Source organism: Brevibacillus fortis (assembly GCF_003013395.1).
In the GTDB taxonomy this organism is placed as follows: Bacteria; Bacillota; Bacilli; order Brevibacillales; family Brevibacillaceae; genus Brevibacillus; species Brevibacillus fortis.
On sequence record NZ_PXZM01000040.1, the window covers coordinates 1 to 57,671 of the forward strand.

General features: G+C 47.8%; 61 protein-coding genes (1 of these 61 running past the window's edge). 56 read left to right on the forward strand and 5 right to left on the reverse strand.

Features of this window, described 5'->3' with window-relative positions; genetic code table 11:
• From C7R93_RS30460 to C7R93_RS23615, 8 genes are all read left to right on the forward strand, one after another.
• Nucleotides 1–186, forward strand: a 186-nt coding sequence (locus C7R93_RS30460; RefSeq protein ID WP_208637845.1) for a hypothetical protein, incomplete at its 5' end; no start/stop codon positions are given.
• Complete coding sequence (locus C7R93_RS23585; protein WP_106841109.1) at nt 162–629, forward strand: RidA family protein; 468 nt, start codon at nt 162–164, stop codon at nt 627–629. The genes C7R93_RS30460 and C7R93_RS23585, both read left to right, overlap by 25 nt.
• Nucleotide 630: 1 nt before the next feature.
• Nucleotides 631–1,281 (forward strand): helix-turn-helix transcriptional regulator, encoded by a 651-nt coding sequence (locus tag C7R93_RS23590; RefSeq protein ID WP_106841110.1) that lies wholly within the window; start codon nt 631–633, stop codon nt 1,279–1,281.
• Nucleotides 1,282–1,304: 23 nt separating this feature from the next.
• Nucleotides 1,305–2,348, forward strand: coding sequence for a dipeptidase (locus tag C7R93_RS23595; RefSeq protein ID WP_106841111.1), 1,044 nt, complete (start codon nt 1,305–1,307; stop codon nt 2,346–2,348).
• A gap of 24 nt (nt 2,349–2,372) precedes the next feature.
• Entirely contained in the window at nt 2,373–4,538 is a 2,166-nt protein-coding gene (locus C7R93_RS23600) for a CocE/NonD family hydrolase (protein WP_106841112.1), read from the forward strand.
• 6 nt (nt 4,539–4,544) lie between these two features.
• Nucleotides 4,545–5,558 carry a methyltransferase domain-containing protein gene (locus C7R93_RS23605; RefSeq protein WP_106841113.1) on the forward strand — a complete coding sequence of 338 codons (1,014 nt, stop codon included), beginning with the start codon at nt 4,545–4,547 and terminating at the stop codon, nt 5,556–5,558.
• A gap of 57 nt (nt 5,559–5,615) precedes the next feature.
• Nucleotides 5,616–6,164: a sigma-70 family RNA polymerase sigma factor gene (locus C7R93_RS23610; RefSeq protein WP_106841114.1), complete on the forward strand. Its 549-nt coding sequence runs from the start codon at nt 5,616–5,618 to the stop codon at nt 6,162–6,164.
• On the forward strand, nt 6,134–7,138 hold the full coding sequence (locus tag C7R93_RS23615; protein WP_106841115.1) for a hypothetical protein: 1,005 nt from the start codon (nt 6,134–6,136) through the stop codon (nt 7,136–7,138). The genes C7R93_RS23610 and C7R93_RS23615 overlap by 31 nt, the downstream gene beginning before the upstream one ends.
• A gap of 54 nt (nt 7,139–7,192) precedes the next feature.
• Here the strand turns inward: C7R93_RS23615 and C7R93_RS23620 are convergent, their stop codons facing one another.
• Complete coding sequence (locus C7R93_RS23620) at nt 7,193–8,071, reverse strand: GNAT family N-acetyltransferase (RefSeq protein WP_106841116.1); 879 nt, start codon at nt 8,069–8,071, stop codon at nt 7,193–7,195.
• A gap of 272 nt (nt 8,072–8,343) precedes the next feature.
• On the opposite strand from C7R93_RS23620, the gene lepA reads away from it, so the two are divergent.
• From lepA to C7R93_RS23690, 13 genes are all read left to right on the forward strand, one after another.
• On the forward strand, nt 8,344–10,161 hold the full coding sequence (gene lepA, locus C7R93_RS23625; RefSeq protein WP_106841117.1) for a translation elongation factor 4: 1,818 nt from the start codon (nt 8,344–8,346) through the stop codon (nt 10,159–10,161).
• 255 nt (nt 10,162–10,416) lie between these two features.
• On the forward strand, nt 10,417–11,559 hold the full coding sequence (gene hemW / locus C7R93_RS23635; protein ID WP_106841118.1) for a radical SAM family heme chaperone HemW: 1,143 nt from the start codon (nt 10,417–10,419) through the stop codon (nt 11,557–11,559).
• A 152-nt stretch (nt 11,560–11,711) separates the two neighbouring features.
• Nucleotides 11,712–12,737, forward strand: a complete 1,026-nt coding sequence (hrcA, locus tag C7R93_RS23640; RefSeq protein WP_106841119.1) for a heat-inducible transcriptional repressor HrcA — start codon at nt 11,712–11,714, stop codon at nt 12,735–12,737.
• Nucleotides 12,738–12,795: 58 nt separating this feature from the next.
• Entirely contained in the window at nt 12,796–13,338 is a 543-nt protein-coding gene (gene grpE / locus C7R93_RS23645) for a nucleotide exchange factor GrpE (RefSeq protein ID WP_106841120.1), read from the forward strand.
• Nucleotides 13,339–13,389: 51 nt separating this feature from the next.
• A complete protein-coding gene (gene dnaK, locus C7R93_RS23650; RefSeq protein WP_106841121.1) occupies nt 13,390–15,216 on the forward strand; it encodes a molecular chaperone DnaK in 1,827 nt (608 codons plus the stop codon).
• A gap of 150 nt (nt 15,217–15,366) precedes the next feature.
• Nucleotides 15,367–16,494: a molecular chaperone DnaJ gene (dnaJ, locus tag C7R93_RS23655; protein ID WP_017247717.1), complete on the forward strand. Its 1,128-nt coding sequence runs from the start codon at nt 15,367–15,369 to the stop codon at nt 16,492–16,494.
• A 99-nt stretch (nt 16,495–16,593) separates the two neighbouring features.
• On the forward strand, nt 16,594–17,535 hold the full coding sequence (gene prmA, locus C7R93_RS23660) for a 50S ribosomal protein L11 methyltransferase (RefSeq protein WP_106841122.1): 942 nt from the start codon (nt 16,594–16,596) through the stop codon (nt 17,533–17,535).
• 18 nt (nt 17,536–17,553) lie between these two features.
• Nucleotides 17,554–18,312 carry a 16S rRNA (uracil(1498)-N(3))-methyltransferase gene (locus C7R93_RS23665; protein WP_106841123.1) on the forward strand — a complete coding sequence of 253 codons (759 nt, stop codon included), beginning with the start codon at nt 17,554–17,556 and terminating at the stop codon, nt 18,310–18,312.
• Between the two features lie 102 nt (nt 18,313–18,414).
• A complete protein-coding gene (mtaB, locus tag C7R93_RS23670; RefSeq protein WP_106841124.1) occupies nt 18,415–19,773 on the forward strand; it encodes a tRNA (N(6)-L-threonylcarbamoyladenosine(37)-C(2))-methylthiotransferase MtaB in 1,359 nt (452 codons plus the stop codon).
• On the forward strand, nt 19,770–20,198 hold the full coding sequence (locus C7R93_RS23675; RefSeq protein WP_106841125.1) for an NUDIX hydrolase: 429 nt from the start codon (nt 19,770–19,772) through the stop codon (nt 20,196–20,198). Before mtaB ends, C7R93_RS23675 begins: the two co-directional genes overlap by 4 nt.
• A 4-nt stretch (nt 20,199–20,202) precedes the next feature.
• Nucleotides 20,203–20,868, forward strand: a complete 666-nt coding sequence (gene deoC, locus C7R93_RS23680; protein ID WP_106841126.1) for a deoxyribose-phosphate aldolase — start codon at nt 20,203–20,205, stop codon at nt 20,866–20,868.
• A 101-nt stretch (nt 20,869–20,969) separates the two neighbouring features.
• Nucleotides 20,970–21,365, forward strand: a complete 396-nt coding sequence (locus tag C7R93_RS23685) for a CidA/LrgA family protein (protein ID WP_106841127.1) — start codon at nt 20,970–20,972, stop codon at nt 21,363–21,365.
• Nucleotides 21,358–22,023, forward strand: a complete 666-nt coding sequence (locus C7R93_RS23690) for an LrgB family protein (protein ID WP_106841128.1) — start codon at nt 21,358–21,360, stop codon at nt 22,021–22,023. The genes C7R93_RS23685 and C7R93_RS23690 overlap by 8 nt, the downstream gene beginning before the upstream one ends.
• Here the strand turns inward: C7R93_RS23690 and C7R93_RS23695 are convergent.
• On the reverse strand, nt 21,989–22,972 hold the full coding sequence (locus C7R93_RS23695) for a Na/Pi cotransporter family protein (RefSeq protein ID WP_106841129.1): 984 nt from the start codon (nt 22,970–22,972) through the stop codon (nt 21,989–21,991). The genes C7R93_RS23690 and C7R93_RS23695 overlap by 35 nt on opposite strands.
• Nucleotides 22,973–23,061: 89 nt before the next feature.
• Here C7R93_RS23695 and C7R93_RS23700 point away from each other — a divergent pair, with 89 nt between their 5' ends.
• On the forward strand, nt 23,062–24,357 hold the full coding sequence (locus C7R93_RS23700) for a class I SAM-dependent rRNA methyltransferase (protein ID WP_106841130.1): 1,296 nt from the start codon (nt 23,062–23,064) through the stop codon (nt 24,355–24,357).
• A gap of 62 nt (nt 24,358–24,419) precedes the next feature.
• On the opposite strand, the gene C7R93_RS23705 is transcribed toward C7R93_RS23700, so the two are convergent.
• Entirely contained in the window at nt 24,420–24,608 is a 189-nt protein-coding gene (locus C7R93_RS23705; protein ID WP_007727654.1) for a DUF4177 domain-containing protein, read from the reverse strand.
• 102 nt (nt 24,609–24,710) lie between these two features.
• A complete protein-coding gene (locus C7R93_RS23710; RefSeq protein ID WP_106841131.1) occupies nt 24,711–25,202 on the reverse strand; it encodes a hypothetical protein in 492 nt (163 codons plus the stop codon).
• A 233-nt stretch (nt 25,203–25,435) separates the two neighbouring features.
• On the opposite strand from C7R93_RS23710, the gene C7R93_RS23715 reads away from it, so the two are divergent.
• From C7R93_RS23715 to C7R93_RS23760, 10 genes are all read left to right on the forward strand, one after another.
• Nucleotides 25,436–26,563: a D-alanine--D-alanine ligase gene (locus C7R93_RS23715; protein WP_167402499.1), complete on the forward strand. Its 1,128-nt coding sequence runs from the start codon at nt 25,436–25,438 to the stop codon at nt 26,561–26,563.
• A gap of 113 nt (nt 26,564–26,676) precedes the next feature.
• Nucleotides 26,677–27,822 (forward strand): WD40 repeat domain-containing protein, encoded by a 1,146-nt coding sequence (locus C7R93_RS23720; RefSeq protein WP_106841133.1) that lies wholly within the window; start codon nt 26,677–26,679, stop codon nt 27,820–27,822.
• Nucleotides 27,823–28,091: 269 nt separating this feature from the next.
• Entirely contained in the window at nt 28,092–29,897 is a 1,806-nt protein-coding gene (locus C7R93_RS23725; protein WP_106841134.1) for an IucA/IucC family protein, read from the forward strand.
• 40 nt (nt 29,898–29,937) lie between these two features.
• A complete protein-coding gene (locus C7R93_RS23730) occupies nt 29,938–31,803 on the forward strand; it encodes an IucA/IucC family protein (RefSeq protein ID WP_106841135.1) in 1,866 nt (621 codons plus the stop codon).
• A gap of 4 nt (nt 31,804–31,807) precedes the next feature.
• Nucleotides 31,808–33,052, forward strand: coding sequence for an AMP-binding protein (locus C7R93_RS23735; protein WP_106841136.1), 1,245 nt, complete (start codon nt 31,808–31,810; stop codon nt 33,050–33,052).
• The gene (asbD, locus tag C7R93_RS23740; protein WP_106841137.1) at nt 33,049–33,315 is read left to right on the forward strand and encodes a petrobactin biosynthesis protein AsbD; all 267 of its coding nucleotides are present in this window, start codon (nt 33,049–33,051) and stop codon (nt 33,313–33,315) included. Before C7R93_RS23735 ends, asbD begins: the two co-directional genes overlap by 4 nt.
• A gap of 30 nt (nt 33,316–33,345) precedes the next feature.
• On the forward strand, nt 33,346–34,329 hold the full coding sequence (locus C7R93_RS23745) for a DUF6005 family protein (protein ID WP_106841138.1): 984 nt from the start codon (nt 33,346–33,348) through the stop codon (nt 34,327–34,329).
• Between the two features lie 7 nt (nt 34,330–34,336).
• Nucleotides 34,337–35,176, forward strand: coding sequence for a sugar phosphate isomerase/epimerase family protein (locus C7R93_RS23750; RefSeq protein ID WP_106841139.1), 840 nt, complete (start codon nt 34,337–34,339; stop codon nt 35,174–35,176).
• 109 nt (nt 35,177–35,285) lie between these two features.
• Complete coding sequence (locus C7R93_RS23755) at nt 35,286–36,416, forward strand: TolB-like translocation protein (protein WP_106841140.1); 1,131 nt, start codon at nt 35,286–35,288, stop codon at nt 36,414–36,416.
• Nucleotides 36,417–36,455: 39 nt separating this feature from the next.
• Nucleotides 36,456–37,034, forward strand: coding sequence for a histidine phosphatase family protein (locus C7R93_RS23760; protein ID WP_106841141.1), 579 nt, complete (start codon nt 36,456–36,458; stop codon nt 37,032–37,034).
• A 50-nt stretch (nt 37,035–37,084) separates the two neighbouring features.
• Here the strand turns inward: C7R93_RS23760 and C7R93_RS23765 are convergent, their stop codons facing one another.
• On the reverse strand, nt 37,085–38,467 hold the full coding sequence (locus C7R93_RS23765; protein WP_106841142.1) for a UDP-N-acetylmuramoyl-tripeptide--D-alanyl-D-alanine ligase: 1,383 nt from the start codon (nt 38,465–38,467) through the stop codon (nt 37,085–37,087).
• Nucleotides 38,468–38,704: 237 nt separating this feature from the next.
• On the opposite strand from C7R93_RS23765, the gene C7R93_RS23770 reads away from it, so the two are divergent.
• From C7R93_RS23770 to C7R93_RS23880, 24 genes are all read left to right on the forward strand, one after another.
• Nucleotides 38,705–39,028 carry a histidine triad nucleotide-binding protein gene (locus C7R93_RS23770; protein ID WP_106841143.1) on the forward strand — a complete coding sequence of 108 codons (324 nt, stop codon included), beginning with the start codon at nt 38,705–38,707 and terminating at the stop codon, nt 39,026–39,028.
• Between the two features lie 113 nt (nt 39,029–39,141).
• Nucleotides 39,142–39,315, forward strand: a complete 174-nt coding sequence (gene rpsU, locus C7R93_RS23775) for a 30S ribosomal protein S21 (RefSeq protein ID WP_007727630.1) — start codon at nt 39,142–39,144, stop codon at nt 39,313–39,315.
• Between the two features lie 17 nt (nt 39,316–39,332).
• Nucleotides 39,333–39,779, forward strand: a complete 447-nt coding sequence (locus tag C7R93_RS23780) for a GatB/YqeY domain-containing protein (RefSeq protein WP_007727628.1) — start codon at nt 39,333–39,335, stop codon at nt 39,777–39,779.
• Nucleotides 39,780–39,944: 165 nt separating this feature from the next.
• Entirely contained in the window at nt 39,945–41,288 is a 1,344-nt protein-coding gene (locus C7R93_RS23785; protein WP_106841144.1) for an NfeD family protein, read from the forward strand.
• A gap of 7 nt (nt 41,289–41,295) precedes the next feature.
• Nucleotides 41,296–42,300, forward strand: coding sequence for a flotillin-like protein FloA (gene floA / locus C7R93_RS23790; RefSeq protein WP_012685765.1), 1,005 nt, complete (start codon nt 41,296–41,298; stop codon nt 42,298–42,300).
• Between the two features lie 11 nt (nt 42,301–42,311).
• Nucleotides 42,312–42,812: a hypothetical protein gene (locus tag C7R93_RS23795; RefSeq protein WP_106841145.1), complete on the forward strand. Its 501-nt coding sequence runs from the start codon at nt 42,312–42,314 to the stop codon at nt 42,810–42,812.
• 172 nt (nt 42,813–42,984) lie between these two features.
• Entirely contained in the window at nt 42,985–43,182 is a 198-nt protein-coding gene (locus tag C7R93_RS23800; protein WP_106841146.1) for a sigma-70 RNA polymerase sigma factor region 4 domain-containing protein, read from the forward strand.
• A 206-nt stretch (nt 43,183–43,388) separates the two neighbouring features.
• Nucleotides 43,389–43,685 (forward strand): sporulation protein YqfC, encoded by a 297-nt coding sequence (gene yqfC, locus C7R93_RS23805; RefSeq protein ID WP_007727617.1) that lies wholly within the window; start codon nt 43,389–43,391, stop codon nt 43,683–43,685.
• A gap of 29 nt (nt 43,686–43,714) precedes the next feature.
• Nucleotides 43,715–44,899, forward strand: coding sequence for a sporulation protein YqfD (gene yqfD / locus C7R93_RS23810; RefSeq protein WP_106841147.1), 1,185 nt, complete (start codon nt 43,715–43,717; stop codon nt 44,897–44,899).
• Nucleotides 44,900–44,955: 56 nt separating this feature from the next.
• Entirely contained in the window at nt 44,956–45,927 is a 972-nt protein-coding gene (locus C7R93_RS23815) for a PhoH family protein (protein WP_017247744.1), read from the forward strand.
• Between the two features lie 3 nt (nt 45,928–45,930).
• The gene (gene ybeY / locus C7R93_RS23820; protein ID WP_425266742.1) at nt 45,931–46,440 is read left to right on the forward strand and encodes an rRNA maturation RNase YbeY; all 510 of its coding nucleotides are present in this window, start codon (nt 45,931–45,933) and stop codon (nt 46,438–46,440) included.
• Between the two features lie 9 nt (nt 46,441–46,449).
• The gene (locus C7R93_RS23825; protein ID WP_106841149.1) at nt 46,450–46,821 is read left to right on the forward strand and encodes a diacylglycerol kinase family protein; all 372 of its coding nucleotides are present in this window, start codon (nt 46,450–46,452) and stop codon (nt 46,819–46,821) included.
• A gap of 156 nt (nt 46,822–46,977) precedes the next feature.
• Nucleotides 46,978–47,376: a cytidine deaminase gene (locus C7R93_RS23830; protein WP_106841150.1), complete on the forward strand. Its 399-nt coding sequence runs from the start codon at nt 46,978–46,980 to the stop codon at nt 47,374–47,376.
• Nucleotides 47,369–48,286: a GTPase Era gene (gene era / locus C7R93_RS23835; RefSeq protein WP_016742636.1), complete on the forward strand. Its 918-nt coding sequence runs from the start codon at nt 47,369–47,371 to the stop codon at nt 48,284–48,286. The genes C7R93_RS23830 and era overlap by 8 nt, the downstream gene beginning before the upstream one ends.
• A 104-nt stretch (nt 48,287–48,390) precedes the next feature.
• Nucleotides 48,391–48,546 (forward strand): YqzL family protein, encoded by a 156-nt coding sequence (locus tag C7R93_RS23840; RefSeq protein ID WP_012685773.1) that lies wholly within the window; start codon nt 48,391–48,393, stop codon nt 48,544–48,546.
• Nucleotides 48,537–49,310 carry a DNA repair protein RecO gene (gene recO, locus C7R93_RS23845; protein WP_106841151.1) on the forward strand — a complete coding sequence of 258 codons (774 nt, stop codon included), beginning with the start codon at nt 48,537–48,539 and terminating at the stop codon, nt 49,308–49,310. Before C7R93_RS23840 ends, recO begins: the two co-directional genes overlap by 10 nt.
• A gap of 112 nt (nt 49,311–49,422) precedes the next feature.
• The gene (locus tag C7R93_RS30980) at nt 49,423–49,557 is read left to right on the forward strand and encodes a hypothetical protein (RefSeq protein ID WP_279629459.1); all 135 of its coding nucleotides are present in this window, start codon (nt 49,423–49,425) and stop codon (nt 49,555–49,557) included.
• Between the two features lie 65 nt (nt 49,558–49,622).
• Entirely contained in the window at nt 49,623–50,555 is a 933-nt protein-coding gene (gene glyQ / locus C7R93_RS23850; protein WP_106841152.1) for a glycine--tRNA ligase subunit alpha, read from the forward strand.
• A complete protein-coding gene (gene glyS, locus C7R93_RS23855) occupies nt 50,548–52,617 on the forward strand; it encodes a glycine--tRNA ligase subunit beta (RefSeq protein WP_106841153.1) in 2,070 nt (689 codons plus the stop codon). The genes glyQ and glyS overlap by 8 nt, the downstream gene beginning before the upstream one ends.
• A gap of 122 nt (nt 52,618–52,739) precedes the next feature.
• Nucleotides 52,740–53,384, forward strand: a complete 645-nt coding sequence (ccpN, locus tag C7R93_RS23860; protein WP_106841154.1) for a transcriptional regulator CcpN — start codon at nt 52,740–52,742, stop codon at nt 53,382–53,384.
• A gap of 11 nt (nt 53,385–53,395) precedes the next feature.
• Complete coding sequence (locus C7R93_RS23865) at nt 53,396–54,232, forward strand: pyruvate, water dikinase regulatory protein (protein ID WP_106841155.1); 837 nt, start codon at nt 53,396–53,398, stop codon at nt 54,230–54,232.
• Between the two features lie 202 nt (nt 54,233–54,434).
• Nucleotides 54,435–56,309, forward strand: coding sequence for a DNA primase (gene dnaG, locus C7R93_RS23870; RefSeq protein ID WP_106841156.1), 1,875 nt, complete (start codon nt 54,435–54,437; stop codon nt 56,307–56,309).
• A 34-nt stretch (nt 56,310–56,343) separates the two neighbouring features.
• A complete protein-coding gene (gene rpoD / locus C7R93_RS23875) occupies nt 56,344–57,474 on the forward strand; it encodes an RNA polymerase sigma factor RpoD (protein WP_012685780.1) in 1,131 nt (376 codons plus the stop codon).
• Nucleotides 57,475–57,567: 93 nt separating this feature from the next.
• Nucleotides 57,568–57,671, forward strand: partial view of a hypothetical protein gene (locus C7R93_RS23880; protein WP_106841157.1) — the 5' end (the start) only. 808 nt of this gene lie beyond the right edge of the window; the window shows 104 of its 912 coding nt (coding positions 1–104); its start codon is at nt 57,568–57,570; the stop codon falls past the right edge of the window.

Here is a 57,671-nt window from a genome sequence, read left to right on the forward strand (position 1 = left end):
GGAAATTTGTCAACAACCCCTAGTTGGCGTCCTTTTTTGTTAAGAGGGAAAATATATGAATTTCAAATAATTTTTTTATCATACAAAAAATTGTTGAAGAAGATTTTGCAGAATAGTATGGTTAAAGAAAGGAATGAAATCGATGACGAGGTGATGGCTATATGTCCAAAGTGGAGCAACGTTTAAAAGAGTTAGGGTATGAGTTGCCGCCAGTTCCTCCAACCATGGCGAATTATGTGTCATGTGTACAGACTGGCTCTGTCATTTATACATCTGGTGCGGGGTGCTACGTAAATGGAAGTCCGATGTATCTGGGTAGGCTGGGGGCGGATGTGACGATCGAGCAGGGCTATGAGGCTGCTAAGGTCACGGTTCTTAATCTGCTAGCGATTTTGAAAAGCGAGATTGGGGATTTGGATCGAATCACACGGATTGTCAAACTGTTCGCACTCGTCAGCAGCGCCCCTGATTTCTACGAACAACCACGGGTGATCAATGGAGCTTCTGATTTCCTCATCGAAATTTTTGGTGAAGCGGGCAAGCATGCGAGAGCGGCTGCTGGGACATCTGTTCTTCCGTTTAACAACCCGATCGAAATCGAGATGATTGTGGAAGTGAACGAGGGGTAATATGAAAAACTTACATCCGATATTAGCAAGCTACATTCCAGTAGTAGAGGGACTGGCACGGACCTTTGGTGAGCATTGTGAAGTGGTTTTGCATGATCTGACCGGCGATATTTCTTCATCGATCATTGCCATTTCCAACGGCCATGTCAGTGGTAGACAAATCGGCTCACCGGTAACGAATCTGGCACTGCAAGCTTTACGCACGACGAAGGTCAGTGAAGAAGCTTTTGACCTCAACTACCGCAATGACACTATCAAAGGCAAACAGATCAAATCGAGCTCCATCTATATTAAGGATGAACATGGGGAAGTCATTGGCAGTCTGTGCATCAATCTTGATATGACTCATCTCGCAATGGCGCAGTCATTCATCGAATCAATGATGGTGATCCAAGACAAGCGTGAGGCAGAAAAAGCGGAAGAGAACTTCGCTCCGACTGTCGGGACGTTAATGGAGCAAATGATAGACGATTGCCTGAAACGTACAGGCAAACCGATCGCCCTGATGCAAAAAGAAGAGAAGATTCAATTTATCCACCAGCTGGATGAAATGGGTCTGTTTTTGATCAAAGGAGCCGTGCAATACATCGCGGATTTGTTGGATATATCCAAATTCACGGTTTACAACTATCTCGATAAGAAAAATTCATAGACCAAAGATGGGAGATGACCCGCATGGCAGAAGTAACGAGAGAACAGGCGCGTGAATTTCATGACGGTGTTCACGTTCTGGATGGGCATTTTGATCTGTTGATGGATGTGGAAATTCAGCGTGGATACGGTCGAACCAAAATGATCGAGACGGAGTATTTGCCACGGTTCCAGAAGGGTGGCGTGCATTCCGTTGTGGCGGCAGTGTTCGTTGAGGATGCTTTTGTACCGGAGATGAGTCTGCGCAAGGCGCTCAATCAGATCAGCGCTATGCATGCAGAGGCGGCAGAGTCTCCCGAGCACATTGTCATCGCAAAAAATCTCGATGATTTGCGCCGGGCAAGAGCGGAGCAAAAAGTATCGTTTATCCTGTCGTTAGAAGGGGCAGAGCCGCTTTATCACGATTTGAGTCTCTTGCGTGTCTTTTATGAGCTGGGTGTACGGATGATGGGTCTGGTTTGGAGTCGGCGCAACTTCGTTGGGGATGGCAGCTTCTTTGCGCCAGTACGTGAAGGGAAAAAAGGAGGCATTACGGATTTTGGTGTGCGTCTCATCGAGGAAGCGGAAAAGCTGGGTATTGTCATCGATGTGAGCCATTTGAATGACGAAGGGTTCTGGGACGTGATGGAAATCGCCGAAAAGCCAGTGATCGCTTCTCACTCCAACAGCCGAACAGTCGTGCCGACGATGCGGAATCTGACAGACGAGCAGATCAAAGCGATTGCGGAAAAGGACGGGCTTGTCGGGCTGAATGCGTTTAGCATGTTCGCGGCGACCAACAGCGCTGACGCAACGCTTGCGAGACTGATTGACCACGTTGACTATATGAAAAAGCTTGTTGGAGCAAGGCATATCGGGATAGGCCTAGATCTGTGCGATGATTTGACGAAATATTTGCCCTTGGACAAGATTGCCAAAACCACAGAAATGCCATTTGACGTAGTAAAAGGCCATTCGTCTCTACCAGACATTACGCATGAGCTGATGAATCGCGGGTATACGGATGGAGAAATCGAAGGAATCCTGGGTGGCAATTTCCTCAGAGTGTATCAGGATGTGTGGAAGTAGATCAGATGAGAGGAGGAATGGCGGATGGGACAGACAAAAGGTTCATTTGGCTATTATCAATCTGGTATCAAGGTAGCAGATATACGCTTTGAGGATGGGGAAGTTTGGCATCGGAGCACAGGTTGGGATACGGGCAGAGCGGCCGACGGTCCATTTGTACAGCTGGTTGAAGGGGAAGCAGTCTACGAATTGCCGCTCCTCGACCTGGCACAAAAGCTGCCGGACTGGGAGCAAATCGACTGGGAGAGCGAACAAGTAGTGTTTCCGGAAAGCGGAGGACACTACCAACGTCATCTATCCATCGAAGGAACAGGTCCCGCGGGGCAAAAACAAGCGTGGATCTGGGCGGTACGGGAAGCAACACAGCCAATTGATTTGATCATTTGTGAGAACGAAGTCATCGCGTTTGTACTGACAGGTCGTGGCGATAGCGTCGTATTGGCTAAAACAGGGTGGGAGAATTTGACTCCGCTCACGATGTGGCAAGATCCTTTGCTGTCCGAAGTAAACTACGGCGTACATCATTTGGGTAGGCATAATGTGGAAATGATAGATGGTGTTCGTTTGGCGACCGAAGTTTGGTTGCCTGCGGGCTTGGCGGAGGGGCAGCGAGTTCCAACCATTTTCATGCGCACTCCCTATGGACGAATGGATGCCATTTTTCGCCGATTGCCTTTTGTAGCTCGCGGATATGCGCTGGTTGTACAGGACACGCGCGGACGTGAAGATTCTGAGGGAGAGTGGAGCCCACTCATTCACGAGCGCAATGATGGAGACGACAGTCTCAACTGGATCGCGAGCCAAGAGTGGTCGGATGGCAACATCGGGATGCTCGGCGGATCGTACGTGGGGTATGTGCAATGGGCTGCTGCCGCAAGTGGGAATCCGCATCTAAAGGCGATTTTCAGTTATGTGACAGTAGGAACGCCGTATGTGGATATTCCTCGCAAAGGGGGAACGATTCTCGGCGGTCTGTCATGGATTTTCATGATGGCAGAAAAGCGTCGGAACGTTGCGGCTCTCTCCCGGGATGACTGGAGTGAGGTCATCAAGGTGCGCCCGATCAAGGAAATTCCGCAAAAAGTGCTGGGGAAAGAAATCCCGTTTTGGACAAAATGGATGGAACATCCGGACGGAGACGAGTTCTGGGCCATGTCAGACTGGAAACGGCATGCCGATCAGGTAAAGGTGCCAGCTACCCTCGTATCAGGCTGGTATGACGACAACGGGATGGGGACGAGCGAATCGTGGGAGGTTGTCTCCCGAAATGTGCCAGAGCACGCCAGACTCATCTTGGGGCCGTGGTATCACAAGGCGAATACGACCCGAGAAATCCATCATGTGCCATTTGGAAACAACGCCATCCGCTACGATCTGGATGTGACACAGCTCCGCTGGTTTGACCGCTATTTAAAAGGGGTAGAAAATGGCGTTGATCAGGAGGCGCGTGTCGAGTACTACATGGTGGGAGAAAACGAGTGGAAGACCTCGCAGACTTGGCCGCCAGCAGAGGCGACGCTGACGAATTTGTATGTAAGCAGTGGAGGTAAAGCCAATACAAGCGGTGGGGATGGAACGCTAATACTGTCTACCCCAGGTGAACAGGCGGTGGATATATACAACTATGATCCGCTGGATGCGGCACCGTATCTACTGGATTTGTCGGAGAACGAAAACAGCGTTCCGGAAAACTATCGTGATGTGGAAGAAAGGGCAGATGTGCTCGTTTACACATCGGAGCCATTGGAAGAGGAAGTCGTCATCGGGGGAGAAATCTCGGCTGTTATCTATGCATCTAGCTCAGCGCGGGATACAGATTGGTTGGTCCGACTGTGTGATGTAGATGAGGAAGGCAATTCGATTCGTCTATCGGACGGGATTATCTGCGCACGCTACCGCCACTCATTCGAAGAGCCTGAGCTACTTGTTGCCGGACAAATCGAATGCTATGAGATTCGCATGACCAAGATCGCCAATGTCTTCCAAAAAGGTCACCGCATTCGCGTCTCCGTTACTTCTGGCGCCGAGAACTTCTCGTTCCCAAATCCGAATACAGGCAACGATCTGGCAACGGAAACCGAGACGGTCGTCGCCGTGCAACGTGTCTATCATGACAGCCAATATCCGAGTCATATCAAGCTCCCTCTCTTGCGTTCTGGGGGAAGCAAGCAACCTTCAGGAGGTATCTAAAATACAATGACTGTTTACAGTTGCAGAATATGCAAGTTCCGTTACGACGAGTGGCTAGGTGATACGAAAAATGGCGTCCCGCCCGGGGTGCCTTTTCCTCATTTAGCAGGTTCTGTGTGTACCGATTGTCAGATGGACGAGGAAGGGCGGCACTTGCCGCTTCCTGAAACCAAGTACACGAACGTGGAAGCTACGTATTACGATCAGTTTGCCGGGAAGGCTAGCATCGCATTTTATCGAAACTGGTTGCTGAGGGAATCGGAGCAAGCCCTAGTCTCGGTGCTGGAGCTGGGTGTTGGGACAGGGAGAATAGCCATTGAGCTGGCTCGGAATGGCTTGTCCGTCTGCGGTATAGATTGGAGTCCGGAAATGCTGGAAATGGCCGCCAAAAAGAAACGGCGCATGTTAAAAGGGAAAGAAGAACTGCTGGACCTTGTCGAACAAAATATGTGGGAGATAGAGCTCGATCGGCAATTTACGCATGTGCTTCTCCCAGAAGGGATTTTTCAACAGGCCACCTGTAGAGACAGGCAACGACAATTGCTTTCGGTCATCCACGATTACATAACCGAGGACGGAACATTGGCAATTGACTTACTCTTGCCGCCAGTAAAAAATCAATGGACAACGATGCAACGCAAATTCGTTTTCCCAGACCGTATGGTGTATCAAAAGGTAGAGGGTGAAACTTCGCTGTTGGAGCAAAAGTTCCGCTACACGCTTACTTATGAGACTTTTCTTGAGCAGATTGAGCAGCCAAGGTATCGCGTAGAGCGTGAGATGGCGTTGCTTTTGCCTACTGAGCTTGTGCTTTTATTGGAAGGATCAGGCTTTAGAGTCACCTACAGCAAAGAGAATGTATTCCACAAGCAAGACTTCGAGCCGAGTCAAGCGGATGATGGCTACGATATGGATCGTTGGCAGCATGGGGGGTATCCATTCGCTGAACCAGTCGGGACACCGGGTGGAGCTACTCGTTGGACGATTTTGGCGAAAAAAATTTCTTCCTCCACTTTGTAACAAAATGTCTGGTGCTGCATCTAACCAGTATGACTGCGAGTGAAGGAGGTCACGCCCTTGGAAAAATTGCAGCCAACGACAGATGCTGCTTTTGAACAAATCATGAGGGAATATGGGACCCGCGTGCTTCGACTCGTCACTTTTCTGGTAAGAGATCGCAGCTTGGCAGAGGATATTACCCAGGACGTATTCGTCAAGGTGTATCGGCATCTTCCCCGCTTTCGGCAGGAGAGCAGTGTGCACACTTGGTTGTATCGAATCGCGGTCAATGAGTGTAAAGGTTATTTGCGTTCTTGGTCGTTCCGCCATATCCTTCCTCGTTCGTGGATTAGACAGGATGGGGAGCTTTCTACGGAAAGTCTTGTGCTTGATCAAGCCGAGAGGGACCAGCTCGTAGCAGAAGTGTTGCTGCTTCCTCCGCTTTATCGCCAAGTGATTGCCCTTCATTACTATGCGGATTTAACCATAGGAGAGGTGGCGGATGTGCTTGGGGTAACGGAAGGAACAGTCAGAACCAGGTTGCATAGGGCCAGACAGCAGCTTCGGCAGAGTATGGGAGAGGGGAGGGACTGGGAATGGACGAAAACCGATGGCTCACGGACTTAAAGGAACGGGCAGATCAGACCATTTTTCGTGATGTACAATTCACAGCTTCGATGGAAGAGCGAGTGCGGCAGAGGGTGAGACCAAGAACAGGGTGGATGACTGGCTGGAAGAAGCTATCCTTGCCGGGTGTTGTGCTGATAATGGGCTTGCTATTGTGGTTCGGGCTCCCCACCAAGGAGGAGGGGCAATCTGCACAGCAAGAGGTGAAAGCACCACAGCAAGAGACACAAATACCCTCCTTGTTGCCAGGGGGCCAAATCGTCGAAGCGGATTTGTGGAAGCTGTCACCTTCTTTGTCATCCATTTACGGCAATCAGTCCTTTTCTTATTTGGGAGAAAAGCCTGTCCGCATCATGACAGATCAAGACGGTTTTTACGAAGGGCAGACGCAGCGGGTGATATGGCTGTTGAATGGGGAATACGCACCAGAAGTAGAGATCGCTGCTTACAACACCGATGGGACCCGTCTGGCATTGGGGAGCTACGAGGTGATGGACCCTTTATACGATGCAGATGGACATTTTCCTTCAGGGATCGTGTTACCTGAACCGGGCAAATGGAAGCTGGAAGTCAGATCAGGAGGCAAACATCTCGGACAAGTTTTTGTCGAGGTGAAAAAAGGAATAGCACCTGCGAACCGTCAACTAGTCGGCCCTATCATTCAGCAGTATTTGGAGACGGAAAGCGATCAGCTGGGGTGGCTGGGAAAACACCGCGAGATTAATGTCGAGCTCCTCGGAGTGGAAGCGCCAGATGCTGCGAAGCGAACGGTATACGCTTGGGTGAAAATAACGGGTAGCAATTCTTCCGCGCTCAGTGCACCAATGGCCTTTCAAATCGTCTACAATGGGAATGATTATCGGGTAACTAACTTCAAAATGCCCGAGGACGGCAGCAACTACCAGAGCAGCCTGCAAAAGTTGTTTCCACCTAAAGTACTGGAGCAAATCAACAATCGATCAAAAGCAAAGTAAGAATGACAAAACGGACCTTCTCCTAACAGAAGGTCCGTTTTTAGCTTTTCATGTCTATCCGTATATTTGAGCACCTATCGCCCAGTACGTCCCAGCACGGCGTGGCAGGGTATGCGCGTTCGCAACCATCACAGGGGGATGAGAAACCTGTGTGAAGCCGTTTTGCTCCAAATATGCGTGAAACGCTGCTTGCTCATCCGGTACGTCTATCCGCACACGTCCGGTATGATTTTGTGTCAGTTTGTATAGGATGTGTTCAGCCATGACTACATTTTCTGCGACGATTGGCCCCGCGATAAGGTTGACAGAGCCTTGAACGGAGAAGCCATACCCGATGATCTTGCCGGAGCGATTTTTGGCTACCAGACAGGTAGTAGCTTGTCTCATACGTGTGTCGAGAAATTGAGAGCGGCTGCTGCCTATTGCTGCTTTGTCCAATTCAACGACGCTCAAGAAATCGTCTAACTCCATTGGCACAATTTCGAACTCGTCATTGGCTTCGTTTGGCAGAAGTGCTTCAGGCACAAAACGTTCAGCAATAAACTTTCGGATACGATCCACTGTCTGGAATCCGAGGTTTTTATACAAGGGCTCTCCTTCTGGAGTAGCAATGAGCATGCTCGTTGTATCGGCAGAAACAGAAGCCATGCACGCTTTCATGAGCTCGCGGCCGTACCCTTTGCCTTGTGTCGAGGGATGGACAATCACCATGCCGATGCTGGCAAGCTTGTCCTCGTACGGAATGATAGCCGCACTGGATAGTAAGGTGCCACTCGCGTCTTTGTGACCGAATACGGTTCCGATAGACAGAATTGTGTGAATTTCCGATTCGTTATAATCCCAGCCTACGGAATCAGATAAGGCAATGAGTCCGGGAATATCCGATATCGTTAAGGAATGCAAGCAGGAGTCAACACAGTTCACTTTGATCATTCTCCGTTTCTTTCTTTATGTTGGTCGTTCAATGCTTCCGTCATTTTTATACGAGTGGCTGCTAGTCGCGTTTCGGCCTCATGCCTATCCGCCTCCATTTATTTACCACTTTAGCACAGGAAAAGTTTGGATACGAGAAAAAGGAGGCAAACGCTTGATTCTCTTTGGTTGCTCTTTATATCATCGGTTTGTTATAATTACTGTTAGTGTATTTTTTGCGAGGCGCAATCTGAACGTTTGAATGGATTCGCGTGGGAGGGAACGAACAACACATGGATCGTCGTGAAAGACAAAAAAGGATACGAAATTTTTCCATCATCGCCCACATTGACCATGGAAAGTCGACGCTGGCAGACCGTATTTTGGAGCTGACCGGTGCCTTGACTGCCCGTGAGATGGAAGCCCAGTTTCTTGACACGATGGAGCTGGAAAAAGAGCGCGGGATTACGATTAAGCTAAATGCCGTGCGTTTGAACTATAAAGCAGATGACGGTGAGGAGTACATTCTCCACCTGATCGACACCCCTGGACACGTCGACTTTACTTATGAGGTATCCCGTAGTTTGGCTGCCTGTGAAGGGGCTATTCTCGTAGTGGATGCCGCACAAGGAATCGAAGCCCAGACATTGGCGAACGTCTATTTGGCGTTGGACAGCGACCTGGAGATCATTCCGGTTATCAACAAAATCGACCTGCCGAGCGCAGAGCCTGAACGCGTGAAGCAAGAGGTTGAGGACGTTATCGGTCTGGATGCCAGCGACGCGGTTTTGACTTCTGCCAAAGCGGGTATCGGGATTAAAGAAGTTCTGGAAGCGGTTGTGCAAAAAGTACCGGCTCCAGAGGGAGATCCGGATGCACCTCTGCAAGCGTTGATTTTCGACTCCTATTTTGATGCGTATCGCGGCGTTATTGCCTCCATCCGTGTCATCAACGGAACCTTGAAAAAGGGTATGAAAATCAAGATGATGGCGACAGGCAAGTCGTTTGAGGTAACAGAAATCGGTACATCTACTCCACGCCAAACGCAAGTTGATGAATTGACGGTTGGAGATGTAGGCTACGTAGCCGCTTCCATTAAAACAGTGGGAGACACCAGTGTGGGGGATACCATTACAGATGCGAATCGCCCTGCTACTGAACCGCTGCCTGGATACCGCAAGATCAACCCGATGGTATTCTGCGGCCTGTACCCAATCGAAACAAACGAGTACAACGATCTGCGTGATGCGTTGGAAAAGCTCCAGCTCAACGATGCGTCTCTGCAGTTTGAACCGGAGACATCCCAAGCACTCGGCTTTGGTTTCCGTTGCGGATTCTTGGGACTTTTGCACATGGAGATCATCCAGGAGCGGATCGAACGGGAATTTAATATTAACTTGATTACAACAGCACCAAGCGTTATTTACCGGATTACCAGAACGAACGGAGAGGTTTTCGAAATCGACAACCCGTCCAAAATGCCGGAAGCGCAAAAGATCGAAATGGTCGAGGAGCCTTATGTTACCGCGACGGTTATGGTGCCAAAAGAATACGTCGGCGATGTTATGCAGTTGTGCCAAGGTAAGCGCGGCGAGTTTCTTGACATGCAATACTTGGGCGAGAATCGCGTGCAGCTGAAATACGACATGCCATTGTCCGAGATTGTCTACGATTTCTTTGATATGCTGAAGTCGGGGACTAAAGGGTATGCGTCCTTTGACTATGAGTTAGGGGGCTACAAGGCTTCCAAGCTGGTGAAAATGGATATTCTCCTCAACAGCGAAGTGGTGGATGCTCTGTCGTTTATCGTACACAAAGATACAGCCTATGCTCGCGGTAAGGTCATTTGCGAAAAGCTGAAGGAATTGATTCCACGTCAGCAATTCGAGGTGCCGATTCAAGCGACCATCGGACACAAGGTTGTAGCTCGTGAAACGATCAGTGCCTTGCGTAAAAACGTTCTTGCCAAATGTTACGGCGGGGACATCTCACGTAAGCGCAAACTGCTCGAAAAGCAAAAAGAAGGAAAGAAGCGCATGAAGTCTGTCGGTTCCGTAGAGGTACCACAAGAAGCATTTATGGCTGTATTGCGCATGGATGATAAGAAGTAGGCCTGACCTTGTGTCAGGTCTTTTCCATTAAAAGCGGAGGTCAAAAAGTCAGCTTTTGATCACGAAGTAGTTAAGAAAGCTTATTCGGCATCGAAAATGGCGTTCACCTTCGAAGTCCGGTGCTCATGTAGGTCCCCTACACTCCGCTCCTCCTTCTTCAGGTTCTCGCCATTTTCTCGGTGCTGAAAAGCCGACTTTTTGACTTTTATTGAAAAAGGTAATCCAAAAGTCGTTATTATAAGGAGGGAAAGGGACATGATGCCACAATCGGTTTACATTCACATTCCCTTTTGTACGAATAAATGCTACTACTGTGACTTCAACTCATTTGTGACGAACAATCCGCAGCTCATTTGGGATTACTTAGACGCGTTGAAAAGTGAAATGGAGCTCACATTCAGTCAGCAACCAATCGAGCAGGTGAAGACGATCTTTGTCGGCGGAGGGACGCCTACGTTTCTCGATCACGCCCAAATGCGCGCGTTTTTGGAAATAGTACAAAAGCAATTGGGCAAGTACTGGGCGGCTGATATCGAATTTTCGATGGAAGCGAATCCGGGAACGACAGACGTGGAAAAGCTTCGCATCATGCGTGAGCTTGGCGTCAATCGTCTAAGCTTTGGTGTGCAGTCCTTTGACGACGCGCTCTTAAAGCGATTGGGACGTATTCACGACCAGGAAGCCGTGTACCGCAGCATCGATAATGCGAAAAAAGTAGGCTTTGACAACTTTAGCATCGACCTGATGTTTGGGTTGCCGGATCAGACACTGGATATTTTCCGCCAGACATTGGACAAGGCGTTTGGGCTGGGTACGACGCATTTCTCTGCATACAGTCTCAAGGTGGAGGAGAACACGCTGTTCCACACGCTCTACCAGAAGGATCAGCTACCACTGCCTTCTGAAGAGACAGAGCTTGAGATGTACATGGTACTAATAGAAGAGATGGAGCGTCACGGGTACAAGCAGTATGAAATCAGCAATTTTGCAAAACTGGGTTTCGAGAGCAAACATAATAAAACCTATTGGCTCAATCGTGAATACTATGGGGTGGGTGCAGGTGCCCACGGCTATGTGTGCGGCCAGCGGCATGTGAATGCAGGTCCACTTGCGATATACATGCAGAAGTGCAAGGAAGGGCTGCCGCGTGTAGAACAATTCGAGGTGCCGCGCGAGGATGCCATGGAGGAGCAGATGATTTTGGGGCTGCGCTTGAGAGAAGGCGTTGACCTTTCGGCGTTTGCATCCCGCTTTGGTGCAACTGTATATGATGTTTTTGGGACAATAATAGAAGAAGAGATTGCCAAAGGAATGCTGGAAGAACAGGACGGGTTTTTGAAGCTGACGAATCAGGGGCTTCCGCTCGGAAATGAGGTATTTGCACGCTTTCTTCGCTGAGTGTAAGGAGAAGTGGCGAAATATGAGATTTTTTGTCTCAGGAACTAGCGCAAGCTCGTTGACAAATCCTTCTACTATTGATACCTTAGTATATAGATTTAGCACTCGATAAGCATGAGTGCTAACAATCCAACAGGAGGCGAGCGACATCCATGTTATCAGACCGTCAACAAATGATTTTAAACGCGATTGTCGATAATTACATTCATTCTGCCGAACCTGTTGGCTCCCGGACTATTTCCAAGCGGGAGGACATCGGATTCTCTTCGGCAACGATACGCAACGAGATGTCTGACTTGGAGGAGCTGGGATACTTAGAACAGCCCCACACATCGGCGGGACGTGTGCCTTCTACAAAAGGATACCGCTTCTACGTCGATAACTTGATTCAGCCTCATCTTTTGGAGGAAGCTGAATTGGGTAAACTAAAGCAGTTGTTTGCCGAGCGTATTCTCCATTCTGAACAAGTGGTAGAGTACACTGCCCAGATTCTCTCTCAACTGACAAATTACACGGCAATTGTCTTGGGACCTGAGATTTTTGAGCATCGGTTAAAACATATCCAAATCGTTCCTCTTAATGAAACACAGGCAGTGGCGATTGTGGTGACGCATACCGGACGAGTGGAGAACAAGCTGATCGATCTTCCAGAAGGCATTGGTGCCGGGGAAATCGAGAGACTCGTCAATCTATTGAATGGAAAGCTGACCGATGTGCCACTATGGCAGCTGCGGCAACGGCTTTATCAAGAGATTTCCGGTGAAATGCAACGTCATACAGAGCAGTATGAAGAAATTCTTCAGCTCCTCAACAACTCGCTGACGCAAGAAGAAGAACGAGTATACTTACGCGGTGCGACCAAGATCTTGAACCAGCCGGAATTCCGAGATGTAGATAAAGTCAAGGATATTCTGGAGCTACTAGAGCAGCACGATCAATTGCTGAGTGTGATCGGCATGCAGGGTGATGGTCTGACGGTGCGCATCGGACAGGAAAACCAGCTAGACGCGATTAAGCAATGCAGTATTATTACCACTTCTTATTCGCTTGGAGGCAAGCCGGTGGGAATGGTGGGGATACTTGGCCCGACGCGAATGGAATACGGCAAGGTCATTACCGTACTCAACCATTTGGCGGAAGGCTTATCGCGCATGCTGACTTCGCAGTTTGAGAAATAAATGGAGTGAATGGCTAAACAGTCTTTTGACTGGAAAAAGCCGCCAGGAGGTAGTGACGTTGAGCGAGGAAAAAGTAACGCAAGACCCAACTCTCGAAGAAGAACAAGTAGAACAGGATGCAGACCAAACGACTGCAACCGAAATGAACGGGGAGCAGGAAGCTGCTCACTGGAAGGCTCAGGCCGAAGAGCATCAAAACCGCATGCTGCGTGCCATGGCTGATATGGATAACCTCCGCCGCCGTGTTCGCAAAGAGCAGGAAGATTTGGCTAAATACGCTTCTCTGAAAATCGTGGAAGAGCTTTTGCCGGTTCTCGATAATTTCGAGCGAGCACTTGCCACTGACAAGGAATCCATGACAGTAGATTCCCTCTTGGAGGGTGTAAACATGGTATATCGTCAGATGGTTCAAGTTTTCGATAAAGAAGGCTTGATCGCGATTGAGGCAAAAGGAAAACCGTTTGATCCGCACATTCATCAGGCGGTAATGCAAACACAAGACCCTGAATTTGATTCAGGTGTCGTAGTAAACGAGCTGCAAAAAGGATATATGTTCAAAGACCGCGTCGTTCGTCCGGCGATGGTTCAAGTAAACGAGTAAACCCAAAGTACTAAAAATCACTAGACGTATAGTGTTAGGAGGACATTTTGTATGAGTCGCGTAATCGGAATTGACTTGGGAACAACCAACTCTTGTGTAGCAGTAATGGAAGGTGGAGAGCCTGTCGTTATTGCCAATGCAGAAGGAAACCGTACCACACCATCCGTAGTAGCATTTAAAAACGGCGAGCGCATCGTTGGGGAAGCGGCAAAACGCCAAGCCATCACGAATCCAGACAATACCGTAATTTCCATCAAGCGCCACATGGGTACTGCTCATAAAGAAACGCTTGAAGGCAATGCATACTCGCCTGAGCAGATTTCTGCTATGATTCTGCAAAAGCTGAAAGCAGACGCGGAAAGCTACCTTGGTCAACCTGTGACGCAGGCAGTGATTACGGTTCCAGCATACTTCAATGACAGCCAACGCCAAGCGACAAAAGACGCTGGCAAAATCGCTGGTCTGGAAGTACTGCGTATCGTGAATGAACCAACGGCAGCTGCTCTTGCATACGGTATGGAGAAAACAGAAGATCAAACTGTTCTCGTATTCGACTTGGGCGGCGGTACCTTTGACGTATCCATTCTCGAATTGTCCGACGGCTTCTTCGAAGTAAAAGCGACCTCCGGTGATAACAAGCTGGGTGGAGACGACTTCGACGATGTAGTTATGAACTACCTGGTGAGTGAATTCAAAAAAGAACATGGCATCGATCTGTCCAAGGATCGTATGGCACAACAACGTTTGAAAGACGCTGCTGAAAAAGCGAAGAAAGACCTGTCCGGTGTTCTGACTACGACCATTTCTCTGCCGTTCATCACAGCAGATGCAACCGGTCCAAAACACTTGGAGATGAACCTGACTCGCGCAAAATTCGAAGAGATCTCCGCTGATTTGGTAGAGCGTACAATGGGCCCAACTCGTCAAGCACTGAAAGATGCTGGACTGACTCCTAGCGAACTGGATCGCGTGATTCTGGTCGGTGGTTCTACTCGTATCCCAGCGGTACAAGAAGCAATTAAGAAATTTACAGGTAAAGAACCACATAAAGGTGTAAACCCAGACGAAGTAGTAGCACTCGGGGCTGCTGTGCAAGCAGGCGTACTGACTGGTGATGTGAAAGACGTCGTACTTCTTGACGTAACTCCACTGTCCCTCGGTATCGAAACATTGGGTGGCGTATTCACCAAGTTGATCGATCGCAACACGACGATCCCAACAAGCAAATCCCAAGTGTTCTCTACAGCTGCTGACAACCAAACATCTGTAGAAATCCACGTTCTCCAAGGTGAGCGTCAAATGGCGAACGACAATAAATCTCTCGGTCGCTTCAACCTGTCCGATATCCCGCCAGCGCCACGCGGCATCCCGCAAATCGAAGTTTCCTTCGATATTGACGCGAACGGTATCGTAAACGTACGTGCAAAAGACTTGGGTACCGGAAAAGAGCAACGCATCACCATTACTTCCAACTCCGGTCTGTCCGACGATGATATCAATCGCATGGTAAAAGATGCTGAGTTGAATGCAGAAGCGGACAAACAACGCAAAGAGCAAGTAGAAGTTCGCAACGAAGCTGACCAACTTGTATTCACTACCGAGAAAACACTGAAAGAAGTAGAAGGCAAGGTCGACCAAGCTGAAATCGACCGCGCTAACGCTGCGAAAGATAAAGTGAAAGCTGCTCTGGAAGGCGGCAACATCGAAGAGATCAAGACAGCGAAAGATGAACTGTCCGAGATCATCCAACAAATTTCGGTGAAGCTCTATGAGCAGGCTGCTCAAGCGCAAGCTGCACAAGGTGGCGCTGAAGGTCAAGAGCCGAAGAAAGACAATGTTGTAGATGCTGACTACGAAGTGGTAGACGATAAAAAGTAACACGCTGGAACTGTGAGGGGAGAGTTTTCTTCCCTCACTTCCCACGATGTGACCCATGAAAGTCAAAGTCACGGAATGCTGACTTTGACTTTTTTTCAAGTCTGTCACATGCTATGATAACAGTTGACTGTCATGGGAGTGATGTAGGAGATGAAACGTGATTTATACGAGGTTCTGGGCGTTGCAAAGGACGCGGACGCTGATGAAATCAAAAAAGCGTATCGCAAGCTAGCTCGCCAGTACCATCCGGATGTAAATAAAGAGGCTGACGCGGAAGAAAAGTTCAAAGAAGTAAAGGATGCGTACGACATCCTGTCCGAGCCACAAAAGCGTGCGCAATATGACCGTTTCGGTCACCAAGACCCGAATCAGGGCTTCGGTGGTGGAGGTTTTGACGGATCGGGCATGGGCGGCTTCGGAGACATTTTTGATATGTTCTTCGGTGGCGGCGGCAGACGTTCGAATCCGAATGCGCCGCGCAAAGGATCAGACCTGCAATTTGGCCTCAGCATTGATTTTATCGATGCGATTTTTGGGAAAGAAACCGACGTGGAAATTCCAAAGGAAGCAGAATGCGATACGTGCCTTGGTTCTGGTGCGAAGCCTGGTTCCGGTGTAGATACGTGTAAGACTTGTAGCGGTACTGGGCAACAAGAGGTGGTAGCAAACACGCCATTCGGGCGAATTGTCAATCGCCGTGTGTGCTCTACTTGTGAAGGTAAAGGTAAAGTTGTCAAAGAAAAATGCTCGACCTGCCGTGGCAATGGACGTGTAAAGGTACGCCGCAAAATTCATCTCAACATCCCAGCAGGTGTGGACGATGGAGCACAACTGCGCGTAACAGGCGAGGGAGAACCGGGCGCAAACGGTGGACCTCCTGGAGATTTGTACGTCGTATTGCGCGTCAAGAGTCATGAGTTTTTTGAGCGTGAAGGAAATGATATTTACTGTGAGGTTCCCCTTACTTACGCACAGGCGGCACTCGGAGATGAGATTGAAGTGCCGACGGTTGATGGTCGCGTGAAGCTGAAAATCCCAGCGGGTACTCAAACGGAGACATTCTTCCGCTTGCGTGGAAAAGGTGTTCCGCATCTGCGAGGAAACGGTCGTGGAGATCAGCATGTCAAAGTGCGCGTCATTACACCGACCAAGCTGAGTGATAAACAAAAAGAACTGTTGCGTGAGCTCGCCGAACTGTCTGGAGAAAAGCCAGGACAGCATGGGGGAGAAGACGAAAGCTTTTTCGAAAAAATGAAACGGGCATTCCGCGGCGAGTAATCCGTCGCGGTTTTGTCCGCTTTTTGCCTAATGCTTCGTGTAGTGAAGTCGATCAAATGAAAAGCCCGATTGGGAGCTTATGTGGGGAGTGGTAGATTCGTGAAATGGTCAGAAATCAGTATCCATACTACAGCGGAGGCTACGGAGGCGGTGTCAAACCTCTTGTATGAAATGGGTGCCAATGGTGTCGTAATTGAAGACCCGGAGGTGCTCTATCGTGAGTGGGATACCCCCTTTGGCGAAATCTACCAGCTTTCTCCTGATGATTTTCCGGCCGAGGGCGTATTCGTTAAAGCTTACCTGCCGGTTGACAGCAGCGAGTTGCTTGATGTTGTAGAAGAGTTGAAAGAGCAACTGGCACAGCTGATCGAGTACGGTTTGGACATCGGTAAGGCATCAATTGCTGTAAACGATGTCCACGAAGATGAATGGGCCCACGCCTGGAAAAAATATTACAAGCCTGTTCATGTGTCTGATCGCATGACCATCAAGCCAGTATGGGAAGAGTACGAGCTGAAGCATCCAGATGAGATCATTATCGAGATGGACCCAGGCATGGCATTTGGAACAGGTACGCATCCGACGACCATTCTCTGTCTACGTGCACTCGAAAAGTATCTGGCGAAAGGCGATCAGGTGTATGATGTTGGGACAGGCACTGCTATTTTGAGTATTGCTGCCATCAAGCTCGGAGCTAAAGATGTGCTTGCGATGGACTTGGATGAAGTGGCTGTACGATCCGCTCAAGCCAATACCGAACTGAACGGTGTGCATGAGCATATTAACGTGAGACAAAACAACTTGCTCGACGGCATCGAGGAGCAGGTGGAAGTGGTTGTCGCCAACATTTTGGCGGAAGTTATTCTGCGATTCACCGATGATGTATTCCGCGTGTTGAAGCCAGATGGTACCTTCATCGCTTCCGGAATTATTGCTGCACGGGAAGCAGATGTGAAAGCAGCTTTGGCAGCTTCTGGCCTTGAGGTCGTGGAAACCATTTTCATCGATGACTGGGTAGCAATTGTAGCAAAAAAACGATAGAATAGTGGGGTTGGCGAGATGCAACGATATTTTGTCGAGCCACATTCCTTTAGTGAGAATGAGCTAACGATTGTCGGAGACGATGTACACCATATCGTAAATGTAATGCGTGCTCGGGAAGGCGAAGAAATCATCGTTTCTGATGGAGCGGGTAGGTCTGCACGGGCCAAGCTTGTTTATCTTTCTGCGAAGGAAGTACGAGCAGAAGTCATAGAAATGCTTCAAGAAGAACGAGAATTGCCGATCCGAGTCACAATTGGTCAGGGGCTTCCAAAAGGCGAGAAGCTGGAGTGGATTTTGCAAAAGGGGACGGAACTTGGGGCGTACTCTTTTTTTCCGTTTTCTTCTGAGCGAACCATTGTAAAGCTGGACGCCAAAAAAGAAGCGAAAAAACTGGAGCGTTGGCGCAAGATTGTCAAGGAGGCAGCGGAACAGTCGCATCGTGCTGTTTTGCCAGAGCTTTTGTCTCCTGTTTCGTTTCGTGAGATACTTCAAGCTGGCCAGGCGTATACGCATTGCGTAATTGCTTATGAAAAAGAAGGCAGTACCACGATTCATCAAGTGCTAGAAGAGATGACTGCGGGCGATACACTTCTGGTCCTCGTTGGACCGGAGGGAGGCTTCTCTCCTGAGGAAGTGGCGCAAGCAGAGAGCAAAGGATTCCTGACGGTTTCCTTAGGCCCGCGCATTTTGCGCACGGAAACGGCAAGCCAGTACGTTTTGGCCTGCGCTTCCTATCAGTTTGAACGAAAGGCTTCATCACTTCGCGAAGGATGAGCAGGAACCAAACGGTTATGACCGGTTGGTTGACCGCAAGCGGTCACAATCCACTTTTATGAAAAACGTCGAGGCGTTTTTCACGGAAAAGGAGGAATGGCAATGTCTACCGTTGCTTTTCATACATTGGGCTGCAAAGTAAACAGCTATGAGACAGAAGCCATCTGGCAATTGTTCAAGGCAGACGGCTACGAGAGAGTTGACTTTGAACAAGATGATGCAGATGTTTACGTCATTAATACTTGTACCGTGACGAACACGGGAGATAAGAAGAGTCGCCAAGTGATTCGTCGTGCGATTCGTCGTAATCCTGAGGCGATCGTAGCCGTAACGGGCTGCTATGCGCAAACCTCTCCAAGTGAAATTGCGCAAATTCCCGGTGTGGATATCGTAGTAGGTACACAAGGGCGCGAGAAGCTGATCGAGTACGTGGATCAAATTCGTACAGAGCGCCAGCCGATCAATGCAGTTGGCAACATCATGAAAGCGCGCGAATTCGAAGAGCTGGATGTTCCTAACTTTACGGATCGCACACGTGCTTCCCTCAAGATTCAAGAGGGTTGCAACAACTTTTGTACGTTTTGTATTATTCCTTGGGCGCGCGGTCTGATGCGTTCCCGCAAACCGGAAAGCGTCGTCGAACAGGCCCAAAAGCTGGTGGAAGCGGGCTATCTGGAAATCGTTTTGACTGGTATTCATACGGGTGGATACGGCGAGGATCTGGAAGACTACAATTTGGCCAAGCTGTTGGTTGACCTTCATCAAGTGGAAGGCCTCAAGCGCATCCGCATCAGTTCGATTGAAGCGAGCCAAATCACCGATGAAGTGATCGAGGTCATCAACAACTCCGATCGTGTCGTGCGCCATCTGCATGTACCGCTGCAAGCGGGCGATGACGAAGTGTTGAAACGCATGCGTCGCAAGTATACGACGGCTGAGTTTTACGAAAGAATGGTCAAAGTACGCGAGGCATTGCCAGGAGCAGCGATTACAACAGACGTCATCGTAGGCTTCCCGGGTGAGACCGAAGAACAATTTTGGACCGGATACGAGTTTATGAAGAAAATCGGTTTTGCCGAGATGCACGTATTCCCGTATTCCATGCGTACCGGTACACCAGCAGCACGTATGACGGATCAGATTCCTGAGGAAGAAAAAAACGAGCGGGTAGCGAAGTTGCTTGAGCTCAATCAGGAATTGACCTTGGCATACTCCAAGAAATTCGTAGGCGATGTACTGGAAGTCATTCCGGAGCGTCCGTTTAAAGAAGCACCTGACAGCGGTCTTCTAATGGGCTACTCCGATAACTACCTGAACGTCGTATTCCCTGGCGATGAGAGCATGATCGGCAAGATTTGCAAGGTCAGACTGGACGAACCAGGCTCGGAATACTGCAAAGGGACTTTTGTACGTGTACTGGAAACAGAGGCGCTGCCTTACCTGAAGGAGCGTGCTATATGAGGGAGATATCGGCAGGAGGCGTTGTATACCAGAAGCAAGACACAGCGTACATGCTCCTATTGATTGAAGACCGCTATGGCAAAGTAACACTCGCAAAAGGTAAGCAAGAGATTGGCGAGACCATCGAAGAAACCGCTTTGCGCGAAGTTTTGGAAGAAACAGGCGTGGCAGGACGATTGGGTTCAAAGCTCGACATGATCACCTATGTGTATACACACCCGGTGACGGGCGAATCCGTCGACAAAGAAGTGCATTACTATTTGGTGGAAGCATACAACACAGAGATCACCGTACAGCTGGAAGAAATCAATGATGTCCATTGGCATCCGGCAAGAGAAGCTTGGGAATTGCAATTGCAACGAGGATACCGTAACAATGACAGCATTTTTCGCCTTGCATTCGAACAATTAGGGATAGAGGTGTAGTTCTATGAACATGAACAAATTTATCGATCACACGCTGTTGAAGCCTGATGCTACACAAGAGATGATTGACAAGCTGTGCGCGGAAGCAAGAGAGCACGATTTCATGTCTGTATGCGTAAACCCTTACTGGGTAAAACGCTCTGCTGAACTCTTGGCAGGCTCTGATGTAAAAGTGTGCACCGTGATCGGATTCCCTCTGGGAGCGAGCACCATCGAATCCAAAGCAGCTGAAACCCGCGATGCAATTGCAAACGGAGCGACTGAGGTAGATATGGTACTGAACGTGGGTGCCCTGAAATCCGGCGACCTGGAAACTGTCAAAAAAGACATCGTTGCTGTGAAGCAAGCTGCTGGCGATATTCTCTTGAAAGTGATTCTGGAGACTTGCCTCTTGACCGAAGAAGAAAAAGTAGTTGCGTGCAAGCTCTCCGTAGAGGCTGGTGCTGATTACGTAAAAACCTCCACAGGATTTTCAACAGGTGGAGCAACGGTTGAAGATATCGCCCTGATGCGTAAAACCGTAGGACCAAATGTAGGCGTAAAAGCATCTGGTGGCGTTCGTGACGGCGAAACAGCGGTTGCGATGATCGAAGCAGGCGCGAGCCGTGTCGGTACAAGCTCCGGTGTTTCCATTGTAACTGGAGCAAAAACAACAGGCAGCGGATACTAATACGAAAGAAAAGCCTGGCCGAGGTAAGGCCGGGCTTTTTCCGTCCTGCGTGCTGTTGTTCCTATAGAGAGAGGATAGGGAGCGGGGAGGAGATTAGCAAAATGAAATTTGTTAAGGGAATCGTCATCCTGTTGGCTTTTTATGGAGTAGGCGTAGCTGCGAGCAAATGGTTGCATATTCCCCTACCTGGTAACTTGGTGGGAATGCTGCTGTTAACACTGGGACTGTGCATGGGATGGATTCGGATGGATTGGGTTGAACAAGCGGGCACTTTTCTGATCCGTCACATGTTGCTCTTTTTCGTCCCGATTATCGTCGGGGTGGCTTCCTATTTAAACGTGTTTACCCAAAATCCATTGCCAATCATACTATCCATGGTTCTTGGACCATTTTTGGTTATGCTTGTGACAGGTGTGGTGGTGCAATGGTATTTGAAGCATCAAAAACAAAAGGCAGAGCCGTCCTTGCAGCAAGAGGGGAGGACTCTGGATGCTTAGTCAATTTTTCGCTATTTTGGTATCGATAGCAGGGTACAAAGGCGCAACTATGATCAACGCTCGATTCCAACGCTTGCAGCCTCTTTTGGTGGCAGTGATCTTGGTTTGGACCATGTGGTGGGTGTTCAGCGGCGATTGGGAGGCGTTTGCTGCTGGAGGCCAGTGGATTTCCTTTTGGCTTGGTCCCGCAACGGTGGCACTGGCTATTCCTTTGGCTAAACAGATAAAGGAGTTTGCTCATATTTGGCGTGGTGTTTTGCTAGGTGTATGCGCAGGCTGTGCAGTCGCGATCATCGTCGTTATCGCCATTCATTGGTGTCTGGGTTCAGATGAGCTCGTATTCAAAAGCATGCTTAGCAAATCCGTGACCACCCCGATTGCCTTGGAGCTGAGTCGTTCTATTGGCGGGGAGCCTGCGTTAGCGGCGTTCTTTACTGCGTTGACAGGGATGGTTGGTGTGTTGATTGCCCGTCCTGTTCTCAAATGGGGTAAAATCACTGATGATTGGGCAATCGGGATCGCTATCGGTACGAGTGCACACGCCATTGGTACGGCTAGCTTGAACCGCGTTTCTCCAGTTCAAACAGCAGCGTCGAGTGTCGCAATGATCGTGGCAGGCGTCATTACTTCCATCTACTTGATACCATTTTCTTTCTGAAGGTGAGATCCCTAGGGCGACGTTTATCCGGGATCAGCCATTGAATGAAGCGGGCAATCTGCGGTACGAATGGCAGTGCGACCAGAGAGCAGACGAGATTGAAGATGGTCTGAGAATGGGCGATCTGCATCGAAGGGCTATCCGTTAAAAATGCACTGACGAGGGCAAGCTGGGAAAGAAACGGTAAAAATACAATTGCGCCTGCGACGTTGAAGAGCGTATGGCACCATGCGACCTGCTTGGAAGCCGTGTTCGTGCCAATAGCAGCGATAACAGCGGTAAAACAAGTTCCGACGTTCGCGCCGAGTACGATGGCGAGAGCCGTTTCCATCGAAAGAATTTGATGACTGAGCAGGCCCATCGTGATCACGGTCGTAGCTGAACCACTATGGATGAGCGCAGTGAAAATGATCCCGGTAATCAGTCCAATCCAGATGGAATGACTGCTCTCCAGAAAAAGCGAACGAAACGTCTCAGACTGCTCCAACGGCTTCGCCATGACTTTCAATGTATCAATTCCGAGGAAGATCAGTCCGAAGCCTGCGACGACGAGGCCAATGCAACGAATGTTTCGGCGCGGCATCAGCCAAAGAGCCACTCCGATGAGGAGCATGGGAATGGCAAAGGACTCGAGCTTGAGTGCAACCAGTTCCGTTGTCACTGTCGTGCCCAGATTGGTTCCCAATATGATGCCAACGGTTTGTGTGAACTGGATGATGCCAGCGTTCGTCAGCCCAATCGTTAGGACAGTTACCGCACTGGAGCTTTGCAAGACAAAAGTGGCAAAGAGACCAATCCAGAAGCTATGGAGCGGGGTACGCGTAAATCGCCCCATCCATTCTTCCATTTTTTTGCCGGCGAGGTTTTGAAAGCCGGAGCGCATGGCGTACATACCGAAAAGAAAAAAAGTGAGCCCAAAGGTAAAAGGGGCGAGGATGGAGACTATCACAAGATACGTTCCTCCCTGTCCATTTTTAGCAAGTTACTATAACGCTATGCCTGTACAAGGGCAAGCATGACAAGAGGAGGAATAGCTGCATGGCACGTGTGCTATTGAATCAACATCGGAAAAAGCGGCTAGAAGTAGGACATCCGTGGGTTTTTCAATCGGAGGTATTAGAAATTCAAGGGGATGTAGAACCAGGTGAAATCGTCGAGGTCACCAATCATAAAGGGTATTTTTTGGCAAAGGGCTACATCAACCCAGCTTCACAAATGATCGTGCGCATTCTGAGTTATGACCAAAAGGAAGAGATCGACTATGACTTTTTCTTGCGCAAAATCAAGCAGGCGGCAGAATTCCGGACGAGATTTGTGGACAACCCACGGGCTTGCCGCGTCATTTACGGGGAAGCCGACTTTTTGCCAGGACTCATCGTCGACCGCTACGAAGACACATTGGTTGTCCAAGTCCTCTCATTGGGGATGGAGAAACGCATCGATTGGATTCGGGATGCACTCGTAGAGGTATTTGCACCGACCGGTATTTATTTGCGCAATGATGTACATGTCCGTGAACTGGAAGGACTGACACAGGGCAAAGAAGTCCTGTACGGAGAGTGCCCACGTGAGGTATTGATCGAAGAAAACGGATTGAAATACTATGTGGATATCGTAGAGGGGCAAAAGACGGGCTTTTTCTATGATCAGAGGGAAAATCGTGCTTCCATCGCGCCTTTGATGAAAGGCTGGGGCGAAAAGCACGGCATTACCCTGACGACGATGGAAGTAGACGGCGAGACAAAGCAGGTCCCTGTAGACAAGCGCGGTAAAGCTGTCAAAAATCCGTTTTGGGATGGCGCAGAGGTATTAGAGTGCTTTACACACACGGGTTCCTTTACCCTGAATGCTTGCAAGCACGGTGCTAAAAAAGTGACAGCCCTCGATATTTCCGATCACGCTATCGAAACAGCGAAGCGAAACATTACACTCAATGGCTTCCTGCATCGCGTTGATTTTGTTGTGGCCAATGCGTTTGATTACTTGCGTGAAAATGTAGAGGTAGGTAAGAACTGGGATGTAGTCATTCTTGATCCACCAGCGTTCGCGAAATCGCGTGGAGCAGTGAAAGGCGCTTGCCGCGGTTACAAAGATATTAACTTAAACGGGATGAAGCTCGTTCGTCCAGGTGGATTTCTCGTTACCGCGTCTTGCTCATACCATATGTCACCTGAGTTGTTCCTGCAAACGATTCAAGAGGCAGCGGTCGATGCGAAAAAGATATTGCGCCTGATTGAATGGCGAGGCGCGGGCAAGGATCATCCGCAAATTAGTGGGGCTGATGAGGCTCATTACTTGAAATTTGCCATCTTTGAAGTAAGAGATCGTCGATAGAGAAAAAGAAAAACAGCGTCCGCTTTCATACGGCGCTGTTTTCTTTTCGGCTTCATTCTGATTTAAGACTTTGGTTTTTCAAAAATCAATTCGAAGTATTTAGCCATACCGTCTCCCCCGATGCTTGGAGCAAAGATTTGCACTAAACGCCAGCCTTCCTTGGCATGCTCGTGGACAACGGTCTGATAATCTTCTTTTGGTTGGCGTCGAAAAGAGGACAGCTCAACTCGGACGAATTTGTATTCAAACATGTTCTTTCCCCCCGCTTGTATCATCGTCTCTCTTTTTATACGCGCGATGAGCGGAAAGAGTTGCAAAAGAATGTGAATCATTTCGAATAAAGAAATAAGTGCTCATGACCATTGCTTGTCATTTTTTACACGCCTGACGAGATCGAGAGCCTGCTTGAACCCTAGTTCCTTGCCTAAAAAGACTTGTCCTTCGGCGGGGGTAGAAGCGCGGGCCTGGCTTAAGTTCTGAAGCTCGTGGGTCAAGAGATGTTCGACCAGATATAGCTGTACCTGACCAATTTCCCGTTCGCTTTTCCGATCACGCTCCTTGAACTTAGCCCGCTGCTGACTTTCTTCCACATACTTGTCAATATCATCCTCCAAAAAATGGGAGGCATTGCAGATGATATGGCGGTAGTCATCCGTCTTAGAGGGAATGGTACGGATGGTGTGACCGAGATGGGCGAGGAGAAATTTGTTCAAGACAATTGAGTCTCGGGTGTAGTTGTTATGCAGCAGGGAATATTCCCCCAAAAAAGAGCCGCTGTCCTTATCATAGCTGTGCAATAATGTGTAAGAAGAGCAGTACGTGCAGTACAACAAATAATCTCTCATGGAAATCCCTCCAAAAAATAGCTCCATGACAGGAATTTTATTTATATGGTATGAGAAAAAACGTGAGCAGGTGATACTTGCTTCTCTTGTTTTTGGCGTTTGGTTTGTGTATGCTAAATGACGGGCTCGGCCCGGTAAATAGAGCAGATGATGGGCTTTTGCATAGCATAGGAGAGAGTAGAAACTGGGTAGACTCTCCGGTTTCATACGGAGGGGAAAGGAGCATGACACAGATGGGAAATCAAAAGATTCGACTGGGCATTATTTATGGAGGAAAATCCTCAGAGCACGAAGTTTCATTGCGTACGGCCATGTCCATTATGCAGGCCGTGGATGCAAATAAATATGAGGTAACCCCTGTGTACGTTCAATTGGATGGCTCTTGGGTGACTCGAGATACACTGGCCGGTCAACTGCCGGATAAGATCGAAGCGTTGCGCTTATCGGCAAAAACGCCAGCCATTACCGAGGCAACAGAGACAGGTAAAGAGCTGGCAGTCGCAAGCAAGCCAGGGCCGCTGTTTGCTATGAATGAGCAATTGGATGTTGTTTTCCCTGTGGTTCACGGACCATTTGGCGAAGATGGGACGATCCAGGGATTGTTGGAATTGGCGAATATCCCGTACGTGGGAACCGGAGTAATGGCTTCCGCTATCGGAATGGATAAATGGATGATGAAGACCGTATTTGCACAAGCTGGACTTCCGCAAGTGAAATATGTAGGTTTTCTGCGCTCGCAATGGGAAAAAGGCCAGGACGATGTCATGGATCGAATCGAGCGTGAACTCGGCTATCCGTGTTTCGTCAAACCAGCGAATATGGGTTCCAGTGTAGGGATTAACAAAGCGAAAAATCGTGAAGAGCTCAAGCACGCATTAGAGGTAGCTGCCAAATTTGACCGCAGATTGATTGTGGAAGAGTTCGTTCAAGCACGTGAGTTGGAGATTGGCGTTTTGGGGAATGAAGAGCTGATGACGTCTGTCGTTGGGGAAGTCATTGCCGCTAAAGAATTTTACGATTACGAAGCCAAGTACAAAGGGGCGGGAACAGAGCTCTCCATTCCTGCCATCGTTCCCGAGCATGTATCCGAACAAATCGCGGATATAGCCAAGCAGGCATTCCAAGCACTCGATGGCTCCGGCCTTTCCCGTATAGACTTTTTCTGGGATGAGAAAAACGACAAGCTCTATATCAACGAAGTGAATACGATGCCAGGCTTTACTCCGTTTAGCATGTATCCAATGCTCTTCCAAGCTGCGGGTGTGAGCTACAGCGAGCTGATCGATCGTCTGGTGCAACTCGGGATCGAACGACATGCGGATAAAGGCCGCAACGTCGTGGATGCGGAAGAGTTGGACTAATAATGAGAGGAAGATGCTGATGAATCGGCATCTTTTTTCTTTTTGTACAAAATTAGGTAACCAAATTGTAATGGGGCACGTCTGAGTATTGATAACTGATTAGGAGGATCTTCATGAAAAAACAGTTCTTGCTCTCATGTTTGCTAGTTACACTGCTAAGTTCCTTTTTTCCTGGACAGACGGGTGCAGCCATTCCTGCATCACAGGACCCGCGAAAACCTGACATGGTGACGATTTATCATGCGACCCCGGATGGAAAGACGAAAAAAATCCAAACGAACATGCCCTTGATTCATCGCGCCAGCATTTCACCCTCAGGGAGATTTGTGTACGGAGAACGAATCGGGTATGGTAAGGAAGATCCGACAATCCCTTTCCTTTACGACATTCAGACGAAAAAGCTGATGCAACTGTCGGGCATTGCCAAGTGGTCAAACAAGCAGGACGTACTCTACATCCGTGAAAATGACGGAATCGTCAGGCTCACAACGACAGACGGTAAAAAGACCGTGCTCGTTCCGGGCATTGTCCAATATCCAGTGCTCGATTTTGCGATTTCACCGGATGAACAGTACTTGGCATTTACCCGCAAAGATGTAAAAGCTGCTGATTCAAAAGGAAGTGCTCATCTCTACATTCAGCATCTGCCAACGCTCCAAATCAAAAAGCATGATCAATATGAGTGGAGAAAAGACAAAACTGCACTTGAAGAGAAGTATTATTGGATGCCCAATTCCAAAAAGCTGTTTTATGTAACGAAAGAAGCTTCCAAAGAATTGGACATGCCCACAGGGATGAAAACGGATCACAAAACGACCGTTCTTCCCTCATACTCCAGCGATATGAAGTATCAGTATATCAAGACAGAACAAGAAGAATATGTGCTGGATTTGCAAACGGGGAAAAAGAACTTTTTAAAGGACAAAGAGGGGTACACAGCATACCTGCTAAGAGTCCTATGGTCGCCAATTGGCCATCAGTTTGCTGCTGAACAACTTTTGAACTGGTCCAGTTCCCAGGATAATTACATGTTGATGTTCGTCTTCCATGCACCGAACAAATTTGGAAATCCTTTCGGCAATCATGTAAATCCCGGGCTATTGAGCACCTACATGAAGGATCAGGACAATTATCAACTGATTGGGTGGGCAGGTGATGGTAAATCGTTTTATTTTGCTGATCTTGCTTCTACTCATATTTACGATTTTGGTCCGGGCAAGATTAACTGGGAAACGTATGAATTTTATGAAAAACGTTAGCTTGTAAGCACGCCGGGAGATAGTCTTTGTCAATGCAAAACAGATGGACTAATCATGAGAAAAAAGATGCTGATGAATCGGCATCTTTTTTCTTTTATCTAGGAGGGAGGAACTAATTTCTGTTAGCTCATCTCTTCTAACTGTACAACATGAATATTATTGCTTGAAATGAGAATGATAATCGTTTACATTATTTATGGGACGTTTTACCAGTTATGTCAGTCACAATGCTTGGATAAAAAATTGGATCAAGCAAGAGGAGAGGTAACATGTTCGTAGTCAAGCATATCGCAGAGCATGCAACGATGCAGAGCTTTCTCAATTGTTATCTCCGAGAAACAGGTAGGGGCGAGTGGATCAATCGGAAAGACGAGATTACTAAGCATCTAACGAAAATCATACAGCCGAGTTCAACAGGTACGTACCTTCATTGCGAACTCCCGCATCAGGGGATTTCTCTGTATGTTGGTGTCAAATATCATTCGGTGACAGGTAGGCATTTGTTTCATTATCCAGCTTGCTACCGAAGTGGTGACTGTACTCGTTTTGTTCAGGCGGATTATTTGACATTGGCGGTGCTGTTGATTAAGGAATTAACGCTTCAATATGGGGAAAATGCAGTTCCAGATGAATTAGTCTTGAGAATGATTCAAAGCTGCCAAAGCATTGAGAAATTTATCAAGACTCGCCAAAGTGATACGCAGATTTTATATGGAGTGGAACAAAGCTTCATTGAAGCAGAACAGGCACTTTTGTTCGGGCATTTGTTCCATCCAACACCGAAGAGCCAGCAAGGCATTCCTGAGTCAAAGCAAGCGATGTATGCACCGGAGTGTTGTGGGAAGTTTCAACTTCACTTATTTGCTGCCCATCCGTCAATTGTTCACGAAAGATCTGGGCTGACAGAATCTGCTACGCAATTACTGAAGGGTGAGTTTCCTTCGATATCTGATGTCGACCCATCATTTTCAATCGTCCCGATTCATCCGCTTCAAGCAGAATGGTTGCTTGAACAGGTAGCTATACAATCCTTAATCGAGAAAGGTTTACTTCTTTACCTAGGACCAGCAGGTGAGGAGTATATGGCGACCTCTTCACTCAGAACCGTTTATCATCCGGAGAAGAAATATATGCTTAAGCTGTCCGTCCCAATCAAAGTTACGAATTCTTTACGGATCAACAAGTTAAGTGAGATGGAGATTGGTTTAGAGGCGAAGCAGCTTTTGGAAACAAGGATCGGTGAGGTAAGCCACAAGTATCCAGGCTTTGGATTTATCTCTGATCCTGCTTATATCACGATCACGTTAGATCAGACAGAAGAAACGGGATTTGAAGTGATCGTGCGTGAGAATCCATTTATGGGGAGCAATGTTCGGCAGGTCACGCAAATCACTGCGCTCGTGCAAGATCCACTTCCTGGGCATAAGAGCAGGTTGGCAACAATCATTCACCATTTGGCGCAAAAGGAAGGACGGCCTGTCGAGGCAGTTAGCTTGGACTGGTTCAAGCGATATGTAGATATTTCATTGAAACCAATGGTATGGCTCTACCTTACGTACGGAATCGGCTTGGAAGCCCATCAACAAAACAGCGTTGTTACGCTCCAAGACGGATACCCGTACCAGTTCTATTATCGTGACAACCAAGGCTACTATTTCTCAGAGTCGATGCAAGAAGTATTAGAGGCAGAATTGCCTGGTATTGGCAAAGCAAGTGGGAACATCTACAAAGACCATCTGGTGGATGACCGAATCACTTATTATATGATTTTCAACCATATGTTTGGACTCATTAATGGATTTGGAACGGAAGGATTAATTGATGAACAAATCTTATTGGCAGAGATGCATGAGGTTTTGACAGAGTTTTTACCGATGAATCGAGAGTCGTCGAAGTTCCTAGAGAATTTACTTACTCGTGAAAAGCTTCCGTGTAAAGCGAATCTGCTCACGCGCTTCTATGATCTTGATGAATTAGCCCAAGCAGAAGAGAGATCATCCGTTTTTGTTTACATAGATAATCCAATAGCGAAAGTAAAGCATACTGAAAAAGCAGGGCTGCATGCTTTTGGATAGCTTACTTGCATCTTGACTGAAGAGATTTGGAGGGTAAGGTATGGAGTTAACTTTACAAGATTTCGCGATTGAAGAGGCACTTCACTCGACACAGTACGTGCAGGTGAGAAGAAGGGTGTTTCGACAATGCATAGAGTCTTTGTTATATGAGGGAATCGTGATTCCTGAGACCGTGCAAGAGGGTGAAGAGACGATTTACACCTTACGTGGGCTTGATGAGGGTGATCTGCCTGTTAGCTATCGTTGCCGAGGGCGGAGGAGCACTAGTTTTGGACTTGTTCGTTTAGGGCAGGCACCCGTTACTCGTGTTGTTTACGATCAAAGCGGAGTTGCCCAGCAAGAATCAGAAGCGATATCCCTCACTCGTTTTTTAATGGAACTGTTCCGGATGAATACAGTAGACGAACACAGACTGAAGCAATTTGCCAATGATCTGGAGCAAACGTTATTAAAGGATACTTTATCCCAATACTATCGGGTCCAAAATGATATTCGGATGCAGGGCAAATCGTATGATGAGCTGGAAGGTGATCTGATGGACGGTCACCCATACCACCCTAGTTATAAATCACGTGTTGGATTTACTTATGTGGATCATTTTGCCTATGGTCCTGAATTCAAACAGGAAGTTCATTTTCTTTGGTTAGCGATACATAAGCAATATTCCCTAGTGTCCATTGATCAAGGGAGAAATTTTGATGATCTTCTCATAGAGGAAATAGGTAGGGAACAAAAAGCGGCTTTTCAGCAAATCATCGTAAATCATGGATGCGATCCTGATCAGTATGCCCTCGTGCCTGTCCATCCATGGCAATGGCGAACTCATATCGTGCCTGGATTCCTGGACGATATCCATCGTAAACAGATCATTGTGCTAGGTGCAGGCTCTGATGGTCATCGTCCGCAACAATCCATCCGAACGTTTGCTAACAAAAGTAATCCGCATAAACCGTATCTAAAACTCTCGATCAACGTGGTGAATACCTCAGCGGCACGTCATCTCACCCCCCATTCACTGGCAAGTGCCCCCATTGTTTCGAGGTGGCTCAAGGGGATTACGGACGGAGATTCGTATTTACGAGACGTGCAAAAGGTGATCATGCTCCAAGAGTTTGCTGCAGTGGCATACGATCCTCCCCCTGCTTCTGACTTGGTGGAAATGGTTACTTTCGGGGTAATTGGGTGCATGTGGAGGGAAAGCCTCATCCCTCATCTCGAAGCGGGAGAAGATGCGGTTCCTTATAACGTGTTAGCGGCAGTAGAAGTGGATGGGGTGCCATTCATTGATCGTTGGATTCGTGAGCAAGGGCTAGAGAATTGGCTTGCGCGATTATTGGAAAGTAGTGTGTTGCCGGTCGTTCATATTCTGGTGAAACACGGAATTGCAATGGAAACCCATGCGCAGAATATGGTCCTGGTGCATCGGGATGGTGTCCCTTCTCGGGTAGCATTGAAGGATTTCCATGAAGATTTGATTTTTTGCCAACCGTTCTTGAGTGAGCCAGACAAATGCCCGAACTTTGCGGAAGTGCATGAATATTACGCAACGAAGCCAGATGATGTGATGTTTCACATGAATGAAACTTCGACAGTCAGAGATTTGACGTTGGAGACTTTATTTCTGATCAATCTGGGGCAATTAGCACGGTTATTAGAGGAACATTACGGATATGCCGAAGAGCACTTCTGGGAGTTGACCGTTAAGGTATTAGAGGCTCACCAGCAGCGATTACCGGACATGGCCGAGCGATTTAAGCGATTTGATCTGTTTGTTCCAAGCGTCCAGGTAGAGAAATTAACCAAGAAAAAGCTATATACAACGAACGAGAACTATCATTTACATGAAGTTCCCAATCCTTTGTTCGAAGCAAGGAAAAGGCTTCATTCCATGGCTGTGGGAGGTTAATCGCATGTTAATTGTGAATCAAAATGAGATTTCTGTGTATGAAATGGATAGACAGAAACAAAAATTTCGAGAAATGGATCATTTTCGACAGCCAGAAGGAAAGAGGTACGCAGTCTGCATAGCTGACCCACTTGACCTAATTAGTCTTGTTCAATATTTACGTGAACACAATGCATCAGTGTTGTTAATTCATGGTGAAACACCAATGGAAACAGCCTATCAAATGGCCGTGAAGGCAAGTTGTTACGGGCTTGTTTATCAGGAGACGAAGCACTTCTTGTCTATCGCAGATAAACAACAGAGCGAAAAACCATCAATCTACCAATATAGCTCAGGTACTACGGGGGACGCGAAGCTAATCGGGAGAAGCTGGGATGACATCCAAACGGAAATTCATGCCTACAACGAGTTGTTTCAGGGAGAGGAAGCGTTAACTCCGATCGTACTGGCGTCGGTGACACATTCGTACGGATTGATTTGCGGGGTTTTGTCAGCTTTGGAACGTGGAAGTAAGCCATCTATTGTGACGCACAAAAATCCAAAGTTTGCTTTGCAAGTGATTCAAGATACTCCACAGCATATTGTCTATGGTCTGCCAATTTTTTATCACATCCTGACAAGCTTTACGCGGGAGCAAGTACGTTTTCACCGGATAATGACATCTGGGGCCCCAATGCCAGAAGGCTTGTTTCAAAAGCTACAAGGCATGAGCGACATCCTAATGCAACAATATGGATGCTCGGAGGCAGGGTGCGTCAGTGTGAGTAAGCAGATGAGAACGCATACAGATCTGGGGGTTCCTCTTTCCCATGTAACAATGACAGCAGGTGAAAATGAAGAACACCCCGCGGAAATCATGATTCGGAGCGGACAGATTGAGATAGCGACGCAGGATTTAGGTTTCTGGACAGAACAGGGTCATATTCAATTTGTGTCCAGAATGGATGATGTGATAAACGTCTCTGGCTTAAAGGTATATCCTCTAGAGGTCGAGGATGTCATTTTGAAAATGAACGGAATAAAAGAAGTGGTCGTGTATCGTGGTCGTCATCCGGTCATGGGAGAGATTGTGAGGGCGCAGGTCATTACAGAGGGAGGGACTACTCCTGAGCAAATTAGGGAATGGTGCCAAGATCGTTTGCCGGCTTATAAGGTCCCATTCGACATCCAGTGTGTGACAAGCATTCCTAAGACAGCCACAGGAAAAATCAGCCGTCGATTACTAGAAATGGAGACGATCAACGAATGACACGTAAAGAACGACTGGAGCAAATCCATACGATCATGACTGAAAAATTAAAGTTATCGCATATCCTCACGCTAGAGGAGTCCATGCGTTTGAACGAAGATTTACATATTGATTCGATTATGCTATTACAACTGATTGTTTATATCGAGGAAGATTTACAATTGGTAGTACCTGCTCATGAGTTAGATCCACGAATCTTCCAAACTGTCGGATCACTCCTTACTTTTGTTGAACAGTTGGAACCTCAGCATGTCTCTAATTAGATCTATACAAACACCGAGTGGGGGATACAGATGATTAAGGTTCATTGCATTATTTCATGCCTGTGTGAAGTGATTAAACGTTACACAAAAATAGATTACCGTCCCTATTACTTTGGCATCTGGGATGCCGAGTATTCCATTACGGATCAGGGAGTGGTTACGTATTACATCGATAACCATGAGGAGATTATCAAGGGATATGAACGACTTTTCCGAGCGAAAGTAACGGAATGGTATGATCATTCCCAAGATAAAGCCTCCAATCTGGACAGGTTCCTACAGCTTATTGATCAGCGTACCGAGGATCAGTTTGTCCTTGTTCAGATTGACATGTCGCTGGTTCCCGAACGAGATAATAAATTTGCATTGAAGCCATTCCCGCATTTCTTGATGATTACCAAGACTGAGAACGAAGATGAGTGGTTTATGTTTGACCCGGATTTTCGTTGGGAAGGCAATGTGAAGAAGGAGACGGTGATCAAAGCCTTCTTAGAAAATCCGTTTGGTGGCGGCTTTATGGTGGATGCAAGTGAAATTAAGGAACCAACCTATGAGATGATCCACGACTATTTCTACACGACTCTTAAACGTGATCATAATCCGTTTACTCAGGAGTTGAAGCAGTTGATTACGGACATGGCTGAGGGACGAAATGGATACAACTTAGACATGTTACTCCCAGCAGTGACCCAAGTTAAGGTGATTGCGATCCGTAAATACAGCTACGAGTATGCATTCCAATATCTTCAAGATTACTTGCAATACCATCGTGATGAGTTTTTGCGAATCGCTTATAAAGTGGAAGACATCTATCAAGGATTTACGACAGCTCAGTACTTGTCTGTCAAAATGGCGATGACCAAGAACATGGCGTTGTTACCTCCGATTATCGAGGCGTTAGAAGAGATTGATCTGATTGAACTTGAAGTGAAGAGAGAGTTGGAACGTCAGTTTGTTCTGTGGACCGAAATGGATAAAAATCTCGTCACTGTAGACGAAAAAGGGTGGAGGTAGAGCTGAAATGAAACTCTCAGTGTGCACCATTTCTTTTCGCCACCAGTTGATTTCTTTTGCGCAGATCGTTCGTTTTGCTCATCGTCATCATTTTGATGGAATTGAGTTGTGGGGAATCCACGCCCAACATCTGTACGATCATGATCGCGTAGAGGTGGAGGAACAGTTGCAGTTGCTCCAGACTCAAGGCATGAGTATCTCCATGCTAAGTGATTATCTGGATATTGCGACTTCATCTGGATTTGCCCGTTCGCTGGAAAAAGCAAAAAGACTGATTGCGCTGGCGAAATGGCTGAATGTAAAACAAATCAGGACATTTGCTGGACAGAAGGCGAGCAAAGACGTTGGGCCAGAAGAGCGTGTGCGCTATGTACATCATTTGCAAATCTTATGTGAGATGTGTCAGGAGCACGGCATTCAGCTCTTGGTCGAAACACATCCAAACACGCTCACGGATCAGATGAGTTCTACGCTTGCTCTGTTACAGGAGGTAAATCACCCTGCGCTTAAAGTTAACCTTGATTTTCTTCATGTTTGGGAATCGGGTGCGGATCCACTCGACAGCTACGACCAATTGAAGCCTTGGGTAGCTCATTATCATTTGAAAAATATCATTTCATCCGATCATCTGCCGGTATTTGCTCCGCATAATGTATACGCTCCGAATGGCGATCGCGAGGGCATGGTACCACTCAGTGAAGGTGCTGTAGATTATGGTCCGATTGTAGAGAAGATTGCAGATACAGATTTGTTTGCTTCGATTGAATGGTTTGGTCACAGTCCGCAGCATGTTTTGGTAGATGAGGTAGAATGGTTGCGGAAAGCTATGATGTTAGTGCGTAAGTGATAAAAACGGTCGGGAGCGGGTATTGCTTCCGATCTTTTTTTCTTTTGCGGAAACCAAGTGCTTCCAGTAAGCGTCTAATTATCGACCACTTATTTGGGAGGACCCTTGAATGAAAAAACGCTTCTTGCTCTCATGCTTGCTGATTACGATGATCGGCATCCTTGTCCCTGGACAAATCAATGCCGCTACGCCAGCGAAAGCAGACCCTCGTCAGCCAGAACCAGTTATCATCTATCAAGTAGGAGTAGAAGGTAAGATCACCAAAACCGTTACAAACATGCCTTTGATGCACCATGCTAGCATGTCGCCATCGGGAAGATTCGTATACGGGGAGCGAATCGGATACGGAAAGGAAGACCGAAACATTCCGTACCTCTACGACATGCAAACCAAAAAAATGACGCAATTATCCGGCTATGGCAAATGGTCGTCAAAGCAAGACTTGCTCTACATCCAAGAAAATAACGGGATCGCGAAGCTGAGTCTACCAGACGGCAAAAAAACAGTACTGGTCGCAGGTTCAGCTAGTTATCCCGTTCGTGATTTCTCCGTTTCACCGGATGAACAGTACATGGCTTTTACCCGAATGGATATGCTCTCATCCAATACCAAGGTAAACGCTCACCTGATCTTGCAGCATTTGCCGACTCTCAAAATGAAAAAGAATGACCAGTATGAGTGGCGTACTGGTACAGTTGAAGAAATGTATTACTGGGTGCCGAATTCGAAAAAGCTGTTTTACAAAACCCAGACCGCAATCAAGGAACTGGACTTACCGACTGGCCTGAAATACGAGCATAAAATGACTGAATTTCCATCTTACTCGAATGATATGAAGTACCGTTATATACGGACTTTTACGGAAGAGTATATGCTGGATTTGCAGACGGGGAACAAGATCAATTTGAAAGATCCCGTTGTCACTGAGAGCTCCTTGGGCAAGATTGTTTGGTCGCCTTCAGGACATCAAATGGCGGTAGAACAGCACTATAGAACTTCCAACTCCCAAGATTCGTATATGTACATTCAAACTTACAAGCAAATCACGAAATCCAGCTATCCATTTGGTGGTCCTGATCAGGGAGTTGGTGGTTATTATGATTTAAGTGACAATCATCGCATCATCGGCTGGGCGAAGGATGGGAAGTCGTACTATGTAGCTGATCTGGCGTCTACTCACCATAGCGATTTTCCGCTTGAAAAGTTGAGTCCCTCCAACGGTGTTATTGAACTGCGATGATTTCTTATTCGAAATCGGCTCAAAAGAAGGTGAACAAGGATGCTCACATATATTTACATGATCCGTCACGCAGATTCGCCGTACATTCATGGCCAGGAAGAAACACGCGGATTGTCTGAAAAAGGGTGGCAAGATGCGCAGCGTGTAGCAGAAATCCTGCAAGCAGAGCAGATTGACGTATTTATCTCCAGTGCTTATGCCAGAGCTATCCAGACTATGGAAGCTGCGGCGAAGCAGACGAATCAGGAAATCAAGTTGGAACCGGGCTTTCACGAGCGGGAGATAGGCGCTTGGGGAGTGGCGTTCGAGCATTTTGTACAGGCAGTCGAGTACGTGTTTGCAAACCGTGAGTTTGCTTTCTCAGGTGGAGAATCGAATGCAGTAGCGGGGGAAAGAGGAATCGCTGCCTTGCAGGAAGTTTTGGATCACCATCGAGGCAAAAAAGTCGCGATTGGCATCCACGGAAACATCATGACGATCATCATGAATCACTACGACCCATCGTACGATTTCTCCTTTTGGAAAAAGAGTTCGATGCCCGATATATATAAACTAAGCTTTAAGGAAGATCAATTGATCCAGGTAGAACGTCTGTGGAATGACAATGACAAGCAGTAAATAAAGAAGCCGTCTCCCGTTTAATACGAGAGGCGGCTGTTCTCGATCTTTTATTCGTGACCTTCCAGATCAGTAATAAGCGTCCATAATGACATACCTTTGGAAGCCTTGAACAAAAATGCATGTTTTTCATCCCGCAGCGGCAGTAGAGCAGCCATTGCCTCTGCTTTGGTCGCGAAATGTAGCTTATTCCCCGTATAAGAATCATGGAGATGGCGTGAATTCTCACCGACTGTCACGAGCAGCTCGAAGCGCTCAGCGATGTCTTGAATCAAGGCTCCGACGCCCGCGTGCATAGCCGCACTTTCTGGACCAAGCTCAAACATGTCACCTAACACGACGACTCTTGCGTGCTCAGGGTACAGCTCAGCAAACGTCCGTACGGAAGCCTCCATGGAGACGGGGCTGGCATTGTACGCATCACTGATATACACAGTACCGTGCTTGGAGTTGATCTGCTCAAAGCGCATGGCGGAGAGCTGGACGGTGGACAGTGCGTGAATGATTTGCACCGTATCCATCCCGAGCCTTTTGGCAATCGCGACAGCAGGAAGTGCATTCAGGACACTGTGGCGGCCATGCAGCGGAAGGGATGCTTCGAAATGTTCGCCGGAGGCAAAGCACACTTTGAAGCGGGTCCCACCCTCAACCGTTTCGATTTGCTCCGCCCAAATATCCGCCTTCTCATTAACAGAGTAGTACATGATTTCACCCGGATACAGATGGGCGACCAACCGTAGATATTCGTTATCTTTGTTGAGCAGCACGAGCCCGTCAGTAGCGGTATGTGGAAGGAGCTCCGCCTTCGCAAGGGCGATTTTTTCACGCGTGCCAAAATGCTCAATATGGGACTCGCCGATAAATGTAATCACGCTAATATCAGGCTGCACCAGCGAAGCGAGAAGATCGATTTCCCCAGCGTGGTTCATCCCGAGCTCCAGTACAGCAGTTTGATGCTTTTCCTCCATCTGTAATAACGACAAAGGTACGCCGATGTGATTGTTGAAGTTTTTATACGTCTTGTATACGGGAGAGCGGCTCGTAAGTACGTGAGCCACGATGTCCTTCACGGTTGTTTTCCCGATACTTCCTGTAATAGCGATGCGAGGGAACGAAAAGCTTTTCCGATAAGCGGCAGCCAGCTTTTGAAAGCCACGTAGTGTATCATTGACGAGAATTAACCCAAAATCGTTGGGCAAGTTCGCAGGAATTTTCTCCTGATTCGAAACGAGTGCAGCTACAGCTCCTTGTTCAGCGGCTTGTAAAAGAAAATCATGTCCATCCCGTGCACCGCCTGTCAGCGCTACAAACAAAGATCCCGCAGTCAGCTCGCGGGTATCAAAGTGAACGGATGACAAGGCAAGCCCTGGGGAACCAGCGAGCAAAAGCCCTTCTGCTTTGATTGCTGCCTGATCCAGTGCAATTGGTTTCATCTGCACGAACTCCTTTTTCTTGGTAGATAAGAATTTATAGAAATTCTTATCGACATAAGTGCAACTAAGGCTTCACCAAAAAGCTTGGACAAGCCAAGTTTTCTAATGATCCAGAAGTAACCTCGAAGTCATGCTACCATGCGTTAGGTAGCGCCGCAAGACAAAAGTGAGGCAATGTGATACGATCGATTCTTACATAATGACGATTCATCTACATAAGAAGGAAAGGAGTCTCCCATGGAAAAAAGTATCTTTACCAAAATCATGGACGGCGAAATCCCTGCTCGTATCGAGTATGAGGACGAGCACGTCATTGTCATTCACGATATTGCACCAAAAGCAAGTGTTCACTTGTTGATTATCCCGCGTAAGCCAATTCCGACTCTCATGGATGTAAGCGCCGAGGACCTGCCGCTAATCGGGCATATCCACCATGTAGCACAACTCTTGGCGAAAAAGCTGGAGTTGCCAGGTTTTCGCCTGATTAACAACTGCGGGAAAGAGGGTGGACAAGAGGTTTTCCACATTCATTATCACCTGTTGTCCGGTTTTTACGAATAAAATTCAACTAAAGGTTGACCTTCTTTAGTCATCTATCCTATAATGAAGTGTGACAGTCTGTTCGTACGTTCGACTCAGGCGTCCCACGGTTTTAGCGGAGGGAGGGAAGACAAATGGCAGAAATTCGAGTCAAGAAAAACGAGTCTTTGGATAGCGCACTTCGCCGCTTCAAGCGTGAAAGCGCAAAATCCGGGGTGATGGCGGAACTGCGTAAACGTCGCCACTTTGAGAAGCCTAGCATTAAGCGCAAGAAGAAATCCGAAGCAGCTCGCAAACGCAAGTTTTAATTGACGGAGGGCTCATCATGAGTGTAATGGAGCGACTCGATCAAGATATGAAGCAAGCAATGAAGGACAGAGCTGCTCTAAAACTCTCTGTTATTCGCATGGTGAAAGCCGCATTAAAGAACGAAGAGATTAACAAGGGCAGACTTTTGTCTGAAGACGAAGTGCTGACCATCTTGACTCGTGAGTTAAAACAACGCCGTGAATCCCTCCATGAATTTGAGAAGGCAGGCCGCGTGGAACTTGCCTCGAAAACGCGCGAAGAGATCGACGTGCTCTCCGCTTACTTACCCGCTCAGCTTAGCGAAGACGAAATTCGCGATATCGTTCGGGAAGGTATCGCAGCTACCAATGCCTCCTCTAAAAAGGAGATGGGCAAAGTGATGGGTGCGATCATGCCGAAAGTGAAAGGCAGAGCAGACGGAAACCTCGTGCAAAAGATTGTATCTGAGGAACTACCATCGTAGACGAGAGTAACACCTCATATAGATACGAACAGAAAAACCCAACCTGTTAAGGTTGGGTTTTTTCTTTTTTTCCAGATGTGAAATAAATATGAAACGATTGCCCCCCTCTTTCGTATACCTTATAGCACATACGTTGAAGCTGATAGAAGGAAGGAGGTACATGCAATGAGTGCAACAAGGCTAGTAAAAAGCCGCGTGCGATTGCTTTTTTCACTTCTTTGCCTGATTATGGGAATGACGATGCTTCTTGCTCCCGCAACCACCACAGCTCAGACCTATCAAAAAGCTGTCTGGATTCCAGTAGATAGCACGATCGAGCGAGGGCTGGAGAGCTTTTTAGAAAGAGCATTTGCTGACGCACAGGAGCAGCAGGCAGACCTTGTTATCTTGCATATCAATACGCCAGGTGGAGAAGTGAACGCTGCCGACCAGATCGGGCAGTTGATCCGTCAGGCTCCCATGCATGTGATAGCCTATATTGATAACCAGGCTTTTTCAGCGGGAACTTACATCGCCCTGAATGCAAATGAAATTATTATGACTCCAGGCAGTAGCATGGGGGCAGCGGCACCGATTGACTTGGCAGGCAATGCAGCAGATATCAAGTTCATTTCCGGTTGGAGCAATAAAATGAAGGCGGCAGCTGAGCTGAACAATCGCAATCCTGACGTTGCTCGCGCGATGGTGGAAATCGATACAGAATTCCCAGGATTAAAGCCAAAAGGCACGGTGCTTTCTCTCGATGCCCAACAAGCGAAGCAGGTGGGTTATGCGGATGATGTGGTATCCAATAAGGAAGAGCTGCTCAAAAAGCTCGGTATTCAGCCGGATTCCCTTGAGGCGATTGAGCCAACAGGTGGAGAGCTAGTCGCCAGATGGGTGACGAGTCCCATTGTGATGAGTCTTCTGCTCATCATTGGATTGGGAGGAATTGTCGTAGAACTGTTTGCCCCTGGCTTTGGTGTCGCAGGGACGATTTCGTTTGTCGCGTTCAGTCTCTATTTCTTCGGGCATTATGTAGCGGGCTTTGCCAACTGGTTGCACATCGGACTGTTTGCCATCGGAATCTTACTGATGCTTCTGGAAATTTTTCTTCCGGGTGGCATTGTTGGAGCGATTGGCTTCGTGAGTATTGTGACAGGCCTCGTTATGGCAGCTTACGACACGCAGCAAGGACTCGCATCGCTGGGTGTAGCTGCTTTGATCACGGCAATTGTAACGTTCCTGTTAGTGAAGAAATACGGGGTCAAAGGTCTATTCAACAAGTTTGTCTTGGGTGACACGCAGCGCAATGAAGAAGGCTACGTAGCACCGCGCGATCAGCGTGAGCTGGAAGGAAAATCAGGTATTACCCTTACAACATTGCGCCCGGCAGGGGTCGTCAAGGTGGAAGGGAAACGTGTGGATGCAGTATCGGTTGGTGGTTTCATTGAAGCGGGTACCGCCATCACCGTTGTGCAAGTAGAAGGCACGCGTATCGTCGTTGCCGAACTAGAACAAAAGGAGTGAGCTCTTCATGTTTGAAGGCGGTTTGATTCCCCTTATTTTTATGGTGGCAGTAGCCATCGTCGTACTTTCTGTTTTCTTCTCGTTCGTACCAGTTATGCTCTGGATTTCTGCACTGGCTTCCGGTGTGAATATCGGGATTATTACCCTCGTCGCTATGCGCTTGCGTCGCGTTGTACCATCTCGTATCGTGAATCCGTTGATTAAAGCGCGTAAAGCCGGCTTGCAGTTGGATACAAACCAATTGGAGAGCCATTATCTCGCAGGCGGTAACGTAGACCGTGTAGTAGATGCGCTCGTAGCAGCACAACGCGCAGATATTCCACTTGGCTTTGAACGAGCAGCAGCCATTGATCTGGCTGGTCGTGATGTATTGGAAGCGGTACAAATGAGTGTTAACCCGAAAGTGATTGAAACACCTGTTGTAGCAGCAATGGCAAAAGACGGTATTGAGCTGCGCACTCGTGCAAAAGTAACGGTTCGTGCCAACATCGATCGATTGGTCGGTGGTGCTGGTGAAGAAACGATTATCGCCCGCGTAGGTGAGGGGATCGTATCCACAATTGGTTCGTCAAAAGGACATAAAGACGTATTGGAAAATCCGGACCTGATCTCGAAAACCGTATTGAACAAAGGGCTGGATGCCGGAACTGCTTTTGAAATTCTCTCGATTGATATTGCCGACGTGGATGTAGGGAAGAACATCGGAGCACAATTGCAAACCGATCAAGCGGAAGCAGATAAACGTATTGCCCAAGCGAAAGCGGAAGAGCGTCGTGCCATGGCGGTAGCCCAAGAGCAGGAAATGATTGCACGCGTACAAGAAATGAAGGCAAAAGTAGTAGAAGCTGAAGCACAGGTACCACTTGCTTTGTCCGAAGCATTGAAAAGTGGCAAAATGGGCGTAATGGATTATTACAACATGCAAAACATTGCTGCTGATACACAAATGCGTCAATCCTTCGGGCATGCAGGTGACAAACAAGATCCTGCTTTGCCAGATGAGAAAGAATAAGGGCGATTGCCATGGAAGATCTCATGGATCTCGTCGTAGATTTACTGGGTTTAGTTGAGTGGATCATCCCTCTTATCGGCAAGTTCTGGTTTGTCATCCTTGGTTACTTAGGATATAAAGCTCTTGGCAAAGCCGGAAAGAAGAAGATGTCACAAGGCAAAAAAATGCCTCCGCTTACCCCGGCAAGTACGTCAGATATCCCTATGGATACTGAGGATTACGGAAGAAAGACGGTGCGGGCATCCACCAAATACGAGCCTATCCAGCCTGAATCGATGGAGGGTATTGGAGTTGAGCAGGAATGGGCATTCTCCAGTACAGCTCGTGCTTCAACGGGTCCAACTATCACAGTGAAGCAATCGGAGCCGATGAAGGTCGCTGATTTGGAACAAGCGAGAACACTCACATCGAAACACGGCAATCCGCGTGATGGGATGAAATGGGCACTCATTTTTGGAGAGCCGCGCTCAAAAGCTCCGTACGCCCAGCAGGTGCGACAAAGGAAAATATGATAACAGCAGCTAGTCAAACAGGTGAACTTCGGTTCGCCTGTTTTTTTTCTTGATACGCAATGCTTTCGTGTCGAAATATATCGAACAACTTGTCTTGTTTCTCGTATCCTGGTTGACTATCCTGAATGTAAAGAAAATTCTCCCGAATAGAAGAAGGGGTAGAGGTCAAGCGATGAATCAACAAATTTTTGAACAAATGGGACGGTTTCGTCAAAAAGTGATTCGGCTTGCCATCTTCGAAAACAAATCAGTATATGAAACGGCGATCGCGTGCGGGTGTTCAGTTGAGAAAGTAAAACGAATCATGAAAAAATGGAAGGCGCTTACAAAAGAAAAAGAGCTAGTTTCTATTGCAAAAGAAAGCCAATAAGCGATGGGTTTTGTGGAATGCATTTCAAAGATTGAGTTCTCAACTGCTTGCTAAATCGTGAGCGCTGAGGACTCTTTTTTTGTGACTGTTTTTGATGAATGCCTCTTTATGCTCGCGCATACGCATAGATAAGAATGGTTTTGCACCTGAAAACAGATGAGATCGTCATATTCGCCAATATATAGAACGAGAAGGGGGGCTAATCCATGAAGCGTTGGAGCCGCCGTCTGCGCCAGTTGGCCGGAGGTGTGTTGGATCTGCCGCAAGATGTAGTCCTGGAAGTCCCGCGCATTACGATGATCGGTCATTTGCAAATGTATATAGAGAATCATCGAGGAGTCTTGCATTTTAGCGAAAAAGAACTTCGTCTGTTGTTGACGAACGGACAAATGATTGTTTCAGGTGAACAGCTTGTCATCCGAGCGATTTTGCCTGAGGAGGTTCTCTTAGAAGGTAGAATCGGTGGCGTGAAATTTTTGGAGACGGGACCACAGAGCTCATAACTTTTGTCAGAGGTAGGGGGGCGGTACGTATGCGGAATGGAATCAAGGAGTGGGTGGATGGACATGTAACCATTACCGTTCGGGGAAAACGGTTTGAGCGGATGCTGAATATGGCTGTACGGGATGGAATTCGAATCTGGAATATTCGCAGGGTTGGAGAAGAGGTGACTCGCTGCGATATTTTGATTCGAGATTATTTTCGTTTGCGGCCACTCTTAAAAGAGACAGGCTGTCGTAGCCACGTCGAGGCAAGAGACGGTCTTCCTTTCTGGCTGCTGCGTATACGCAGACGATCTGGATTGGCAATAGGTGCTGCTCTTTTTTTCATTGGATTGTACATGCTCTCCTCTTTTGTCTGGAGTGTCGAAGTGAGTGGGACAAAAATGGTTGATCCACGTCGAGTGATTCAAGCTGCCGAGCAAGTGGGGATTAAAGAAGGGGCATGGAAGGTCAAACTAAAAGAACCGTTGGTTTTGCAAAAAGAGCTGTTGAGTCTGCTGCCTGAAGCATCCTGGGTTGGAATTGAGATTCAAGGAACCAAGGTTATGCTTCAGGTGGTTGAAAAAGACGCTCCCGTAAAGCCGCTTGCAACAGGTCCTCGTCATCTTGTAGCGAAAAAGAGGGCGGTCGTCCATAAAATTCTCCCGGAGGTTGGTCGCAGCCAGGTTGTGAGCAATCAATTGGTAGAAAAAGGACAAGTGCTCATTTCCGGGATTATTGGCAACGATGCCCGTCAACAAGCTGTATCGGCGCGAGGCAAGGTGCAAGGGGAAGTGTGGTATACGAGCAACACATCGGTCCCGTTAAAACAAACGACGCACCGTCTGACGGGAGAAAAGCTGGAGCATCAATACCTGCTGGTAGGCCCCTATGCGATATACGTGTGGCCATTTGAGAAACAGTCCTTTGCACAAGCAGAAATTGCAGAACAACGTTTTTTACCCTCGTATGCGGGATATACCTCACCGCTTGGTTGGAAGACAGTAACGTACGCGCAATCAGAACCCGTTCAAACAGAGATGAGCGTGGAGGCAGCGACGGAACTGGCTAAAAAATTCGCCAGGGAGGATATCTTGCAAAAAGCTGGGAAAGATGCGTTCATTCAGGACGAAAAAGTTTTGCACGTCACAACAGAGAATGGTAAAGTTTACGTAAGCATTCATTTTTCCGTCATTGAAGATATTGCCATTGAACAGCCTCTCGTGGGCCAGTGAGGGACGGCAAGCAAATGACGCATTGCTGATTACCGTTGCAAGGAGATGGAAGCCTGTTGCACGTACAAGATGAGGTAAGAATCCCGTTTTCAGACGCATCTGAGGCCTTGCTGTTGTTCGGACCACATGACGCGTATCTAACACTGATCGAGCAAAGAAGTTCCGCCAAAATTATGACCCGAGAAGGCGAACTGGTTATTAGCGGGGATAAGCCGGAAGTGGACAAACTGACAGAGTTGATTGAAATTCTGTTACAGTTGATTCGCAGAGGGATTGCCCTGTCCGAACGAGATATCTCGTATGCGATGTCGTTGATTGAGCGGGGAGAAGGTGCCCAGTTGCTCGATGTGTATGATGAAGAAGTCGCTCGTACCCAACGTGGCAAAGTAATCAGGGCAAAAACTTTGGGTCAGCGTCATTACTTATCTGCGATCAAGAAGCATGACATTGTGTTTGGAATTGGACCAGCTGGTACCGGAAAAACGTATTTGGCTGTTGTCACAGCAGTAAATGCGTTGAAAAATGCACGCGTCAAACGGATCGTTCTTACCAGACCGGCCGTAGAAGCGGGAGAGAGCCTTGGATTTTTGCCAGGAGATTTGCAGGAAAAAGTAGATCCTTACCTGCGTCCGCTCTATGATGCCTTGTACGACATGCTGGGCAATGAACAAGTCGCCAAAATGATGGAACGCGGACTCATTGAGGTTGCACCTTTGGCGTACATGCGTGGTCGTACGCTCGAAGATTCGTTTGTCATTTTGGATGAAGCCCAGAACACCACTCCGGAGCAAATGAAAATGTTTTTGACCCGACTTGGTTTTGGTTCCAAAATGGTCATTACGGGTGATGTGACCCAGGTGGATTTGCCAAAAGGCAAGAAATCTGGATTGCGCGAAGCACAGCGTATCCTAAATCCGATTTCTGATGTAGCCTTTATTCATTTCCAAGAGGGAGACGTCGTTCGCCACAGTCTGGTACAAAAAATCATCGCTGCCTATGCCAAAGAAGAAGTAGATCACGGCTATTGATAAATGGCTTTACAAAAAGGAGATCGTTTACCTGTGTTATCTGTAGAAATCCTTCATGAAGAAATCGAACCGATCGATGAGAATTTACAAAACCTGCTTGTCCGTTGCCTAGAAGCGGCGGCAAAGCTGGAAGACGTACAAGGAGAAGTAGTTGTCACGTTGGTGAACAACGAGCGCATTCACGAGCTGAATCGGGACTATCGTGGCGTTGATCGGCCTACGGATGTTCTGTCCTTTGCGATGAACGAGCCGGGTGAAGGGGAAATGGAAATCTTCATTGATGAGGAAGAGGCCGGCGAGTTTCCGAATATGCTTGGCGATATCATCATCTCGGTGCCAAAAGCACATGAGCAGGCCGAAGACTATGGCCATTCATTCGAGCGCGAACTCGGATTTCTCACGGTTCATGGTTTTCTTCACCTTCTGGGCTATGATCATGGAACACCAGAAGAAGAAAAGGAAATGTTTTCACGTCAAGAAAAGGTGCTGGAACAAATCGGCTTGACGAGGTAGGAGATTACGTTGAAGGAATGGCGACGATTGACTCGCAGCTTCACCTACGCTCTGCAGGGAATTTCCTATACCGTACGGACACAGCGAAACATGCAAATCCACGTAGCCGCTGCCATCATGGTGCTGGCGGCAGCGTGGTGGCTGCAGATACCCCGCAGCGATGTTTTGCTGGTCCTTTTTTCTATCGGTCTGGTCACTTCCCTTGAGCTGGTTAATACCGCGATCGAAGCAGTCGTTGATTTAGCTTCCCCGGAATGGCACGCCAAGGCGAAGATTGCCAAAGATGTGGGAGCAGGAGCTGTACTTGTGGCGGCGATCCTGTCCTTTATCGTCGGAGTCCTCGTATTTGGACAGCCACTGTTGCAAAAAGTATGGGGATAGTTTTTACTAGTAGAGAAGAAGAAATTTTTTCATAAGTCAAATGAGGTACCGGACGGGTCATTGCAGTTGACCATTCAGTCTGGTTTCTTCGTGTCTCTTTGGACACATTTTGTTGTGAATGGATGTTAAATACCAATCATATGAGGAATGATGAGAATGGATAAACAAGCATTATTAGCACAAGCAATTGAAGCCAGAAAGCTCGCTTATGTACCGTACTCCAAGTTTCAGGTAGGAGCAGCTCTGTTGGCTGATAACGGCAAGGTTTATTTGGGAGGCAATATTGAAAATGCAGCGTACTCGCTGTGCAACTGCGCAGAGCGTACGGCTCTTTTCAAAGCGTACTCGGAAGGCGATAAGACTTACAAGGCATTAGCCGTCGCTGCCGATACGCCGCAAGCTGTATCACCGTGCGGGGCTTGCCGACAAGTTATCGCAGAGCTGTGCCCGCCGGACATGCCTGTATTTTTGACGAATCTCAAAGGCGACATTTGGGAAACGACAGTATCTGCCCTGCTGCCAGGCGCATTCACCAAGGAGGATTTACGTGGATAATCGCAAGACCAAGCAATCGTTTAAATCAGGGTTTGTCTCCATTGTGGGAAGGCCAAACGTTGGAAAGTCAACACTGTTGAATCATATTGTCGGACATAAAATCGCGATCATGTCGAATAAGCCGCAAACCACACGTAACAAAATTACGGCTGTGCATACGACAGAAGAAGGACAAATTATTTTCTTGGATACACCGGGGATTCACAAGCCTCAATCCAAACTCGGAAACTACATGGTTTCGGTTGCCGAAAATACATTGAACGAAGTAGACCTCGTTTTGTTTGTTGTCGATGCAACAGAAAAACGCGGAGCCGGGGACGACTACATCATCGAGCGGTTGAAGCAGGTCAAAACGCCAGTATTTTTGGTCATCAACAAAATTGACAAAGTGCACCCGGAAGCACTGCTGCCGATTATTGACGATTACCGCAAATTGTATGATTTCAAGCAAATTGTTCCAATCTCTGCGCTGGAAGGTAACAATACAGGATCATTGCAGCAGGCTATTTTGGGTGAAATGGAAGAAGGCCCGATGTATTACCCTGCAGATCAGGTGACAGACCATCCGGAACGCTTTGTTGCAGCCGAGTTGATTCGGGAAAAAGTTCTGCATTTGACAAGAGAAGAAGTACCTCACTCTATCGCTGTCGTGATTGAAGAGATGAAACGGGGCGAAAATGGCAAAACGCTTTACATTTACGCGGCCATTTACGTAGAGCGGGATTCTCAGCGCGGAATTTTGATTGGGCAAAAAGGCCAGATGCTCAAAGAAATCGGTCAACGCGCGCGCAAGGATATCGAGCGGCTGATGGGGGACCAAGTATTTTTGGAGCTATGGATCAAAGTGAAAAAGGATTGGCGCAACCAAGACCGGATGCTGCGTAACTTCGGTTTCTACGACGAGCAATAATATTCCCAACGCGATGTGTTAATTTTTCCAAGGCATAGAATAACGGGCAAAGGTGATTCTAAGAAGGAAGTGGATAGACCCGATATAGGAAAGGATGATGCTCCATGCTTCGTGACTTTTCTTGGAGAGTTTTCGCTTCAACCGGTGACATCCATGCTTACCTTCTCTACCGTGATCACCATCAAACGGATGTTTCCAGCGAGGAAACCTCGTTTGATCTCGCCCAGGAAGAATTGGGTGACACGCAGGCATGCTTGTAAAGTGGGAAGGGATTGTCATTCGCAGTGTGGACTATGGTGAGTCCAGTAAAGTGGTGACATTGTTTACCCGGGAGAACGGCAAATTAGGTGTGATGGCCCGTGGTGCCAAAAAGACCAAAAGCCGTCTTGCCGCCGTCTCCCAGTTGTTTTCGCATAGTTATTATCTATGCAAGACAGGACCCGGTACGGGAATGCCCGATCTCTCTCAGGGAGATATGCTGGATTCGTTCCGGGATATGCGGCAAAGCCTGACTGCTACGGCTTATGCCGCTTACATAGCAGAGCTTTTGGATCGACTGACGCAGGAAAGGGAACCGAATCCCTACTTGTTTCAGCTTCTCCTTCATACGTTTCGCTACTTGGATGAAGGACGAGATGCTGAGATCCTCTGTCGTATTTTTGAGACCAAGATGCTAATTGTGGCGGGGATCTCCCCGCAGCTCACGGCGTGTGTAAACTGTGGCGAACAGCGCGAGCCCTATGCGATCAGCGTAGGACAGGGTGGACTGTTGTGCCCAGTTTGCCAGCCTTCCGATCCGTATGCCATGGCGGTTACACCCTCGACCTGGAAGCTGTTACGGCTGTTCCAGGTATTTGATTTGGAGCGGCTTGGTGACATTGAAGTAAAACCAGCTACACGTAACCAGCTCAAGCATGTGCTGCGGAGCTTCATGGACGAGTATCTGGATATCAGGCTGAAAAGTCGAGCATTTCTGGAACAACTGGAGCGTATGGAAAGAATGACGCAATCCGATCAGGACTAATTGACATACGAATTTGTTTTCGTTATGATAAGAACCAAACTTGTATACCGAATGTTGCCATGAAGGAAAAGAGTAGTCGGCCGCTGGCTGTGAATAGCGAATCGGGGATAGTGTGAGCCCGGTCACCATGCTGATGAAGGGCGTTCTGGAGCAATTTGATTGTAAGGTGGGCGAAGAAGTCATTCGCCAAGTAGGGTGGAACCGCGAGAATCCTCTCGTCCCTACACTGTCACATCAGACAGTGTAGAGGCGGGAGGTTTTTTAGTTTCGACTTAAAGCCAAGTTCTAATAAGTTTATGAGGAGGATAAAGCATGAAAATGACATTTCAAGATATCATTTTGACGCTGCAAAACTTTTGGGCAAAGCAAAACTGTCTCATTGTCCAACCATATGACGTTGAAAAAGGGGCAGGTACGCTAAACCCGATGACTTTCCTTCGTTCCATCGGACCTGAACCGTGGAATGTGGCATATGTAGAGCCTTCCCGTCGCCCAGCAGACGGACGTTATGGGGAAAACCCGAACCGTTTGTATCAGCATCACCAGTTCCAAGTGATCATGAAGCCATCGCCGGACAACATTCAGGAGCTGTACCTGGAGAGCTTGCGCGAACTCGGAATCGAGCCACTAGAGCATGATATCCGATTTGTAGAGGACAACTGGGAGCACCCGGGGCTTGGCGCATGGGGCTTAGGCTGGGAAGTTTGGCTGGACGGAATGGAGATCACCCAGTTCACGTACTTCCAGCAGGTGGGCGGTCTGGAATGTAAACCAGTGGCAGTCGAGCTGACTTACGGACTGGAGCGTTTGGCTTCGTATATTCAGGAAAAAGAAAATGTATTCGATCTGGAATGGTGCAACGGGTATACGTACGGAGACGTATTCCTGCAACCAGAATACGAGCATTCCAAATACACATTCGAGCTGTCTGATGTCGACATGCTGTTCTCTCTCTACAATACGTATGAGGCAGAAGCAAAGAGACTGATGTCGGAGCGACTGGTTTACCCAGCTTATGACTACGTCCTGAAATGCTCCCACACCTTCAACTTGCTTGATGCGCGTGGAGCCATCAGTGTGACGGAGCGTACAGGCTACATCGCTCGTGTGCGCAATCTGTCTCGTGAAGTAGCACAAACCTACTATAAAGAGCGTGAGCGCCTCGGTTTCCCGCTTTTGCAAAAAGGCAACGCAGTCGCTGCGGATCAAGTGAATCAGGTGAAGGGAGAGGATACAAATGAGTAAGCGCGATCTACTCGTAGAGGTTGGTTTGGAAGAAATGCCTGCTCGTTTTGTCGCACAAGCAGCGGCACAATTCAAGGAAAAAGTAGAAAAGTGGCTGACTGCTGAGCGCGTGCCGTTTGATCAAATTACGGCATTAGAGACACCTCGTCGTTTTGCCCTGTTGATCAATGGACTGGCAGAAAAGCAGCCTGATCGCAATGATGAAGCGAAAGGCCCTGCACGCAAAATCGCACAAGATGAAGCGGGTAACTGGTCCAAGGCGGCACTCGGATTTGCACGAAGCAACAATGTTGAGCCAGACCAACTGTATTATAAAGAAGTAAACGGGATCGAGTATGTGCATGCTCGCAAATCCGAAGCGGGAAAACCGACTACCGAGCTTTTGCCGCAACTGGCTGAAGTGATCACCGGAATGAGCTTCCCGAAAAACATGCGCTGGGGCGCACGCGAATTGAAATACGTTCGTCCTATTCGTTGGTTGGTTGCTTTGTTCGGCGATGAATTGATCGATCTGGAAATTGCAGGCGTAACAAGCGGACGCATTTCTCGTGGACACCGCTTCTTGGGAACAGAGGTTACATTGAATCACCCAAGCGAATACGTGAGCAAGCTAGCTGAGCAATATGTCATGGTGAATCCCGACGAGCGCAGAGCAGCAATTGTAGAGCAGATTCATCGCTTGGAGAAGGAAAATGGCTGGACGATTCCAATGGACGAAGGACTTCTGGATGAGGTAGTCCATCTTGTAGAATATCCAACCGCTCTTTACGGTACGTTCGAGCAAGAATTCCTTTCCATTCCACGTGAGGTTTTGGTTACTTCTATGCGGGAGCACCAGCGTTATTTCCCTGTTGAAAACGCACAGGGTCAATTGCTGAATCATTTTGTGACCGTGCGTAATGGAGACAGCCGCGCGCTGGAAAACGTAGCGAAAGGGAATGAAAAAGTTCTTCGCGCACGCCTGTCTGATGCTCGTTTCTTCTACGTGGAGGACCAAAAGCTATCCATTGAGAGCTGCCTGAAACGTTTGGAGACAATCGTTTACCATGAAGAGCTGGGAACAATCGGTGATAAAGTTCGCCGTGTACGCAAGACAGCTGGGCAAATTGCAAGCAAGCTGGGTGTAAGCGCGGAAGAAACCAAACAAGTAGACCGCATTGCAGAAATCGCAAAATTTGACCTCGTTACCAACATGGTAGGCGAATTCCCTGAACTGCAAGGGATTATGGGTGAAGATTACGCGCGCAAAGCGGGTGAGTCCGACCTCGTCGCAAGTGGTGTATTCGAGCATTACCTCCCGCGTTTTGCAGGGGACAAAATGCCTGCTTCCGCCCAAGGCGCTATCGTCAGCATAGCTGACAAGATGGACACGATCGTAGGTTGCTTCTCGATCGGTATTGTGCCTACTGGCTCACAGGACCCGTATGGTCTGCGCCGTATGGCAGCGGGGATCGTTTCTGTTTTGGTGGAGCGCGACTGGCAAATTTCTCTTGCCGATCTGTGGAATGCGGCAATGGAAGGCTATGTAGCGCAAGGCGTAAACAAGAGAGCGGCAGAAGACGTGAAAAAGGACCTGGTAGACTTCTTCGCACTCCGCCTGAAAAATGTCTTGCAGGATCATGGTGTTCGCTACGATGTCATCGACGCGGTTCTTGCTGCTGACCTGACACTGGTTCCAGAGGTGGTAGCAAAAGCAAAAGCACTGATGGCAGCTGTACAAACAGAAGAGTTCAAGCTGATTGTGGAGCAGTTTAACCGGGTGAACAATCTGGCACAAAAAGCAGAAGCAGATCAAGTCAGTGAGGCTTTGTTCGCAGAAGATGTGGAACGTGCCTTGTATCAGGCATTCCAAGCTGTTCAGAAGGATGTAGAAGGTCTGAAGGATCAAGAGAAGGTACTCGCAACCTTGTCAACCCTGCGTCAGCCGATCAACGCATTCTTCGATAAGGTAATGGTCATGGCCGAAGATCAGGCTGTTCGTGCGAATCGTCTGGGGCTTCTCTTGCAGCTTTCTCGTGTGCTTTATCGCTACGCAGATTATTCCAAAATTGTCTTCGCATAAACAAAATAAAACCGGTGCCTTCGTCTGAAAATCAGGCGGGGGCACCTTTTTTCCCCGTGAAAGAAGGAATATCCCGTCGAATAGAGTAATACTAGGAAGAGGTAAAGACAGAACCGGGGTGATTGGTCATCGAGCTTACCAAACGACAAGAGCACATCTTACAGATAGTGAAGGATGACGGACCGATAACAGGAGAGCATATCGCGGAGCGACTGAATTTGACTCGCGCGACGCTGCGCCCTGATTTATCCATCCTCACGATGTCAGGATATCTAGAAGCCAGACCTCGGGTCGGGTATTTTTATGCCGGCAGACCCGCAAGCTCAGTCATAAGTGAACGGCTTCACAAGCTTCTCGTCAATGACTACAAGGCGGTACCGATCGTGGTATCCGAATCCGCATCGGCTTATGACGCCATCGTTACCCTCTTTTTGGAGGATGTTGGTACGTTATTTGTCGTCAATCAAAAAGGATATTTGGCTGGCGTGATCTCACGAAAAGATCTCCTGCGTGCTTCTTTAGGCAATAAGACGTTGGAGGATGTGCCGGTCAGCATTATCATGTCTAGGATGCCGAATATCATTACATGCGCACCTGATGAGACCTTGTTCGCAGCCGCCAAAAAGCTGATTGATTTTCAGATCGATTCTCTGCCTGTCGTAAGGCCTGGCGAGGAAGATCCGAAGCAAATGGAGCTGTTGGGGCGCGTCACCAAGACGACGATCGCGAAAGCATTTGTAGAATTGGGTAGCGAACCGAAAGTGTAGGAGGAGAAGCGATGCAAGGTAATCAGCAAGGACAGCTCATCTATGTAGTCTCAGACTCCATCGGCGAAACGGCCGAACTTGTCGTTCGCGCAGGAGCTAGTCAGTTTGATCGTTTTTTGTTTGACGTACAAAAGTATCCGTATATAGAAGACAAGGAATCTATTGACGAAATTATTGCTTCGGCAAAAGAATCGCGGGCAATGATCGTGTTCACTCTGGTCATTTCGGAGCTGAATGCGTATATTACACAACAAGCTGCTCTTCACGGGATTCCAGCTCTTGATGTAATGGGGCCTCTGATGAATACCTTGCAGGGCATGTTGAAAGAGCCGCCAACAGGAAAACCGGGCTTGGTACGTCGACTGGATGAAGAGTATTTCCGCAAAGTAGACGCCATCGAGTTTGCCGTCAAATACGACGATGGACGGGACCCACGCGGCCTGTTGCGAGCAGATGTGGTTTTGATCGGCGTTTCGCGTACTTCCAAGACGCCTCTTTCCATGTATTTGGCTAACAAGCGACTTAAGGTTGCCAATGTTCCGCTTGTCCCGGAGGTAGAGCCACCAGAAGAATTGTTCCAACTGCCAATAGAACGCTGCATTGGGCTTACCATCAATCCGGAGCAACTGAACGGAATTCGAACAGAGCGTCTGAAGGCGCTGGGATTGACTGCACAAGCGAACTACGCCAATCTCGAACGGATTGCCGACGAACTGGCTTATTCCAAGCGCATTATTGAGCGACTCGGATGTACAGTTATCGATGTATCCAACAAGGCAGTGGAAGAAACGGCAAACATCATTTTGGAGATGATTCGAAAAAACAATCTCCGTAATGAAAGGAAATAGGCCGAAAGAAGGATTTTGACGTTTTTTGTAGAAAATCAATTAGCCGAGGTACTTATCATACTGAGTTTCTCAGCGTTTATTGCACTTAGAAATGTGGAAAAGTAGAAAAGAAGAAAAGAAGTTTGATGTAAAGAAGGAAATTGACGAATTTTGACGAACTAAATATTCTCACGTGCGATTCTCCTTATAAAGGTGGAAAGACATGACTGGTCCCACTTCAGATGAATTTGTAAATCAAGTGCGTGCCGCTGTCGACATCGTAGACGTTGTAGGAGAGTACGTTCAACTGAGAAAAAGCGGTCGTGCCTTTCTCGGTCTATGTCCGTTTCACTCTGAAAAGAGCCCTTCCTTCAACGTAAATGCAGAGCGACAGTTTTTTCATTGCTTTGGCTGTGGAGCAGGTGGGGATATCTTTTCCTTTTTAATGAAACTGGAGCAATTGACTTTTCCAGAGGCACTGCACAAATTGGCGGAGCGTGCCGGGATATCTGTGCCCCAGCCGCAGCAAGTAGAGGACTCACCTGAAAAACGGATGAAGCATGCGATGCAGGAAGCGCATACGTTCGTTTCACGCCTCTACCACTACGTGCTTACGAAAACCCCTTATGGCGCAGAAGCGATGAAGTATCTCGCCAAGCGCGGAATATCTGAGGCGACAATAGCCGAATACCAAATCGGATTCGCCCCTGATTCCTGGGATTTCGTAACGCAGCAGTTGACAAAGCGGGGATTTTCACAGGAATTGATGGTGGAAGCAGGGCTTTTGGCCAAAAGCGATGCAGGGAAAATCTTTGATCGCTTTCGAGGTCGTATCATGTTTCCGATCCAAGATTCCCAAGGTAACGTCATCGGATTTGGTGGGCGTTTACTGCAAGGATCGAAACCCAATTCCAACCAAAAGTCTCAACCCAAGTATCTGAATAGCCCGGAAAGCCTTTTGTTCAACAAAAGCGCTACGCTGTTTAATCTTCATCGTGCGCGCCCCATTATTAGAAAGAGAAAAGAGGCGCTGTTGTTTGAAGGGTATGTCGATGTCATATCGGCATGGCAGGCGGGTTTTATGCAAGGTATTGCCACTTTGGGAACAGCCTTGACGGAGCAGCAGGCCAGAATTCTTCGTCGCAATACGGAGTCAGTCGTACTTTGTTATGACGGAGATGCTGCAGGACAAGAAGCAACGAGCAAAGCGATTCACGTTTTGCAGCAAGCCGGTTTGATCGTTCGAGTCGCTCCACTTCCACAAGGAGTGGACCCGGATGATTACATCCGCCAGCATGGGGCTGAAGCATTTTCCCAGCAAGTATTGTTACAGGCGATGCCAATTACGGCTTTCCGTCTGAAACATTTACGCAGTCAGTTCGTAATAAAAGATGAGACGGACAAAGCTCGCTTAATCGCAAAGGCGGTCGAGATCATCAACGAGCTCGGCAGCCCTGTGGAACGGGACATGTATCAACGGCAATTGGCAGAAGAATACTCCCTGACTCTCGGTGATCTCAAATGGGAGTCCAAGCGCGCATACAATCAGCAAAAAAGTGAGCGCCAAAGGGATAAAGTGACGCCAGCATGGAATAATAGTATAAATAATGGCAAAGTTACGCTCGCGAAAACACTGCCACCCGCTTATCACACGGCTGAGCGCATGCTACTTTATTACATGATGCGGAATGAAGAAATAGCCGCCCGCGTCCAACAGGAATGCAGCGCCCACTTTCAGGTGGATGAACACGTTGCGTTAGCTGCCTACTTGTACGCCTACTATGCAGAGGGAAACCCGGAAGACCCTGGAAAGTTTATACATTATGTGCAAGACGATTTGTTAAAGCAATTAGCCTCGGGATTGGCCATGATGGAGTGCAACAACGACGTATCTGAATTAGAGATCGGTGACTACATCAAACAAGTGAATAACTACCCGAAGCGTGCCGAGTTGGAACGATTGCGCGATGAGCAGCGGAGCTTACACCTCCAAGCGGCCGCAGCGGACAGCGAGGATGCGCGCAAACAACTTGAACTTCAAGCAGCCGTTACAGGGATGAAGATTCTTGAATTGGAAAATGCTTTAAAAGAAGGGTAGCTTCAGATCATTCCCGGGGAAGGAGGGAAAGCAGATGAACAAGCAAAATATCACTTCCGACATGGAAGCAACGTCCATCGAACAAGTGAAGGAACAGTTGGTCGAATTAGGCAAGAAACGCGGCGCACTGTCGTATAAGGAGATTACTGCTCGCCTGGCAGGTTTCGAGCAGGATTCTGATCAAATGGATGAGTTTTTTGAATATCTTGGTGATCAAGGCATTGAAATTAACAACAATGAGAATGAAGATGACGATGATGAAGTCGATCAAATGATCATCAAGGATGAGGACAACGAAGAATTTGATTTTGACGATCTCTCCGTTCCGCCTGGAATCAAGATCAATGACCCTGTACGGATGTATCTGAAGGAAATTGGTCGAGTTCCTCTGCTCTCCGCAGAAGAGGAGATTAAACTGGCACAGCGAATTGAACAAGGTGATGAGGAAGCAAAAAGACGTCTGGCAGAGGCGAACTTGCGATTGGTGGTATCGATTGCGAAGCGTTATGTAGGACGCGGTATGCTGTTCCTCGACTTGATTCAAGAAGGGAACATGGGTCTGATTAAAGCGGTGGAAAAGTTTGACTATCGCAAGGGCTATAAGTTCAGTACGTATGCAACCTGGTGGATTCGCCAAGCGATTACCCGTGCAATTGCAGACCAAGCTAGAACGATCCGGATCCCGGTTCATATGGTGGAAACGATCAATAAGTTAATCCGTGTTTCCCGTCAGCTTCTCCAAGAACTAGGCCGTGAGCCTATGCCAGAAGAAATCGCTGAAAAAATGGATCTCACTCCTGAAAAAGTTCGAGAAATCATGAAGATTGCCCAAGAACCAGTATCCCTAGAGACTCCAATTGGGGAAGAAGACGATTCCCACTTAGGTGATTTCATTGAGGATCAGGATGCATTGGAGCCATCTGATGCAGCTGCTTATGAACTTTTGAAAGAACAGCTGGAAGACGTTTTGGATACATTAACAGACCGGGAAGAAAACGTACTGCGTCTGCGTTTTGGATTAGATGACGGACGTACTCGGACGTTAGAAGAGGTAGGAAAAGTGTTTGGCGTAACCCGTGAACGGATTCGTCAGATCGAAGCAAAAGCTCTTCGCAAATTGCGTCATCCGAGTAGAAGTAAACGCTTAAAAGATTTCTTGGAATAACCGATATAAGAAGTATGTGGCCTACGTTAGCCGACGTAGGCTTTTCTTATTCATGAAGGTAAACATTTTTTGCCGTAGTTAGGAGGGGCCGCGTTGGACGACCAGCGCAAGCGCACGATCATCGCCGAAATTGAAAACTGGCGGCGCAACCATTTACTGCCTGAACATTACTGCATCTTCTTGTTAAATCTATATAC

Bases quoted from the DNA above. Each gene is read 5' to 3' on its own strand.
- C7R93_RS23585 (WP_106841109.1), top strand. From the start codon at position 162: ATGTCCAAAGTGGAGCAACGTTTAAAAGAGTTAGGGTATGAGTTGCCG.
- C7R93_RS23590 (WP_106841110.1), top strand. From the start codon at position 631: ATGAAAAACTTACATCCGATATTAGCAAGCTACATTCCAGTAGTAGAG.
- C7R93_RS23595 (WP_106841111.1), top strand. From the start codon at position 1,305: ATGGCAGAAGTAACGAGAGAACAGGCGCGTGAATTTCATGACGGTGTT.
- C7R93_RS23600 (WP_106841112.1), top strand. From the start codon at position 2,373: ATGGGACAGACAAAAGGTTCATTTGGCTATTATCAATCTGGTATCAAG.
- C7R93_RS23605 (WP_106841113.1), top strand. From the start codon at position 4,545: ATGACTGTTTACAGTTGCAGAATATGCAAGTTCCGTTACGACGAGTGG.
- C7R93_RS23615 (WP_106841115.1), top strand. From the start codon at position 6,134: ATGGACGAAAACCGATGGCTCACGGACTTAAAGGAACGGGCAGATCAG.
- C7R93_RS23620 (WP_106841116.1), bottom strand. From the start codon at position 8,071: ATGATCAAAGTGAACTGTGTTGACTCCTGCTTGCATTCCTTAACGATA.
- lepA (WP_106841117.1), top strand. From the start codon at position 8,344: ATGGATCGTCGTGAAAGACAAAAAAGGATACGAAATTTTTCCATCATC.
- hemW (WP_106841118.1), top strand. From the start codon at position 10,417: ATGATGCCACAATCGGTTTACATTCACATTCCCTTTTGTACGAATAAA.
- hrcA (WP_106841119.1), top strand. From the start codon at position 11,712: ATGTTATCAGACCGTCAACAAATGATTTTAAACGCGATTGTCGATAAT.
- dnaK (WP_106841121.1), top strand. From the start codon at position 13,390: ATGAGTCGCGTAATCGGAATTGACTTGGGAACAACCAACTCTTGTGTA.
- dnaJ (WP_017247717.1), top strand. From the start codon at position 15,367: ATGAAACGTGATTTATACGAGGTTCTGGGCGTTGCAAAGGACGCGGAC.
- C7R93_RS23665 (WP_106841123.1), top strand. From the start codon at position 17,554: ATGCAACGATATTTTGTCGAGCCACATTCCTTTAGTGAGAATGAGCTA.
- mtaB (WP_106841124.1), top strand. From the start codon at position 18,415: ATGTCTACCGTTGCTTTTCATACATTGGGCTGCAAAGTAAACAGCTAT.
- C7R93_RS23675 (WP_106841125.1), top strand. From the start codon at position 19,770: ATGAGGGAGATATCGGCAGGAGGCGTTGTATACCAGAAGCAAGACACA.
- deoC (WP_106841126.1), top strand. From the start codon at position 20,203: ATGAACATGAACAAATTTATCGATCACACGCTGTTGAAGCCTGATGCT.
- C7R93_RS23685 (WP_106841127.1), top strand. From the start codon at position 20,970: ATGAAATTTGTTAAGGGAATCGTCATCCTGTTGGCTTTTTATGGAGTA.
- C7R93_RS23690 (WP_106841128.1), top strand. From the start codon at position 21,358: ATGCTTAGTCAATTTTTCGCTATTTTGGTATCGATAGCAGGGTACAAA.
- C7R93_RS23700 (WP_106841130.1), top strand. From the start codon at position 23,062: ATGGCACGTGTGCTATTGAATCAACATCGGAAAAAGCGGCTAGAAGTA.
- C7R93_RS23705 (WP_007727654.1), bottom strand. From the start codon at position 24,608: ATGTTTGAATACAAATTCGTCCGAGTTGAGCTGTCCTCTTTTCGACGC.
- C7R93_RS23710 (WP_106841131.1), bottom strand. From the start codon at position 25,202: ATGAGAGATTATTTGTTGTACTGCACGTACTGCTCTTCTTACACATTA.
- C7R93_RS23715 (WP_167402499.1), top strand. From the start codon at position 25,436: ATGGGAAATCAAAAGATTCGACTGGGCATTATTTATGGAGGAAAATCC.
- C7R93_RS23720 (WP_106841133.1), top strand. From the start codon at position 26,677: ATGAAAAAACAGTTCTTGCTCTCATGTTTGCTAGTTACACTGCTAAGT.
- C7R93_RS23725 (WP_106841134.1), top strand. From the start codon at position 28,092: ATGTTCGTAGTCAAGCATATCGCAGAGCATGCAACGATGCAGAGCTTT.
- C7R93_RS23730 (WP_106841135.1), top strand. From the start codon at position 29,938: ATGGAGTTAACTTTACAAGATTTCGCGATTGAAGAGGCACTTCACTCG.
- C7R93_RS23735 (WP_106841136.1), top strand. From the start codon at position 31,808: ATGTTAATTGTGAATCAAAATGAGATTTCTGTGTATGAAATGGATAGA.
- asbD (WP_106841137.1), top strand. From the start codon at position 33,049: ATGACACGTAAAGAACGACTGGAGCAAATCCATACGATCATGACTGAA.
- C7R93_RS23745 (WP_106841138.1), top strand. From the start codon at position 33,346: ATGATTAAGGTTCATTGCATTATTTCATGCCTGTGTGAAGTGATTAAA.
- C7R93_RS23750 (WP_106841139.1), top strand. From the start codon at position 34,337: ATGAAACTCTCAGTGTGCACCATTTCTTTTCGCCACCAGTTGATTTCT.
- C7R93_RS23755 (WP_106841140.1), top strand. From the start codon at position 35,286: ATGAAAAAACGCTTCTTGCTCTCATGCTTGCTGATTACGATGATCGGC.
- C7R93_RS23760 (WP_106841141.1), top strand. From the start codon at position 36,456: ATGCTCACATATATTTACATGATCCGTCACGCAGATTCGCCGTACATT.
- C7R93_RS23765 (WP_106841142.1), bottom strand. From the start codon at position 38,467: ATGAAACCAATTGCACTGGATCAGGCAGCAATCAAAGCAGAAGGGCTT.
- C7R93_RS23770 (WP_106841143.1), top strand. From the start codon at position 38,705: ATGGAAAAAAGTATCTTTACCAAAATCATGGACGGCGAAATCCCTGCT.
- rpsU (WP_007727630.1), top strand. From the start codon at position 39,142: ATGGCAGAAATTCGAGTCAAGAAAAACGAGTCTTTGGATAGCGCACTT.
- C7R93_RS23780 (WP_007727628.1), top strand. From the start codon at position 39,333: ATGAGTGTAATGGAGCGACTCGATCAAGATATGAAGCAAGCAATGAAG.
- C7R93_RS23785 (WP_106841144.1), top strand. From the start codon at position 39,945: ATGAGTGCAACAAGGCTAGTAAAAAGCCGCGTGCGATTGCTTTTTTCA.
- floA (WP_012685765.1), top strand. From the start codon at position 41,296: ATGTTTGAAGGCGGTTTGATTCCCCTTATTTTTATGGTGGCAGTAGCC.
- C7R93_RS23795 (WP_106841145.1), top strand. From the start codon at position 42,312: ATGGAAGATCTCATGGATCTCGTCGTAGATTTACTGGGTTTAGTTGAG.
- C7R93_RS23800 (WP_106841146.1), top strand. From the start codon at position 42,985: ATGAATCAACAAATTTTTGAACAAATGGGACGGTTTCGTCAAAAAGTG.
- yqfC (WP_007727617.1), top strand. From the start codon at position 43,389: ATGAAGCGTTGGAGCCGCCGTCTGCGCCAGTTGGCCGGAGGTGTGTTG.
- yqfD (WP_106841147.1), top strand. From the start codon at position 43,715: ATGCGGAATGGAATCAAGGAGTGGGTGGATGGACATGTAACCATTACC.
- ybeY (WP_425266742.1), top strand. From the start codon at position 45,931: ATGGCTTTACAAAAAGGAGATCGTTTACCTGTGTTATCTGTAGAAATC.
- C7R93_RS23830 (WP_106841150.1), top strand. From the start codon at position 46,978: ATGGATAAACAAGCATTATTAGCACAAGCAATTGAAGCCAGAAAGCTC.
- C7R93_RS23840 (WP_012685773.1), top strand. From the start codon at position 48,391: ATGCTTCGTGACTTTTCTTGGAGAGTTTTCGCTTCAACCGGTGACATC.
- recO (WP_106841151.1), top strand. From the start codon at position 48,537: ATGCTTGTAAAGTGGGAAGGGATTGTCATTCGCAGTGTGGACTATGGT.
- glyQ (WP_106841152.1), top strand. From the start codon at position 49,623: ATGAAAATGACATTTCAAGATATCATTTTGACGCTGCAAAACTTTTGG.
- glyS (WP_106841153.1), top strand. From the start codon at position 50,548: ATGAGTAAGCGCGATCTACTCGTAGAGGTTGGTTTGGAAGAAATGCCT.
- C7R93_RS23865 (WP_106841155.1), top strand. From the start codon at position 53,396: ATGCAAGGTAATCAGCAAGGACAGCTCATCTATGTAGTCTCAGACTCC.
- dnaG (WP_106841156.1), top strand. From the start codon at position 54,435: ATGACTGGTCCCACTTCAGATGAATTTGTAAATCAAGTGCGTGCCGCT.
- rpoD (WP_012685780.1), top strand. From the start codon at position 56,344: ATGAACAAGCAAAATATCACTTCCGACATGGAAGCAACGTCCATCGAA.